Genomic DNA, 57,465 nt, shown 5'->3' with positions numbered 1-57,465 from the left:
CATCACCCGACATAGATCCGTCAACAATCAACCGAGGTAAACACCTCTGAAGTGGGGCGGGCGGGGCTCGAACCCGCGACCAACGGATTATGAGTCCGCGGCTCTGACCGACTGAGCTACCGCCCCTGTGCTAGCTAGCTGCGGATATACCCGCCGGCTTCTCGTCGCGGCATTCGTATACCGCGTGCCCAAGCATGCGTTGCACGACATTGACCTTAGCGCCCGGGCTTACCGCCAGTGGGGCGGCGGCACAAGCTAACTTGGCGGGTTCTGAGTCTTGCCGGGATTCGGAAACGCCGGGTTGGTGTAGGCGGGCGACTCTGGCTCATCGCCGAGATTAGGACTCATTACTGGTGGCGGCCCGGACTCTGGCTGAGCCGGGGCCGTCGGGTGTGCCCGGTGTTCGGGCGGCGGTGGTGTGGGCACCAAATAGTTCTTCCACGCGCCCGGTGGGTTCGGTGCAGGGCCGATCGTGTTATCCGGCCAGCGCCATGAACAACCACCGCTGGCACCCCCGAAATCGCCTGCGGGAATGGTTACCCCGAAGCCCATAATGGATCCACCGATGGGAGCGTTGCCACCCGGGCCACCCATGTTCCATCCACCATATTCGCAGTGCCAGTGCGTGCTGTTCTCTTCAACAGGGAAATCGCAATAGTACGACGTGGCCCCGGCCTCGAAGTTACTCCCGCCAACACCGGGATAGTCGCACACGCCCGGGCCAGGAATGTTGCCGCCCGGCCCAGCCCAGGCCACGGGGCAACTGACAATTGCCCAGGGCGTAACCCCCAGTGCCACAAGTAATCCAATGCCTTTGCTCAACACTGTGAACGCGTTCTGGCGTCGGCAGTGGCAGCGCATGCCTCGAGATATTCCTGAGCCGTTATATGAGTCGTAAGCGTCTCCATTTGTCGCGATGAGTCTGCATCCTCGATATGTGCCTGAAGTTAAATCCCCAACTCGCCTCGAGCCCCAACTTAGTCCTGTTCACGTCGTGATATGTCATTTCGGCTGACTCCCGTTCTCGGCGATGCCGTGGTCGCCGGACGACGGACGAAGCCGAAAGATCCGGATCTGCCGATGCGCGCAGTTCTTGCGGTAGTTCTCGTATCCGGCGTAGACGTCGTTGGCCGTCGCCCAGGCCGCGGCGCGCTCGTCGCCCTCCAGCAGTTCGGCCCGGTACGGCCTCGGCGGGCCGTTGAGCTCGATGGTGCATTCGGGATGCGCGAGCAGGTTGGCGCTCCACCCCGGATGCTTCTCCTGGCCGTAGTTCGACCCGATCGCGAGCAGCCCGTCACCATCGTCGAGCAGCGCCAGCGGCTGCGAGCGGGGCTGACCCGACTTGGCGCCGGTGGTCGTGACAAGCCCGACCTTGTCGATCCCCATCGTGCTGAACCGACCCTTGGTCAGCGGGATCGCGATCTTGTCGAAGCGTGGCGCCAGATACTTTCCCAGCGTGGAGCCGACGCGGGTCATGGCCGCGCGCTCGAAGATGGCCTCGTCCCACCGGAGACGCCGACCGCGATAGGGGCTGAACCGTCGTAGCGACACGGCTAAAGCGTAGCCAGCGATCAACGGCGCTGGCGTCCGCGGGATATCGGCCTACGCTTTTTGGTATGCCATCGCGAAAGACGTACACCTCTTACAGCATCGCGTGCGCACTCGTGTGGGCTGCGATTCTGACCTGTGTCGCGGTGTGGTCCCCCGACCGCCTGCACACCTTCTTACTGCTCGCCGCCGGCTGGCTCATCGGCTGGACGTCGGCGACGATCGCCCGGTCGGTGTATCCGCCGCCGAGAGGGAAAATCCCAGCGGCCTAATGGTTTTCAGCCGTCGATGTGCGTCGGCGGATCGGCGAAGCCGAGATCTGCCGAGAACTGGCCGGGCCCCATCTGATTGCACTGCCTCTCGGGCACCAGCCAGGAACTGGCACCGTTGGGAATTAAGTGCGGGGCCGCCACACACCGTTGCCAGGTGCCGTCGGGCTGAATGGGCCCGTCGCACTTGCTGATGATGTTTCCGCCGTACACGCAGCCGGCGCTGGCCGGCGGCGCCGAGGTGATCTGCCCTCCGGCCATCAGCAGGGCAGCCAGCCCTCCGACGATGCAGCGTTTCATGGTCGCCTCCCATCACATCGTCGCTGGGGAGTGCCGAGTGCTTGAGATGGCAAACACCAGCCAGTACGCATGACGCTACCGCTTTTTGCTGCCTTTGAGACGTCCCGAATCTGCTGGCAATTACTTCCGCTATTCGGCCGGCTGGCGCGACGGCGCGCGCATGGCCTCGAGTCCGTCCGCGGCCGTGGCGGAAATCGTGGTCCGCACCATGTGCCGCGGCTCCCCCGCCGGCCAGGGTCGCCCGCGATGCATGGTCGCGCGGTTGTCCCACATCAACACGTCGCCCACGCGCCACGAGTGCAGATAGCGGGCTTCGGGCGGGGTCGCCACCTCCGTCAGCTCGGCAAGCAACGCCCGCGCCGCTTCGCGCTCCATGCCCTCGATCGCGAAAGCGTGCGAGGCCAAGTACACCGCCTTGCGGCCATTGACCGGGTTCTGCCACACCATGCGCCAGCATTGCGGCGGCAGCGCTGCCCGCTCCTCCGGACCCGCGAGGTCGGGCGCGATCTTCCCGCGCGAATACGCGTACTCGTGCCAGGCGAACGAATCTTCCAGCCGCCGTTGCAAAGTCACATCGAGGCTGTCGAAGGCGAGCCGGGTGGAGACGTACTCGGTCTCACCGCCCCTCTCGGGAATGACGCGCGACGACAGCACCGACGCGAGCGCCGGCACCTGCTTGAACGAACTGTCGGTGTGCCAGAGCTGATTCGCCTTGTTCTCCAACGCGAGCCGGTGATCGTCTGGCACGACGCTGCCCGCGTCGTCGAGGGTCTTGAGGATCACCAGGTTGGTGCCGGCACCCTCCGAACTCACCTTGGTGATCTCGAGCGGGCCGAAGCGGCGCGAGAAGGCAAGCTGCGCTTCGTCGGAGACGTCCTGGTCGCGGAAGACCAGAACCGAGTACTCCTCGAACGCCGCGCGCACCGACGCGTAGGCGCCGTCGTCCGCCGCAACGTCCTGGATGTTCACGCCGCGCAGTTCGGCCGCAAAACCCGGGCCTAACGGCACGATCTGCATCGGAGTGATTTCAGCTGAAGACGGTCTGGCCGTCGGCGTCGAGTAGGTAGGTCTCGGTACCTTCCGAAACCCGCGGGGCGTCGCCCTTCAGCGAGACCGCGACCTTGTTGCTGGCGTTGCGCATCACGTCGAGGGTGAGCTCGACGGCCTCAGCCTCGGAAAAACGGGCGCGCACCTCGGCGACAACGTCGGCGTCGAGGTGCGCCGGGGTCCAAATTAACCCATCTACGTATCTCAGCGCTGCTTTTGCGCGAACGTCAATTTGCGTCGATTCCTCGAAGCGCTCGATGTCGTCGTACAGCGTCTCGGATCCCCCGGCGTCGAGCGCCCTGCTCTCGCGCACCGATTTGCACAGCCGGCAGTTGTGCTGGGCCGCGCCGCGCAACCGCACCAGCTCGGACGTCACCGGGTCGAGCGCGCGCATCGCGCCGACGGCGGGCAGGAAGTCGTTGAACACCGAATCGGAGGGCTCGGTCGCGTGGTCCCACTCGATCGGTCCGCGCGTCCAACCCAGGTACTGCTCGCCGACACCGAGCGCTTCCAGCCCGGCACGCACCCGCGGCAACAGGTCGGCGAGGTACATCGCCACCACGACGCTAAAGATGTTGTCGCCCAGGGCTTTAAAGAGCCGGGACCGCTGGTCGTCGGTGATCGCGGAGACGTCGGTGCTGAATTGCTCGGCGAACTCGGCGACGACAGCCTCGGCATCAGACGCGGGCTCGCCGGCGTCAACCTCGACGGGCAGGGGCGGCAACGACAGCGTCTGCGCGCACACGCGCCGAACGAGGCTCACGAGCCGGGCATCACCGGGCGGCGACAAAGCCACCAACCGCGTCAGCAGGTCTTCTCGAACCGAAACTGGAGCCGCCATCCCAGATACGTTACGACTACTGCGCCTGACTCACCGAGGACATATGGAAATCCGGTATCCGCAGCGACGGCATCGCCGCCCGGGTGGCCCAGTCGCCCCACTCCCGGGGCAGCGTCTTCTCGCTGACGCCGGCCTCGGTGGCGCGCCGCAGCAGGTCCAGCGGGCTCTCGTTGAACCGGAAGTTGTTGACCGCCGCGGTGACCTCGCCGTCTTCGATCAGGTAGACGCCGTCACGGGTAAGCCCGGTGAGCAGCAGCGTGGTGGGGTCGACCTCGCGGATGTACCACAGCGTGGTCAGCAGCAGGCCGCGCTCGGTGCCCGCGATCAGGTCGGCCAGCTCGGCCGACCCGCCGGTCATCGCCACGTTGTCCGCGGCGACCGCGACGGGGGCGTCGAACTTCGCGGCGGTGGCCCGCGGATACGCCAGCGCGTTGACGACCCCGTCGCGAATCCAGTCGACCTGGCCGATCTCCATGCCGTTGTCGAACACCGACGCCGTCTCCGACGAACTGCTCACCGCGACGAACGGCGTGCACGCCAGACCGGGCGCCATCGGATCGGAGAACAGCGTGAGCGGCAGGTCCGTGAGCCGCTCCCCTATCCGGGTCCCGCCGCCCGGCGCGGAGAACGCGGTGCGGCCCTCCTGCGCGCCGCGGCCGGACATCGTCCAGGCCATGTAGATCATCATGTCGGCCACCGTCGACGGCGGCATGATCGTCTCGTAGCGCCCGGCCGGCAGGTCAACTTTCCGCTTGGCCCAGTCCAACCGCATCGACAGCTCGTCGAGCATCGAATCCGTTGGCACCTCCACGAAATCGGGCGTGCCGATCCCCGTCCAGGCGCTGGCGTCGCCGCGCTTGCCGTTGATCTCGACCGCCCCGGTGGGCTGGGTGAACCGGCGGCGCAGGCCCGTGGACGACGCCAGGAACGTCGTCGAAACACTATGGTGCGCAAAGCCATACAACTTGTCGCTGCCGCCGAACCCACGGCTGAGCGATTTGGCCACGTCGGCGAACACCTCGGGACCGGTGCCGGGCACCGGCGCATCCCAATCCGCGGGCACGCCGGTATCGGCCAGCAGCGGCGCCGCGTCGTTGGCCTCGGGCGCGGAGTGCGCCGCGTCCTGGGAGGCGGCCACCAGGCCGGACAGCACGCGTGGGTCGACCTCCGCCGAAACGACGGTGCCGATGAAGGCGCTAGCGCCCTTGCGCACCACCGAAATCACCGTGACGCTGCGGCTGTGCGAAAGCCCGTTGGTGGTCATCGAATTGCCGGCCCAGCGCAGCGTGGCCTCGACCCGATCGGTGACCAGCACCATGGTCTCGTCCGCGCGGCCGAGTTTGACGGCCTCGTCCAAGACGATGTTGACGACGTGTTGCGCGCTGATCATTCGCGGCCGCCCTCGCTGCGGGTGTTGAGCACGTTGACGCCCCGGAACAACGCGGACGGGCAGCCGTGGCTGACCGCCGCGACCTGCCCGGGCTGGGCCTTGCCGCAGTTGAACGCGCCGCCCATCCGCCACGTCGACGGCCCGCCGACGGCTTCCATGGAATTCCAGAAGTCCGTCGTGGTGGCCTGATACGCCACATCGCGCAGCTGGCCGTCGAGCCGTCCGTCGCGGATCCGGAAGAACCGCTGACCGGTGAACTGAAAGTTGTAGCGCTGCATGTCGATCGACCAGGATTTGTCGCCGACGATGTAGATGCCGTCCTGCACCCGGCCGATCAGATCGTCGGTCGTGATCTCCGAGGGGCTGGGCTGCAGCGACACGTTTGCCATCCGCTGGATCGGCACGTGATGCGGCGAGTCGGCGTAGGAGCAGCCGTTGGAGCGCTCCTGCCCGAGCCGCGGCGCGAACACCCGGTCGAGCTGATAGCCGACGAAGATCCCGTCGCGCACCAGGTCCCAGCTCTGCGATGCCACGCCTTCGTCGTCGTATCCGACGCTGGCCAAACCGAATTCGACGGTGCGGTCGGCGGTCACGTTCATGATCTCCGACCCGTAGCGCATGGTGCCCAGCTTGTCCGGGGTCACGAACGACGTCCCGGCATACGCGGCCTCGTAACCGATCGCGCGGTCGTATTCTGTTGCGTGACCGATGGATTCGTGGATGGTCAGCCACAGGTTGGTCGGGTCGATCACCAGGTCGGTCGGGCCCGCTGTCACACTGGGCGACTTCACCTTCTCGGCCAGCAGCGACGGCAGCTGCGCGAGCTCGTCGGTCCAGTTCCACACCTCGTCGCCGGCCAGCACTTCCCAGCCCCGGCCCATCGGCGGCACCAGCGTGCGCATCGAATCGAAGCTGCCCGCCGCGGCGTCGACGGTGACCGCCTCGAGCGACGGCATCAGCCGCACCCGCTGCTGGGTGATGGACGAGCCGAACGTGTCGGCGTAGAACGTCTGCTCCTTGACCGCCGTCAGGCCGGCCGAGACGTGGTCGACGCCGTCGGCGCTCAGCAGCCGCCCGGAGTACTCCTCCAGCACGGCGATCTTCTCGGTGCCGGGGATGTCAAACGGATCGATGCGGTAGTTCGACACCCACGTCGCGTCGGCGTACACCGGTTCGGCCGCCAGCTCGACGCGCTCGGTGTTCAACGCGGCCAGCGTGGCCGCGACATGCACCGCGCGGCGCGCCGTTTCGGCCGCGACTGCGGGCGCGAGCTCGGCGTGCGAAGCAAATCCCCAGGTGCCGTTGACGATCACCCGCACCGCCAGCCCGACCTCGCGGCTGACGACCGAGGTCTCCAGCTCACCGTCGCGCAGCGCGATGATCTCGGTGTTGAGCCGGTGAACGCGCAGGTCGGCGTAGCTGGCCCCGGCGGTCTTGGCCGCGGACAGCGCGGCGTCGGCCAACTCGTGGCGGGGCAGACTCAGGAAGTCGGCATCGATCCCCCGGTTCGGTGTCACGGCTACACCGTAACGACCAAGCACCCCAAACCGCCGCGTAGCCCGCTTTAATTAGCGTCATGGCCAGCGCCGCCCCGGGGAGACAGCCTCGACCCATCGCGCTGGGCTACGCCCTGTTGGCGCCCAGCCTGTTCGGCGTCGTCGCGTTCCTGCTGCTGCCCATCCTGGTCGTGCTGTGGCTCAGCCTGTATCGGTGGGACCTGCTGGGCCCGCTGCATTATGTCGGCCTGGCGAATTGGCGTTCGGTGCTGACAGACGCGGGGTTCGGCGAGTCGCTGCTCGTGACGGCGGTCTTCGTGGCGATCGTGGTGCCCGCACAAACCGTGCTCGGGCTGCTGGCCGCCACGATGCTGGCGCGGCTGCTGCCGGGCACCGGCTTTTTCCGCACCGTCTTTGTGCTGCCGTGGGTTTGCGCGCCGCTTGCGATCGCGGTGCTGTGGCGGTGGATCCTGGCGCCCACCGACGGCGTGGTGAGCACGTTGCTCGGGCACAGCATCGAATGGCTGTCGGATCCGAGCTTTGCGCTGCCGCTGGTCTCCGCCGTCGTGGTGTGGGCCAACGTCGGCTACGTCTCGCTGTCGTTCCTGGCCGGCCTGCTCGCGATTCCCAACGACATCCACAACGCCGCGCGCACCGACGGCGCGACGTCCTGGCAGCGGTTCTGGCGGATCACCCTGCCGATGCTGCGCCCGACGATGTTCTTCGTCCTGGTGACCGGGATCGTCAGCACCGCACAGGTTTTCGATACGGTGTACGCGTTGACCGGTGGCGGACCCGGGAACAGCACGGATCTGGTGGCGCATCGCATCTACGCCGAGGCGTTCGGTTCGGCGGCCATCGGCCGGGCCTCGGTGATGGCGGTGGTGCTGTTCGTCATCCTGATCGGCGTCACGATGGTTCAGCATCTGTACTTCCGACGGCGGATCACCTATGACCTCACCTAAGCGCCTGCCGACCGTGGCGATCTACATCGGCCTGGCCGCCGGTACGCTGATCACGTTGGCGCCGTTCGCACTTGGCCTGCTGACGTCGTTCACGTCCAGGCATCAGTTCGCGACGGGCTCGCCGCTGCAACTGCCGCGGCCCTTCACGCTGTCCAACTATGGCGACCTGGCCGGGGCCGGGTTCGGCCGCGCCGCGATGGTGACCGCGCTGATGACGGCGGTGATCCTGGTGGGTCAGCTGACGTTCTCGGTGCTTGCCGCCTACGCGTTCGCGCGCCTGGGATTCCCCGGACGCAACGCGTTGTTCTGGGTCTACATCGCGACGTTGATGGTGCCCGGGACCGTCACCGTGGTGCCGCTGTATTTGATGATGGCCCAGCTGGGTCTGCGCAACACGTTCTGGGCGCTGGTGCTGCCGTTCATGTTCGGCTCCCCGTATGCGATCTTCTTGCTGCGTGAGCACTTTCGGCTGATCCCCAACGACCTGATCAACGCCGCGCACCTGGACGGCGCCAATACTCTGGACGTAATCACGCATGTGGTGATTCCGTCGAGCCGCCCGGTGCTGGCGGCCCTGACGCTGATCACCGTCGTCACGCAGTGGAACAACTTCATGTGGCCGTTGGTCATCACCAGCGGCCACAAATGGCGGGTGCTGACGGTCGCGACGGCCGACCTGCAGACGCGGTACAACTCGCAGTGGACGCTGGTGATGGCGGCGACGACGCTGGCGATCGTGCCGCTGATCGCGCTGTTCATCGCATTCCAGCGGCACATCGTCGCGTCGATAGTCCTGACGGGAATCAAGTGAACCGGCCGCGGGTTTCGACACTGGCCGCCGGTGCGCTCGGGGCCGTCGTGGTGCTGCTGGCCGTCATCGCCGGGCTGTTGAACTACTCAGGGGAGCCACACGGCAACAAGATCGTCGTGCGCGTGCGGCTGTGGGCCGCGCCCATCGCCGCGGCGTATGAGGAGTCGTTCAGGGCGTTCAACCGCACCCACCCGAACATCGAGGTGCGCACCGACATGGTCGCGTACACGAACTACTTCCAGACCCTGCGCACCGATGTCGCCGGCGATAGCGCCGACGACATCTTCTGGGTGTCCAACGCCTATCTGGCCGCCTACGCCGACAACGGCCGATTACTCAGCATTGACCCGCATGCGGCCGGGGACTGGGAACCCGACGTGGTCGACCAGTTCACCCGTCATGGAAAGCTCTGGGGCGTACCACAACTGACCGACGGCGGCATCGCGCTGTACTACAACGCGGACCTGCTCAAGGCCGCCGGCATCGCGCCCGATCGGCTGAACAGCCTGGTGTGGAGTCCCAACGCCGACGACACGCTGCGCCCGCTGCTAGCGCAGCTGACCGTCGACGCCGCCGGAAACAAAGCGGGGACAACGGGATTCGACCCGCTGCGGGTGCGGCAGTGGGCATACAACGCTGCCAACGACCCGCAGGGCATCTACCTCAACTACGTCGGCTCGGCCGGCGGGGTGTTCCAGCACGGCGACAGCTTCGCGTTCGACAACCCCGGGGCCATCGAGGCATTCCACTACCTGGTCGGCCTGATCAACAACGACCACGTCGCCCCGCCGGCGTCGGACACCAACGACAACGGCGACTTCTCCCTCAACCAATTCCTCGCCGGCCGGATGGCCCTCTTCCAGTCCGGCACCTACAGCCTGTCGCAGATCGCGCGCAACGCCGGCTTCCGCTGGGGCATCGCGATGATGCCGATCGGCCCGGCGGGCCGCATCAGCGTCACTAACGGCATTGCCGCGGCGGGTAATTCGGCTACCAAGCATCCCGACGCCGTGCGTCAGGTGCTGGCCTGGATGGGCAGCAACGAGGGCAACGCGTATGTCGGCCGCGACGGGGCGGCGATCCCCGCGGTGCGGTCGGCCCAGCAGGTCTACTTCACGTATTGGTCCGAGCACGGCGTCGACGTCACGCCCTTCTTCGCCGTGCTGGACGGCCCGCGCATCCCGGCGCCCGGCGGCGCGGGGTTCGCGGCCGGAAACACCGCGCTGCAAACCTATTTCGACGACATGTTCCTGGGCCGCGGCGACGTCGCCACCACGCTGCGTCAGGCCCAGGCGGCGGCCAACGCCGCCGCCCATCAGTAGGGCTAGGCGGCGTCGACGTTGTTGAGCGCGCTGTGGTGGCGGCCCCAGACGAAGTAGAAGATCAGCGCCAACGACACCCAGCCGCTGAACGCGATCCACGTGTACCAGTGCAGGCTGGCCAGGATGTACCCGCACGCCAGGACCGAAAGCACCGGCGTCACCGGATAACCCGGCACCTTGAACCCGCGCGGCAGGTCGGGCTCGCGCACCCGCAGGATGATCACCCCGACGGCGACGACGATGAACGCGGTCAGCGTGCCGATGGACACCATGTCCGCGAGGCTGTCGAGCGGGATGAAGCCGGCCAGCGTCCCCGCGGCGATAGCGACGATCACCGTGTTGGTCACCGGCGTCATGGTGCGCGGGCTCACCCTCGAGAAGCGCGACGACAGCAGCCCGTCGCGGCCCATGGTGAACAGGATGCGGGTCTGGCCGTACATCGTGACCAGCGTGACCGTGAAGATCGAGATCACCGCGCCCGCACACAGGATGGTGCTGGCCCAGCTGCCATGCGTGACATTGCTGAGGATGGTGGCCAGCCCGGCGTCCTCCTGCCCGGCGAACGCCTGCCATGGTTGCGTGCCCAGCGCCGCGAGCGCGACGAGCACGTAGACGGCGGTGACGACCATCAGCGCGGCAATCAGCGCGCGCGGCATGGTCTTCTGCGGGTCCTTCACCTCGTCGCCGGCGGTCGACACCGCGTCCAGGCCGATGAACGAGAAGAAGATGGTGCCCGCCGCCGAGCCGATGCCCGCAACGCCGAACGGGGCAAAGTCCTTGAACTGGTGGGCGTCGAACGCCGTCAGCGCGATGATCACGAACATGGCCAGCACGCCGAGCTTGATCAGCACCATGATGGCGTTGACCTTCGCCGATTCGCTGGCGCCCCGCGTGAGCAGCAGCGCACACATCACGATCAGGACGATCGCGGGCAGATTCACGTAGCCCGGGTTCGTATCCCACGGCGCCGCCGACAGGGCATGCGGAAGCTGGAAGCCGAGCAAGTTCGTCAGCAGCTGGTTGACGTAGCCGCTCCAACCGACCGCGACCGCGGCCGTGGCCACTCCGTATTCGAGCAGCAGGCACGCGGCCACCCCCATGGCGACGACCTCCCCCAGGGTCGCGTACGCGTACGAGTACGACGACCCGGAAACCGGGACGGCCGAGGCCAATTCGGCGTAGCAGATGGCGGCCAGCCCCGCCGCGATGCCGGCGATGATGAAGGAGACGATGACGCCGGGCCCGGCTTCGGGGACGGCCTGCGACAGCACGAAGAAGATCCCGGTGCCGACCGTCGACCCGACCCCCAGCATCGTCAGCTCGAATGCGCCGATGCCGCGTTTGAGCCCGTCCTCGGCGCCGTACGCCATGGGCGCGCCGATCACCGGGCGGCGCCGCAGCATTTGCTGTATCAGGCTGATCGAAGTGGCCGGCAATAGCGTCCCCTATCTGGATCAGCTGATTATGCGGCCTCTCGCAACGCTACGGCGAACTGATCCACGGCCCAGTCGATTTCTTGCTGGGTGATAACCAGCGGCGGCGCGAACCGCAGCGTCGAGCCGTGGGTGTCTTTGACCAGCACACCGCGCTCGGCCAGGCGCTGGCTCATCTGCTTGCCAGTCGCGAGCGTCGGGTCGATGTCCACGCCGGCCCACAGGCCGAAGCCGCGGACCGCCACCACGCCGTCGCCGATCAGGCCGCGCAGCCGGCGGTGCAGGTGAGCGCCCAATTCGGCTGAGCGCTGCTGGAATTCGCCGCGCGCCAGCATCGAGACCACCGTGGTGCCGATTGCCGCGGCGAACGGGTTGCCGCCGAACGTCGACCCGTGCTCGCCGGGGTGCAGCACGCCGAGGATGTCGCGGTCGGCGACCACCGCCGACAGCGGAATCACGCCGCCGCCCAGCGCCTTGCCCAGCAGGTACACGTCCGGCACGACGTCCCAGCGGTCGCACGCGAACGTGTGGCCGGTGCGGGCCAGGCCCGACTGGATCTCGTCGGCGATCATCAGCACGTTGCGCTCGCTGCACAGCGCGCGGACCGTCGGCAGGTAGTCGTCGGGCGGGACCATGATGCCGGCCTCGCCCTGGATCGGCTCGAGCAGCACCGCGACGGTGTCGTCGTCGATCGCCTGCGCCAGCGCGGCGGCATCACCGAACGGCACCGAGCGGAATCCCGGGGTGAACGGGCCGAAGCCGCCCCGCGCCGCCGGGTCGGACGAGAAGCTGACGATGCTGATCGTGCGGCCGTGAAAGTTGTTGTCGGCCACGATGATGTTGGCGCGGCCCTCGGGCACGCCCTTGACGTCGGCGCCCCACTTGCGCGCGATCTTCAGGCCGCTTTCCACCGCCTCGGCGCCCGAATTCATCGGCAGCACCATGTCTTTGCCGCACAGCTGGGCCAGCGCGGCACAGAACGTTCCGAGGTTGTCCGAGTGGAACGCGCGGCTGACCAGCGTGACGGTGTCGAGCTGGGCGTGGGCGGTGGCGGTGATTTCGGGATTGCAGTGCCCGAAGTTCACGGCCGAGTACGCGGCCAGACAATCCAGGTAACGCCGGCCTTCGACGTCGGTGATCCAGGCGCCTTCGGCGCTGGCGGCCACCACCGGAAGCGGCGAATAGTTATGCGCCGCATACCGTTCGACCAACTCTATCGCGGCATCGGTTCCGCTCGCGGCCGTCCGGGCGTCGAGAATTGTCATACAAACACCTCCAATGTGCAGCACTTAACAGAACCGCCGCCCTTGAGCAGCTCGGATAGATCTACGCCAACCGGCTCGAAGCCCGCTTCACGCAGCTGGGCCGCGAAACCCGTTGCTGCAGAAGGAAGCACGACGTGCAGCCCGTCAGACACCACGTTGAGACCCAGTACGTACGCGTCCGCGCTCCCCACCACGATAGCGTCCGGAAAGAGCCCGTGCAGCTGCTCCTGAGCCGCCTCGCTGAATGCCGGAGGGTAGAACGCGATGGTGTCGTCGTCAAGCACGGCCAGCGCCGTATCGAGGTGGTAGAAACGGGGATCCACCAGTTCGAGGGAGACCACCGGCATGCGCAGGGCCGCGGAGATTTCCGGGTGCGCGCGCAGGTCGGTGCGGAACCCGTAGCCGGCTAACACCTTTTCGCCGACCATCAACAGGTCGCCCTGCCCCTCGTTGATGTGACGCGTCGACACCGGCCGATAGCCCGCCGACGCCATCCAGTCGCCGTAGGCCTGCGTCTCGCCGGCCCGTTCCGGGTAGCGGAAGCGCGCCACGACGGCGACATCGTGGGTGACGAAGCCACCGTTGGCGGCGTAGACCATGTCGGGCAGTCCGGGCACCGGCTCGACCAGGTCCACCCGGTGGCCCAGTTTCAGGTAGGTGTGACGCAGGTTCTCCCACTGCGCCAGCGCGACCTGCACGTCCACCGGCTTGCTGACGTCCATCCACGGGTTGATCGCGTATTCGACCGCGAAATAGGTCGGCGGGGTCATGGCGTATCGACGCGTGCGGGCGGCCCTGGGGCGTCGCGGCGCCCCGGCGTTTTGCCATGCCGCGGGCGTCGGCGCTACGACCGGCGCCGGCTCGGCAACATAGTAATCCGTCATAGATCCATCATATTTGGCGCATTTTTCACAATCAAACGACGATCATTGCGTGTCCACGAATGATTTATTGCGCTAGGGTGATGCTGACGGCGATTTATTGTGCGACTAGAAGCGGAGGGCGATGGACCGCCTGGACGAGACCGACGAGCGCATCCTCAACGAGCTGACCGAGCATGCCCGCGCCACGTTCGCCGAGATCGGCGAGAAGGTGAGTCTCTCGGCGCCGGCGGTGAAACGTCGCGTGGACCGCATGCTCGACAACGGCGTGATCCGGGGTTTCACCACCGTGGTCGACCGCAGCGCGCTCGGCTGGAACACCGAGGCCTACGTGCAGGTGTACTGCCACGGCACGATCGCGCCCGATCAGCTGCGGGCGGCGTGGGCAGACATGCCCGAGGTGGTCAGCGCGGCGACCGTCACCGGGACGTCGGACGCGATCCTGCATGTTCTCGCCCGCGACATGCGCCACCTCGAGTCGGCCCTGGAACGCATCCGGTCGAGCGCCGACATCGAGCGCAGCGAGAGCATCGTGGTGCTGTCCAACCTGATCGACCGGATGCGCTCGTAGCGCGTGACGGCCCGAGCCGCCGCGAGCGTAACGCCACGCCGAGATTTGGGGTGATTTTCCGCCGTGTGGTTACGTTCGCGAGAAAAGCGCTCTGAACCAGCGCGCCAGGCGGCCCGGTCGCGGGCTCGACGCCTGACGAGATGCGTAGGGCCACAGGCGGTTTCGTTCGGGAACGGAATTCGCGCGGGCGTGCTTCAGCTGCATCCGCAGGTGCTGGCGCAGGTCGTCCAGATCGGGATCCGTCCACCGGTTGTCGGCCTCGATCGGGTCGGCGGTCAGGTCGTAGAGCTCCCACTGATCGTCGAGCGGGGAGGTCCGGTAGGCGTCGCCCCCGAGGCCGTTGGCCGCGAGGTGGCGGACGCCGGGTTCGGTCCAGGTGCCCGGGTCGTCGAACGTTCGGACCAGCTTCCATACATGACCACCGCCCGCGCCGTCGACCCGGACCACCAGGCCTTCGAAGTTAGACGCGGTGTGCGCCGGGATCCGAATGCGCAGCGGTGCAGGCGGATTCACCGTCTGCTTGAGCCGGCGCCCCAGGCCCGACGCACCGCTGTCCCCTTCGAGCATGTTGTCGCGGGTCATCAGGTACACCGCGCGCGTGTCGTCGGCCGGCCCGCCGTCCACCACGGGCATCAGGTCGTGGCCGGGCAGCGCGTGGACTTCGGAGAACGACTCGGCCAGCGTGCCGGCCACCGCGGCGATGTCGACGCCTGCGGCCGACAGCACGGTCGGCACCAGATCGACATGCGACGTCGGCGCGGTGACCACGCGCGGCAGCGTCGCGCCCTCGCCGATGCGGGCGATGACGAACGGGACGCGGGTGGCCTCGTCGTAGAGGTTGAACCACTTCTGGTGCAGCCCGCCGTGGGCGCCGAGCAGGTCGCCGTGATCGGAGGTGCGCACCAACACCGCGTTGTCCGACCCGCCCTCGGTGACGGCGCGGCGCACCCGGTCGATCGGCCCGTCCGCCTCGGCGTGCAACCGGTAATAGAGGTCGCGGTAGCGCTGCGCATTGCGGTCGTAGGTCTTGTTGATCGCCGGGGCCGGGCCGTAGCCGGAGTAGTAGGCCTCCCGGAACGCGATCTGCGCGGCCGGCTTGGTCGACAGATCCTCGTCGGCGGTGGGCGCCGCGGGCACCGGGGGCGGGTCCAAAGGCGATGGCTTGACCGGGCTTCGGCGTGACCACAGCGGGAACAGCACGATGTCGTGCGGGTTGACGAAGCTGGCGACGAGCAGGAAGGGTCGCAGCGCGGCGGGGTCACCGGCGCGGCGGCGCGCGTAGCGGTCCTGCAGCCAGGCGACGACGCGGTCGGCGATCAGCGGGTCACGGCGAATCCCGGCGTTGGCCAGCAGCGCGCCGTGCGGCTCGGGGCCGACCCAGCCGGAGAAGCCGAACGGCCCCAGCGGATCCGCGTCGAGGTAACGCCGCACCGCGGCCGCGTCCACGACGCCGTCGTCGTCATTAGTCGCCAGCGAGCGGCCCGTCACCGGGTCTGCGAGATCCGCGTGCGAGATGTGCCACTTGCCGTCGTAATGCGTGTCGTAGCCCGCGGCCTGAAACCAGTTGCCCAGCGTCGGCACCTCGCCCTGGCGCAGCCAGCGCATGCGGGAATCCCCGGCGGTCTTGCCGATGCCGTCGGTCTGCGTGACACCGTGCAGGTCCGGGTAATGGCCGGTGAAGATGGTCGGGCGGCTGGGCACGCACGCCAGCGAGCCGGTGTAGTGCCTGGCGAAGCTGACGCCATTGTCGTCAAACCACTTGCGGCCCAATAGCTCCCGGCTGCGCCAGGCCCGCACGTCGGCGGATTCGTAGGGCGGCACCGCGCGCTCTTCGTCGGTCATCACGATGACGATGTCGGGGCGCTCAGACATTCACGTTCTCCATTCGCTGCGCCAAACCGGCGAGCATCGAGTCGGACTGCCGGGCCACGACGCGGCACAGCACCCGTGCTGCGAGCTTTTCGCCTGGGCCAGGCCCGATTTCGACGGTGCTGGTGAGGGTCACCAGGGTGGCGCCCGCCCCGGTCTCCCCCAGCGTCCAGCGCATGGTCACCCTGCGAAGGCGGTTCGGCAGGCCCTCGATGTCATAGGCGAGCACGCGCGGCGGGGTGAACTCGGTAATGCGCTCGACGAGCGTGTCCCGCTTGACCTGAATGCGACGGGCGGTGCCGAGCACCCCATCGCCGGGGCCGGAGAACATGATGCACGAGTGGTCGGCGTTGGGCGCCCAGGAACTGACCGAGCCGAAGTCCGCCAGGACGTCCCAGATTTCACCCACGGGGGCCGCGATGGTGCGGGAGCGGTGGATGTCGGCCACGCGTTCACGCTACGCGAAAACGCGGGCGATGCACGGCTATTGCGTCAGGTGGAAGATCGTCTCGACCGCGATCGCAGTGCCGCCGGCGGTGAAGACGATCGCGAGCGTAAGCCAGTCCGCCAGTTTCGGTCTCGCCGGCGCCGCCGCGAGCTGACCGGTGCCGCCGCGGGCGGTGATCGCGTCGCCCATCTCGTCGGCGCGGCGCAGCGTCACGGTGATGGCCGCGGCGAGCAGGTCGATCATCTCCCGCACCTGCTGCTGACGCCTCGCCCTGCGGCTCTGCGGTATCTGCTTGGGGCGCAGCCGCCGGGCGGCGTAGAGCACCTGGAATTCGTCGATCAGCATCGGGAAGGCGCGCAGCGCGAGCGCGGTGGCCACCGCCCACTCGTCGACCGGGATCCGGACCCATTTGAATGGCCGGCTCAAAGTCGCTAGAGCGGGCCCGATTTCGGCGACGTTGGTGGTCCAGGACACCATTGCGCCCACTCCGAGCAGCACCACCGACAGCGCCGAGATCCGCACGAAGTTCAACACTCCGCCGAGCCCGATGTCGACGCCGCCGATGGAGAGCACCGGGTGTCCGCCGGCCAGCGCGGCGGTCACCCCGCCCAACGCGAGAATGAGCCACATCAAGCGCGGCACCGAGGGCAGGGCGCCACGCGGAATGTGGGCGAGCCGGCCGGTGACCAGCACCAGGACCGCGACCAACACGATCGTCAGCCAGCTCGGATAGAACGTGAGCAGCACCGAAATGACGAAAACGACCAGCAGTTTGGTGCCGGCCCACAGCCGGTGAATCGGCGACGTCCCGGGTACCGGAACCAGCAAGACCACCGGGCGCGACGGGCGCCGCGCCGGAGCGGCGGGCGGGGATGCGGTCATGGCATGCCCCCGGTCGCGGCCGAAAGTGGTTCGAGCGCACCGTTTCGCAGGTGCACCGTCCGCGGGCACACCTCTTCCAGCCCCACGAAGTCATGCGAGATGACCATCAGCGTCAGGCCCCGCTCGCGGCGCAGCTGGGCGAGCAGCCGCAGCAGGCCGCGTTGGCTCGGGGCGTCCAGCCCGGCCAGCGGCTCGTCGAGGATCAGCGCGCGCGGCGAGCGCGCGACCAGCCCGGCCAGCACGACGCGGCGCATCTGGCCGCCGCTGAGCTGGTCGATGCGCCGGTCGGCGATCTCGGGCTCCAGCCCGACCGCGCCGAGCGCCGCGATCACGCGCCGTTCGTCGTAGCGCGGAAAGCCCGCTGCCGAAGCCACTTCCAGGCCGACATTGCTGCGCATCAACTGCAGCCGCGCGGCCTGAAACGACAGCGCCACGGCGCCGACGTGTTCGTGGATGGGCTCCCCGTCGATCAGGCAGGCGCCGGCGGTGGGAATCGTCAGCCCGGCCATGATCCACGCCAGCGTCGACTTGCCCGAGCCGTTGCCGCCGTGGATCAGGACGCCGTCGCCGTGCTCGACGACCAGGTTGATGTCGCGCAGCGCGGTCTTGGCCCACGGTGTGCCGGTGTTGTATTCGTGGCCGACGTCGACGAGTTCGATCGCGGTGGCGCGTCCCCGCGGCATGATCGCGCCCGTCGGCGGCGGGGGCGCCGTGGTTTGCACCATGGAGGTGCTGTCCTGGGTGGACAGGCTGATCGTGCGGTCCGCGGACGCCGCTTCGTTGTCGAAATGCGTGATGTGCACCAGCGCGGTGCTATGCCGTTGCGGGAGTTCGGACAGCAGGCCCAGCAGCGTGTCCCGGCCCGATTGGTCGACCATGCTGGTCACCTCGTCGGCGATCAGCAGCGCCGGCTCACGGGCCAGCGCCGCGGCCAGGGCCAGGCGCTGCAGTTCGCCGCCGGACAGGCTGCCGGTGTCGCGGTCGACGGACACGTCCAGGCCGACTTCACTCAGCAGGCCCTCGATGTCGGTCTCGGTTCCGGGCGGCAGCCCCCACACCACGTCGTCGGCGACCCGGGTGCCCAGCACCTGGCTCTCCGGGTGCTGCAGGACGACGGCCGTCCCGCCCATCTTGCCCAGGCCGACCGCGCCCGGGCGTTCCACGGTGCCCGACGTCGGTTCGCGACCGGCCAGGATGAGCATCAACGTGGTCTTGCCGGAGCCGTTCGCGCCGGTGACCGCGACGTGTTCACCGGCCCGCAGGTCCAGGCTGACTTCGCGCAAAGCGTCGTCGCTGGTGTTCGGATAGCGGAAGCGCACTTTGTCGAACCGCACCGGAACCGGCGCGATCTGAGCCGACTCGCCGGCGGTGCCGTCCCAGACCTCCAGCTTGTGCACATCGGGCAGCCCGCCCATCCGCTCCAGCAGCCGGGACAGCGCCCACCAACCGATCAGCGACACGATCATGATCGCGACGGTCGTGTAGCCCAGCATGAACCAGGGCCAGTAGTTCAGCCCCTCGACGAAGTACCTCTTGAGCTCGGCGGCGACCCCTTGCAGGTGGACGCGCGCCATGAACGACAGGATCCCGTCCACGTTCGCGGTCATCACCTGGAAGATCAGGTGCCGCAGGCGGACCATGATCGCCAGTTCGGCGACCACCGCGGCGCCGAACACCAGGCCGGCGACGAACGACGACACCACCACCGTGGGCCAACCGCGGCCCTTGCGCTTGACGACTCCGGTCAGCCCGCCGATGTACGCGGAATGGATGACCGAGATGAAACCACCCAATCCGGCGATCAGGAAGGCGATCACGCCGGCAGCAATCGTCGCCGCGAGCAGCACGCGCAGGCGGCACCGGTACGCCAGCAACCCCGTCGGCACGGTGCCCAGCAAGGCCAATCCGGCGGCGAACGGGACGATGACCGTGATGATCGCGATGACCGCGCAGAGCGCACCCATGACCGCGGCCTGGGCTAACTCGCCCGGCTGCAGCGAACCACGCCGAGGGTGCCGAGAGGGGGGCGAGGTCACTTGACCGATTCTGCCAGGCATGTCGGGCGGCGGTCGGCAGCGCTGCACGGTGTGCGGGTCGTCACGCCACGGCGTCCGGGATTCGTCTCGCTTAGCAAAGCTATGCAACCATGGACACATGGGCAAGGGCGCTGACACCGCAAACATCGAGCAACAGCAGGGGCTGGGAGCGGATCTGCTCGCTGTGGTTGCGCGGCTCAACAGGCTGGCCACCCAACGTATTCAGATGCCGCTGCCGGCGGCCCAAGCCAGGCTGCTGGCGACCGTCGAGGCCCACGGCGAAGCCCGCATCGGCGACCTGGCGGCCGTCGACCACTGCTCGCAGCCGACGATGACCACGCAGGTGCGCCGGCTCGAGGACGCCGGCCTGGTGAGCCGGATGGTCGACCCCGGTGACGCGCGGGCGGTCCGCATTCGGATCACGCCCGAAGGGCGGCGGACGCTGAATGCGGTGCGCGCCGACCGCGCCGCCGCGATCGAACCCCAGCTGGCCACGCTTGGACCCGAGGACCGCAGGATCCTTGGGGATGCCGTCGGCGTGTTGCGTCGCCTGGTCGACAACGCCGCGCTGGGCCGCCGCAGCGCAGTGGGCAGTGCCCAGCCCTAGTGCACAGACCAGCACCGGCGGGTAGACACTCAAGTGACCCCGAACCGGTGATGGAAAGGTGGCGGCCATGCGCAACGACGCATTCGCCCCGCCGCTGACCGTCCTGGTCGGGCCGGCGCGGTACGTCTTCGCGCCGGGCCGCGACGTCGCGGTGGGTCATGGCAGCGGGTGGGACGTTCCGCTGGGCGGCCCGGGGCCGGCCGGCGCGGCGCCGCAGCCCGAATTGGTGCTGCGGCATACCGGCTCCCACTGGGTGGCGATCGACAACGGCGGCTACGGCATCTTCCTCAGCGGCGCCCGGATGTCGGCGGTCGACATCCGCGACGGCCTGGCGATCACGCTCGGCGATCCGCAGCGGGGCCCGCGCCTGGTGTTCCGGCTCGGCGCGCCGACTGGCCCGCCCGGACCACACCCCAACGGCCGCCCGGCCCGCCACCGCCGACGCAGCAGCCCACCCAGCGCTTGCGGATTCCGGCTTCCCAGCCGCCGCCGGCCCAACGTCCCAACCCGCCGGAACCGCCCGCCGCGCCTCCCCTAATCCCGTCGCTGGAGACCACACCCATCAGCGTCCCGCCGCCGCAACCGGCGTCAGCGGCGCAGCCCACCGGGCCGGTCACCTTCCCGCCCCCGACACCGGCGGGCGACGACAGGGGCCCGCTCGAGCGGACGACCGACGCGACCCGCAAGCTGCGCGCCGGGCGCTCCTTCCGCACCGGCGAAACCAGCTCCACCCACCGTCTGCCGCTCAAGGCCGGTGCCCGCACCGCGGGCCTGGCCGCATACCGGCTGGGGCTGAGCGTCGACGGACGCGAAATGCTCACCGACGTCTCGTTCACCGGTCGCTTGGGGACGCTGACCGCAGTCACCGGTCCGTCGACCGCACACAACTCCGCACTGCTCGACTTGCTCAGCGGGACGAGGCGACTCGGCAACGGCCGAATCACGTTGGACGGCCACGACATTCACGCCGAGGCCACGTCCATGCGCACCCGCATCGGCATCGTGCCGCGCGAGGATCGCCTGCACCCGCAGCTCACCATCGAACGGGCGCTGGGATACACGGCCGAGCTGCGGCTGCCGCCCGGCACCTCGCCCGAACACCGCCAGCGGGTGGTGGACCAGGTGATCGAAGAGCTCGAGCTGACGCCCTTCCGCTCCAGCCGGATCTGCAAGCTGCCACCCGAGATCCGCCGGTGTGCGGCGATGGCGGTCGAGCTTCTCACCAGGCCGACCCTGCTGGTGATCGACGAGCCGGGCGAAGGCCTGGACGCCGCGCAGGAGAGCCACGTGATGGCGGTGCTGCGCCGGCAGGCCGACATCGGCTGTGTCGTCGTCGCGGCCATGGCATCGCCGACGTCGCGCGCCCACCTCAATATCTGCGACCAGGTCGTGGTGCTCACCGCCCGCGGCTCCGTGGCCTTCGTCGGGGCGCCGCTGGAGATCGGGTCCGCGATGGCCACCACCGACTGGACGGAAGTCCTCGCCCAGGTGCAGGCGGATCCCGACGGCGCCCAGCGCGCGTTCCACGCCCGCCAGCTGGCGCAGGGCCCACCGGCGCCGCCCGCGACCGCCGAACCGTGGCCGCCACCCGCCCCACCCCCGCGCACCCGGCAACTCTGGCTGGTGCTGCGCCGCCAGGGCCGTCTGCTGCTCGCCGAGCGCCTATACCTTCTCTTCCTGGCGGCCCTGCCGTTCGTGTTGGCCGCACTGATACTCCTGATCCCCGGGGACTCCGGCCTGAAGCAGCCCAGCACGTCCAGCTCCAACCCGCACGAGGCGGTCGAGATCCTGGCCGGGCTCAACATCGCGGCCGTCATCATCGGCATCGCCCTGACCGTCCGCGATCTCGTCTGCGAGCGGCGGGCGTTCCAGCGCGAACAGGCGTGCGGGCTGTCGGCCTCGACCTACCTCGCCGGCAAGATCATCTTCTTCAGCGCGGCCGCTGCCATCCTGACGGCCATCACCTTCGGCATCGTGGTGTTGGCCAAGGGCCAACCCGCGCACGGCGCCGTGCTGCTGTTCAACGCGACCTTCGAGCTGTACGTCAGTGTCGCCGTCACCGCCGTGGTCTCGGCGATGATCGGGCTCGCGGTCTCGACGCTGGGCAAGTCGCTGACCGAGGTCGTGCCGCTGGCCGTGCCGGTGCTCCTGGCGTCGCTGCTGTTCTCGGGCGGGCTGATCACGCTGGTCGGCACCTGGGTCTACGACCAGATCTCCTGGTTCGTCCCGGCCCAGTGGGGCTTCGCGGCCTCGGCATCCACCGTCGATCTGCGCCGGGTCGACGCGCGCGCCGCCAACGTCCAGATGTGGACGCATTACGTGGGCTGGTGGATGTTCGACATGGTGATGCTCGTCATCTTCGGCGCGGTGTGGGCGGGAATCGCCCGTTACCGGCTGCGCGCGCGCCCGCCGCTGTCACGGTGAGATGTCGGTGCCGCGCCGGTGGTTTCCGCGCCGCGGCCAGCGGGTTACCTTCAACGTATGGCGCCACAGACGACGACGAGCATCGCCCAGCACCTGCGTAGCACCTTGGACGGCCGGTTCCGCGACGCGAAGAACCACACCCGGGAATGGCTGGGCCAGGATCAGTTCCGCCCGCACTACACCCCGAACACCGTCCTGGCGCGCGCCAAGGTGCTCGAGCAGATGAAGCTCATCGCCGCCGCCGGCATCCCCGACGAGGGGTTCCGCAAGGAGCACGGCGGCACCGGCGACGTGGGCGCGGCGATCACGATGATCGAGATGCTGGCGATGTCGGACCTGTCGTTGATGGTCAAGGCCGGGGTGCAATGGGGCCTGTTCGGCGGGGCGGTCGAGAACCTGGGCACCGAGCGTCACCACGATCCGTACGTGAAGAAGGTCATCAGCCTCGAGCTGCGCGGCTGCTTTGCGATGACCGAGACCGGGCATGGCAGTGACGTCCAATCGCTGGAGACGACCGCGACCTACGACGCCGAGACCGAAGAGTTCATCGTCAACTCCCCCACGCCGTCGGCCCGCAAGGACTACATCGGCGGCGCCGCCGAGACCGCCACCGTGGCAGCCGTTTTCGCGCAACTGATCACGACCGAGAACGGGGAGCAGGTCAACCACGGCGTGCACTGCGTGCTGGTGCCGATCCGTGACGAGGAGGGCAACGACCTTCCCGGCGTCACGACGACGGACTGCCACTACAAGGGCGGCCTGCCCGGCGTCGACAACGGCCGCATCATGTTCGACCACGTCCGCGTGCCGCGGGTGAACCTGCTGAACAAATACGGCGATGTCGCCGCCGACGGCACGTACAGCTCGCCGGTCGAGAACCCGAACCGCCGGTTCTTCACCATGATCGGCACGCTGATCCGCGGCCGGGTCACCGTCGGCGGCAGCGCAGGCAACGCCGCTCGCGTCGCTTTGGACATCGCCACCCGATATGCGTTGGAGCGCAGGCAATTCACCGCCCCGGACGACGAGGGCGAAGTCCTGATCATGGACTACCTGGTGCATCAGCGGCGGCTATTCCCGTTGATTGCCCGCTCATACGCGTTGCAATTCGCGCAGAACGAGCTGGTGTCGAAGTGCCACGACATGCAGACGTCGGACTTTCCGGACGCCGAGGAACAGCGTGAGCTCGAATCGCGAGCCGCCGGGCTGAAGGCCGCCAACACCTGGCACGCCTCGAAGGCCATTCAGGAGGCCCGCGAGGCGTGCGGCGGCGCCGGCTACATGGCCGAGAACCGGCTGATCGCGCTGCGCGCGGACACCGACGTGTTCACCACCTTCGAGGGCGACAACCATGTGCTGACCCAGCTGGTGGCCAAGGAGCTGCTGACCGCCTACGCCGACGACATCAAGAGCATGAGCCCCGTCGACTGGGTTCGGTTCGCCGCCAACACTGTTGGTGAGCGAGTGCTGAAGCGGACCGCGGCCGAGAAGATCATGCAGACGATCGTCGATACCCGCCAGGACAGCGAAGAAGAGGGCAGCCTGTTCAACCGCGGCACGCAGGTGAACATGTTCGAGGAGCGCGAGGAATACCTGCTGTCGTCGGTCGCGCGGCGCCTACAGGGCAAGTCCAAGGAGATGTCGGCGTTCGACGCGTTCAACGCCGTGCAGGACCATGTGCTGCACGCCGCGAGCGCGCACATCGACCGAATTGTGTTGGAGGCGTTCGTCGCCGGGATCGACTCGTGCGAAAACCCCGAAGCGCGTGAGCTGTTGGACATCGTGTGCGACCTGTACGCGTTGTCGGTGATCGAGGAAGACAAGGCCTGGTACATCGAGCACGGCTACCTGTCCACCGGGCGAGCCAAAGCGGTCACCCGGGGGATCAACGATCGGTGCCGCGCGTTGCGCCCGCACGCCAGGGAGCTGGTCGACGGATTCGGCATTCCGGAGCCGCTGCGCTACGCCGAGATGCTGCACCCGGAGAACCTGTCGGACTGACTCAGCCGGGCCGGCGGACGTAACTGATCCACGTCAGCAGCGCGGCAAAGACGTAGAAGGCCAAGAAGATCCAGAAGGCCGACGTCATCGTGCCGGTGGCGACGAAGGATTCGCGCAGTGCCAGGTTGATGCCCACTCCCCCCAGCGTGCCCACGCCCGCGACAAAGCCGATCACGATGCCGGAGATCACCCGGGCCCATTCGGAGCGTTCGGTTGCGTCCATGTGCAGGTTGGCGCTGCTGGCGGCGAACACCGTCGGGATCATCTTGTAGACCGATCCGTTGCCCAACCCGGCCAGGACGAACAGCGCGATCAGGCAGGAGACGTAGCCGGCCATGGCCGCGCCGCTGACCGGGCCCGCGTGCGGGTCCTCGACGGTGCCGACGGCGATCAGCAATCCGGCGGCGAGAACCATCGCGACGAAGACGCCGCACGTGACGCGTCCGCCGCCGATGCGGTCGGCCAGCCGCCCACCGTAGACGCGCGCCAGCGCGGCCAGCAGCGGCCCGATGAAGGCCAGCTGGGCGGCGTGCAGCGCGGCCCGCGAGGCGCTCTGCCCGCCCGCGATGAAGCCGGTCTGCAATATCTGGGCGAACGCGAACGCGAAGCCGATGAAGGAGCCGAAGCTACCGAGGTAGAGCAGGGACAGCACCCAGGTGTCGCGGGTCGAGACCACCGCCGACAGGATCGAGCGCAGCCGCCCCAGCTCGAGACGGTGCTGGGCGACGTTGTTCATGAACAGCGCCGCCCCCACGCCGGCCGTGGTCAGCAGCGCCAGGTACAGGACGCACACCCAGAACGGCTGCCGATTGCCCGCCACGGCGATGACGACCAGCCCGACGATCTGGATCGCCGGCACCCCGAGATTGCCGATGCCGCCGGAAAGCCCCAGCGCCATGCCCTTCAGCCGATGCGGATAGAAGGCGTTGGCGTTGCTCGCCGCGGCGGCGAAATTGCCCCCACCCATTCCGGTCAGCGCCGCGCACACCAGATACGGCCACAGTGGCAGCCCCGGGTGGGCCAACAGCACCATCGCACCGATCGTCGGAATGAGCAGCACGAAGGCCGAGAACATAGCCAGGGTGCGACCACCGAAGATCGCGGTCGCCACCGCATAGGTCGGCCGCAGGCACGCCCCGGCCAGCGTCGCGGTGATGCCGAGCAGCAGCTTGTCGCCCGCCGTGAATCCGTAGACGTCCCTGGGCATGAACAGCGCCATGACCGGCCACAGTGCCCATATCGAGTAGCCCAGGTGCACGTTCACGACCGACCAGAACAGGTTGCGCCGCGCGATGTCCTCGCCGCCCGCCTCCCACGCCGCCAGATCCTCTGCGTCCCAATGCGAAAGGTGACGCGACGAATTCACCGGAATGAAACCCTTTCGATGCGAATGCCGGACGTCACAAAGTATCGGAACGTCTTGTGAGGTAACCCTATTGGTGTGGGATCTTGCCGAGCGCCTGCAGCTTGCCGTCGTGACCGATCTGGAACTTCACCGTGCCGCTGCCTTTCGGGCAGCACGGTTCTTCGTTGCCGGTCTGCCATCGATACTGAACCGTGACGGTGTCGTCGTTGACGGGCAGAACGGTGATGTACGGCTTGGGGTTTGGGGTCGGCGTGCCCAGCGGCCGGTTGTGGTCGAAGAACAGCAACTGCTGCGGCGTCGACTCGCTGGCGATGGTGGGGATGACCTGCAGCCAGTACAGCCGGCAATTCTTCGTGTGCCCACGGGCGATTTCGACCCAGCTCGATCCGGCGACCTCGACCGGAACGGCGGCGATGGCCTGTCGCACCGTGTCGGCCGTGGGCCCGTCGGCGTCCTTGCAGGAATCGGCCCGCACCGCCTGTGGCGGTGCCGGTTTTGCACCGCAGGCCGCGGCCAACAACACCAACAGAATCACAAAGTGACGAGGCACTTTGTGAGCTTATCGAATGCTGTGAATGTCCCATTTGTTTCGTCCGAAACCCAGTTCTGATAGGGAATTCCGCACACCCGGCGGGTAATCTGGCCTTAGTCGTAGATCGCCGCTGACCTGCGATTATTCGGGGTTCATTGGGCTTTTCTCACACTTCACAAATCAGTTTGGTGCGTGTGAGAGAAACCCGTAAAACGGCGGAAACACCGGATGCCCTGTGCCGAAACATCCTTGTCGCAACATTTAGCCCGTAGGCCCGTGCGCGCTCGAAGGGAGGGAAGTAGGCGTGGCTCGCCAATCTCATGACGATGCAAAAGACGCCGTGAACAGCATGTGCGCCTACTGCGGCGTCGGTTGCGGCATAGTGTTGCAGATCACAACGGATCCGGAGAGCGGTCGCCGTCACGTCGCGAAATCTGTTGGAAACAAAAGCCACCCGTCCAACTTCGGCCGGCTGTGCACCAAGGGCGCGACCACCGCGGACATGCTGGCCGCACCGGGCCGGATGGAGTCGGCCTACCTGCGGCCCGGGCGCGGTGAGTCTCTGGAACCGGTCGACATGGATGCCGCGCTCACCCAAGCTGGGAAACAGCTGCGCGCGATCATCGACCAGCACGGTCCGGATGCCTTCGCCCTCTACGTTTCCGGCCAGATGTCGTTCGAGGCCCAGTACCTGGCGAACAAGCTGACCAAGGGATTCGTCGGCACCAACCAGATCGAGTCGAACTCGCGACTGTGCATGGCCAGCGCCGGCTCCGGCTACAAGCAGTCCCTGGGAGCGGACGGGCCGCCCGGCTCCTACCAGGATGTCGAACACGCCGACGTGTTCTTCGTCATCGGCGCCAACATGGCCGATTGCCACCCGATTCTGTTCCTGCGGATGATGGACCGAGTCAAGGCCGGGGCCAAGCTGATCGTCGTCGACCCGCGGCGGACCGCGACCGCCGAGAAGGCCGACCTCTTCCTGCAGGTCTCCCCCGGCGCCGACCTCGCACTGCTCAACGGGCTGCTCCACCTGATCGTCGAAAACGGCCACACCGACCCGGAATTCATCGCTGAGTTCACCGAGGGCTGGGAGGTGATGCCGAGTTTCCTCGAGCAGTACACCCCCGACAAGGTCAGCGAACTGACCGGCATTCCAGTCGAAGACCTACAGACCGCGGCCCGCTGGATCGGCGAGGCCGCGAACTTCATGAGCTGCTGGACGATGGGACTCAACCAGAGCACCCACGGCACGTGGAACACCAATGCTATCTGCAACCTGCACCTGGCCACCGGCACGATCTGCAAGCCGGGCAGCGGGCCGTTCTCGCTCACCGGGCAGCCCAACGCGATGGGCGGCCGCGAAATGGGTTACATGGGACCGGGTTTGCCCGGCCAGCGCTCGGTGGTGTCGGCGGACGACCGCGACTTCGTTGAGGACCAATGGGGCGTCCCGCGCGGGACGCTGCGCACCGAGGTCGGCACCGGCACCGTCGACATGTTCTCCCGGATGGCCGACGGCGACATCAAGGCGTGCTGGATCATCTGCACCAATCCCGTTGCCAGCGTGGCCAATCGGAAAACGGTGCTGGCGGGTCTGGAAAAGGCCGAGCTGGTGATCGCCCAGGACGCCTTCCGCGAGACCGAGACCAACGAGTACGCCGACGTGTTGCTGCCCGCGACCCTGTGGACGGAGTCCGAGGGGGTGATGATCAACTCCGAGCGCAACCTGACGCTGTTCCAGCCCGCGGTGCCCGCGCCCGGTCAGGCGATGCCGGACTGGCAGATCATCGCCCGGATGGCCTGCGAGATGGGTTTTTCGGAGTCGTTCAGCTACGAGTCCGCCGAGGACGTCTTCGACGAGATCAAGCGGTTCTCGAACCCGAGGACCGGCTACGACCTGCGCGGGGCCAGCTACGAGCGCCTGCGCGAGACACCGCTGCAGTGGCCCTGCCCGCCCGATAACGCAGGTGACCGCAACCCGATTCGCTACCTGAACGACGGCGTGAGCCAGACCCAGTTGGTGCGCGAGGACGGCAGCATCCCGCGGCTGGCGTTCCCCACCGACAGCGGGCGCGCGGTGTTCTTCCCCCGGCCGCACCTGCTGCCCGAGGAAATGCCCGACGACGACTACCCGTTCCTGCTCAACACCGGCCGCCTGCCGCATCAGTGGCACACGATGACCAAGACCGGCAAGGTCGCCAAGCTCAACAAGCTCAACCCCGGGCCGTTCGTCGAGATCCATCCCGACGACGCCACCCGGCTGCAGATCTCCGAGGGCGACCCCGTCGAAATCGCTTCCCGCCGTGGGCGTGCCGTGCTGCCCGCGGTGATCACCGACCGGGTCCGTCCCGGCGATTGCTTCGCGCCGTTCCACTGGAACGACGCCTTCGGCGAATACCTGTCGATCAACGCCGTCACCAACGACGCCGTCGACCCGGTGTCGCATCAGCCGGAATTCAAGGCCTGCGCCGTCACCCTGACAAAAGTCGCGGCGGCCAAGCCAGCACCCGCCATCGAGCCCGAGCGGCCGATGGCCAACGACACCTCAGAACCCGCTCCCACGGAGGTTACCGAAATCAGCGTTGCACAAGTCGACGCCGTCGCCGAATTGCTCGGTCTGGCAAACGAACCCAAACCACAGTTCGGTCCGCAGGGGCGCACCTACCTGGCCGGCATGCTGGCCGGTTTGCGTTCGGACGCCGGCCTCCGGACCGGCGGGGTGCCCACCGTACCGATCAGCGCGCCGTTGGATCCCGGCACGCGGATGTGGGTGGATGGCGTGCTTGCCGGCATTTTCGCGCGCGCCGAGACGCCCCGATCTCAGCCCGCTGAGTCGGACATGCCGGCGATCGTGGCGCCCGCCAACCCACCCAGCGCGCCCGAGGCGGACGCCGCACCCGAGCGGGCCCCGATCGTGGTGTTGTGGGCCTCGCAGACCGGTAATGCCGAAGAACTCGCGGGCGACGTCATCGCGCAGCTCGGCGAGGCCGGGCTGCCGGTCGTGTTGCACAGCATGGACGACTTCCCGACGGCCGAATTATCCACCACCCGTGAGCTTTTGGTGATTACCAGCACCACCGGAGACGGCGAGGCACCGGACAACGGCGCCGGCCTGTGGCGGGCGCTCACCAGCGAGGGCGCACCACAGTTCACCGGCACCCACTACGCCGTGCTCGCCCTGGGCGACTCCAACTACGACGACTTCTGCGGTTATGGGCGCAAGCTCGACGAGCGGCTCGCGGAGCTGGGTGCCACCCGCATCACGGAGCGGGTTGACTGCGAACCGGAGTACGACGAGCCCGCCGCGAAGTGGCTGGCCGAGGTCCGTGAGGCCCTGACCCGCAAACCCGCGCCCGTCAGCGGCGAGGCCAGGGTGACCGCGTCGGCGGTAGTGGCGGCGCCCGCACTCCCGAGCCGGCCCGCACCGGCGGCCTACAGCAAGAAGCATCCGCTGATCACCGACATGGTCCGCAACACCACGCTCAGCGGGCCCAGCTCCGCAAAAGACGTGCGGCAGATCGTGTTTGACCTTTCCGACGAGGCCGCCAACTACGAGGCCGGCGACGCGCTCGGGGTGTGGCCGCGCAACGGCGATCAGCTGGTCGAGGAATGGCTGTCGGTCACCGGGCTGGACGCGCACACCCCGGTCGAGGTCGGCGAGCACGGCCTGATGTCGTTGCGCACCGCGCTCACCGAGCGCATCGAGATCGCTCACATCAGCCGGGACCTGGTGCGCTTCGTGCAAGAGCGCACCGGCGACCAGAAGCTCGCGGACCTGCTGCGGCCGGAAAACAAGCGCGCACTGTTGGATTGGACATGGGGACGCCAATCCGTCGACCTGCTGGCGCGGCTGCCCGTACACGCGTCGGCCCACGAGTGGCTGCGTGTCCTGAAACGTCTCCAGCCACGGCTGTATTCGATCTCGTCGAGCCCTAAAGAGTGCCCGGCGGAAGTGCACCTGACGGTCTCGCCGGTGCGCTACAACTTCCAGGGCGTCCCGCGTCGTGGGGTGTGCTCGACCTACCTGGCGGACCGCTCCCCCGGCGACCGGGTCGCCGTCTATCTGCAGCCATCGAGCAACTTCCGGCCACCCAGCGATCCGGACACCCCGATGATCATGATCGGTCCGGGCACCGGGATCGCGCCCTTCCGCGGCTTCCTGCAGGAGCGGCGCGCGCTCGGCCACACCGGGCCCAACTGGCTGTTCTTCGGCGAGCAGCACGCCGCGACCGACTACTACTACCGCGACGAGCTCGAGCAGATGCGTGACGACGGGTTCCTCACCGAACTGGACCTGGCGTTCTCCCGGGACCAGACCGAGAAGGTCTACGTCCAGCACCTGATGCGCAACCGCGGCGCCCAGCTGTGGAGCTGGTTGCAGGATGGCGCCCAGCTGTACGTCTGCGGCACAGCCGACCCGATGGCCAAGGACGTCGACCGGGCGCTCTGCGACGTCGCCGCCGAACACGGCAACCTCGACCCGGAGGCGGCCCAGGCCTACGTCCAATCGCTGAGCGCCGACAAGCGCTACCACCGCGACGTCTACTAGGCGCCGCACCGGCAAGCCGTAATCGGGCGGAAACACCGCCCATTCGTCGCCGAAACATCCCTGCCGCACCATTTCACCTAGGACGGGGTGCAGGCGAGGACGGACGACGGTGGCGCAGGCGTTTGAGTGGACGGATACCCAGGGCGCGAGCACGGGTTGCCCGGTGCATGGCGGGTCGTTCGCCGAGCAGCCGCCCGCGCAGGACCGAGTCGATTGGGCCGGGCTGCCGATCAACCTGGACTTCGCGTTCTCCCGAGAACAGCGTGACAAGGTCTACGCGCAGCACCTGATGCGCCGGGCGCAGTTCTCCCGACGGCCGCATGACGGCATGCCGCGGTGTTCCTGCGACGGCAGCACCGATCTCCTTTAAGGCGCCCATAGTCCCGATCCGCCGATTGTCAATCTCGCTTACCGGCGGCGGCCGCGCTGGCCTCGCGCGGCGATTGCCGGACACGTACGTTGACCCAACGACCTACGTGGATAGGGCACAAGCGTGGTAGACGTTTCGATCATCGAAACCTCGGGTTTAGGCGATCGCAGTTATCTGGTAAGCGACGGCGCGGTGGCGGTCGCCATCGATCCGCAGCGCGACATCGATCGGGTGCTTGAGCTTGCCGCCGAGCTGCGGATCACTCACGTCCTCGAGACCCACATCCACAACGATTACGTCACCGGGCGCCGGGCTGGCCGACTTCCCCGCCTACTACGCGCATATGGGCGTACTAAACAGGAAAGGCCCTGCGGCACCGCAACTCTCACCACCCGCGGCGGCCGATCCGAGCGAGCTTCGCAGGCGGATCGATGCGGGCGAATGGGTCGTGGATCTGCGCAACCGCAACGCGTTCGCGGCCGGCCATCTCTCGGGCGCATACGGATTCGAACTGTCCGGCTCGTTCGTCAACTACCTCGGTTGGCTGTATACCTGGGGCGCGCCGCTGACGTTGATCGGCGACGACGCCAAGCAGGTCGCCGACGCCCAGCGCGAGCTGTGCCGCATCGGCGTCGAGCGCCTCACCGGCGCGGCCAGCGGCGACATCCGTGAACTGGCCGGCGGAGCCGAACTTCGCAGCTACCGCGTCGCCGAGTTCGTCGACCTTGCCGAGGTTCTCGGCGATGACGGTGTCACAGTGCTCGATGTCCGTCAGCGCGACGAATTCGACAGCGGCCAGGTGCGCGGCGCGGTCAACATCGCGGTGCACGAATTGCCCGAACACATCGACGGCATCCCGGCGGACCGCGTGGTGTGGGTGCACTGCGCCAGCGGCTATCGCGCATCGATCGCCGCAGCGCTGCTCGACCGCCACGATCGTCGCGTTGTGCTCGTCGACGACGACTACGACAACGCCGAAAAGCTCGGCATCACAACGCCGAAAAATTCTTCCTGAACAAAAGCCACTGGTTTCGGGTCGACCCGGGTAGGGACACAGCATGAGCGCACCAACCACTGACATCATCACCTCGCCGGAGCTTCACGCGTTGCTGGAGTCGGCGACCCCGCGCATCGTCGACGTGCGGACCCCCGCGGAATTCGAGACGTCGCACATCGCCGGGTCCTACAACGTCCCACTCGACATTCTCGACCGGCACGGTCCCGAGATCGTTCGACGCCTCGACCGCGACGACGAGGTTGTGCTGGTGTGCCGTTCGGGCCAACGCTCGACCAAGGCCCAAGCGGTGCTGCGCGACGCGGGGCTGACGCGCGGGCGCGTGCTGGAGAAGGGAATCAGCGACTGGGAGGGCCGCGGTTTCGCGGTCGACCGGGGCGCCCAACGATGGGACCTCGAGCGTCAGGTGCGCCTGGTGGCCGGGTCGATCGTGCTGTCCTCGGTGCTGGGCAGCGCCGCGCTCCCCCGGCTCAAATGGCTGGCGGCGGGCATCGGGGCGGGCCTGACCTACGCGGCGGCATCCAACACCTGCGCGATGGCGACCGCGCTGTCCAAGTTGCCCTACAACCGCGGCGCGACGCCGGACGCCGAAACCATCGTGTCGCGTCTTTAAGCGCTTCTCTCGGTGCGTTCACCGCGCTGGGCGCTACCGTGACGGGGTGCGCCACGTCGTCGGACGGAGATTGTGATGGGTGAATCCCACACGCCACGGATCCCACTCGCGATGTCCTCGCCCAGCCTCAATCGCGGTGTCGGCTTCACCCACGCGCAGCGCCACGAGCTGGGCCTGACCGGGCGACTGCCGTCGGCGGTACTCACCCTGGACCAGCAGGCCGACCGCGTATGGCATCAATTGCAAAGCATGGCAACGGATCTGGGCCGCAATCTGCTGCTCGAGCAGCTGCACTACCGGCACGAAATCCTGTACTACAAGGTGCTCGCCGACCATCTGCCCGAGCTGATGCCGGTGGTGTACACCCCCACCGTCGGCGAGGCCATCCAGCGATTCTCCGACGAATACCGCGGCCAGCGCGGGCTGTTTCTCAGCATCGACGAGCCCGACGACATCGAGGCGGCGTTCGAGACGTTCGGACTGGGCCCCGACGACGTCGACCTGATCGTGTGCACCGACGCCGAGGCGATCCTGGGGATCGGCGACTGGGGCGTGGGCGGCATCCAGATCGCCGTGGGCAAGCTCGCGCTGTACACCGCGGGCGGCGGCATCAACCCGTGCCGCTGCATCGCGGTATCGCTGGATGTCGGCACCAACAACGAACAGCTGCTGCAGGACCCGTTCTATCTGGGCAACCGGCACGCCCGGCGCCGCGGCGACCAGTACGACGGCTTCATCCGGCGCTACATCGAAGTCGCGCATGAGCTATTTCCGCGCGCGATCCTGCATTTCGAGGACTTCGGGCCGCTGAACGCGCGCCGGATTCTGCAGACCTACGGCGACGACTACTGCGTGTTCAACGACGACGTGCAGGGCACCGGCGCGGTCGTGGTGGCCGCCGTCAACGGCGGGCTGCGGATCACCGGCGCCCCGCTGCGCGATCAGGTGACGATCGTCTTCGGGGCGGGGACCGCCGGGATCGGGGTGGCCGACCAGATCCGCGACGCCATGGTCGACGACGGGGCCACCGTCGAGCAGGCCACCTCGCAGATCTGGGCGATCGACAGGCAGGGGCTGCTGTTCGACGACATGGACGACCTGCGTGACTTCCAGGTGCCGTACGCGAAGAACCGCCAGCAGTTGGGCATCAAGGCCGGCGAGCGCGTCGAACTCATCGACGCGGTCAAGCTGGCCTCACCCACCGCGCTGCTTGGCTGCTCGGCGGTGTTCGGCGCGTTCACCCGCGAGGTCGTCGAGGCGATGACCGCCTCGTGCGAGCACCCGATGATCTTCCCGCTGTCCAACCCGACGTCGCGGATGGAGGCCATGCCCGCCGACCTGCTGCAGTGGTCGCGCGGCAAGGCGCTGATCGCTACCGGCACCCCAACGGCCCCGGTGGATTACGACGGCGTCACCTACACCATCGGCCAGTCGAACAACGTGCTGGTGTTCCCCGGGCTGGGACTGGGCATCATCGTGGCCGGCGCCCGGCTGTTGACGGCGGGCATGCTGCACGCCGCCGCGAAGGCCGTTGCGCAACAGGCTAATCCGACGCGGCCCGGTGACCCGCTGCTGCCCGACGTGCAGAACCTGTACGCGGTTTCCAAGGCGGTCGCCGAGGCCGTCTATCACGCCGCGGTGGCCGACGGTGTCGCCACCGCGCACCACGACGACGTCAGGCAGGCCGTCGCCGCCGCGAAATGGGCTCCGGCCTACGACTAGCCGTCAGCGCACCGGCGGGGCGGGCTGCCCGTATACGGCCACCACCACGGTGCGGTCCAGGGCGTTGTCCGACCACACCCCGATGGCGGTGTTGGCGCAGTCGCGGATGATCGCCATCGCGTCGGGGTTGTAGTACCACTGGTTGACCAGTTCCAGGCTGCTGATCGCGATGGCCGGGTTGATCGCGACGGTCTCGGTGGCCCTGCCGCGGAAGCCGGCGGCGTTGGCGCGGTCTTGCGGGCTGGACCCGTCGGAACCCGTGTCGTCGTTGATGTTCCGGTTGTTCATCATGTCCTCGGCGTGCCATTCGGCGGCCAGTGTCAGCGCATTATTCCTGATGACATCGTTCGTGCAGCCGGCCTGATGCTGCAGCGTGTAGACGGCCGAGACGACCGCGCTGTTGAGCCGCTTGTTGTCGGCATGCGCGACCGGCGCCGCCAATGCCGCCGCGAGCGGGGCGATCACGGCCACGGGCAGCAACCGGGCGATCGTCTGGCCACCCACGATCACACCGGGTCGAAGTGCGAAACCAGCCATCGGCCGTCGACCTTGTCCAGCGTCACCCGAATGACGGGCTGCGTGTCGGTGGGCGCCCCGTCGCCGATCGTCACGGTCTGGTTGACGTACAGCAGGACCACGGCATGATTGTCGGTCGCCGAAACCGGCGCCGCCGCACTCACTTTGGCCGCCGCCGAGATGCGCTTTTCCTTGGCGCCCGGGATCACGACTTCGCGGATCAGCGAGGTGTAGGCATCCTTGAATTCGCCGGTCAGCCGATCGCGCGCGGCGTTGAGTTCCTTGTCGGCCGAATCCGCCTTGTACGACAACAAGGCCGTCACGTCCTCGCTGGCAACCCGCGTCGACTCGGCGCGTGCCACGGCCAGATCGTGGGATGAGTCATTGACCCACTTGAAGTAGCCGGCCGCCACGGCCAGCAGCAGCGCCAGCCCCGGCAATATCCCGTAGGCAAGAACGCGTGACCACGCGATGCGCCGTCGCTGCGGGGTGGTGTCGGTCTGGTCGGCTTCCGCTTCGACTTCGGCTTCGACGGTGACCGTTTCCTCGTCGGTGGCCGCGGCCTCGATGTCTTCCTTCAGCGTCGTCATGGCACGAACACCACGTTCGACACCTTGGCGTCATCGCCGACGGCCTGGACCTCGATGCGCATCCGCCATTCCCGCGGCGCCTCTTCGCCGCCCGCCGTCCGGGACTTCACCGCGACCGCCACCAGCACCTGGGCGGAGTCGCCGCGCTGCGATTCCAGGCCGGCATCGGTAACCGTGCCTTCCGATTTCGATTGTGCCGCCTTGACCACCTCGATGAACGGCTTGGACCGCTGCTGGAAATCGTCACGGAAGGCTCCGGTGGCCAGGTCGATGATGCGCTGCACGTCGGTATCGACCTCGGTGTAGTTGATCGTCGTCAGGTTCACCGCGCCTTGCCGAGCGACCTGAATGAACAGGTTGCGGTGCGTCTGGGCCTGATGCGTCTGGTAGGCGTGGTAGCCGAGCCAGCCCGTCAATCCGGCCAGCGTCGCGACGATTACGCCGCTGGCGACCAGTGCCGAGGCGGTGCGAGAGAGCCGCCGGCGCGTGAGGCGGTGCCGCCAGCCGGTGGGTTCGCTGGCCGTCTCGTCGGCATCGTCGAAATCGGCGACTTCATCGACTGCCGTTGCCCCTGCGGGCTTTTCGTTGATTTCAGGCTCGTCGGCCATGTTGTTCCCTCGAATCCTTACGACGGTGGGATAAGTAGTGATTGCCAGTTCCTGGCGCGCGGATGCGCCAGATCGGCCTCGGTGTAGCGACGCCCGTCGGGCCCGACGTAGTCGCCGGTGGCCGGGTCGTATGTCGCGACGGCGAGCGGCGGTGGCGACGGCGCTGGGGCCGTTCCGCGCGGCGGTGGCAGCCGCGGGTCCTGCCCTGGCGGGTACAGCGGGACGCCCTGGCCAGTGGTGGTGGCGTTCGGGTCGCCCTTCCAGTTGTAGCCGTCGTTGAGCGGCACGTAGTCTTCGTCGCTCTCGCACATCTCGATGGTGGGCGCGCGTTTGTCCGGCTTGGCCTCACACGGAATGTTGCGTACCCCACGCACATTGAACTCCGAATCCTGCGGCACCCGGCAGAACAGGTCGGCCGCCGGGCGATCGGGGAGCACGCCATTGAGCTGGTCGAGCGCCGGCTTCAGGGTCTTGCGGTTGTCGTCGACCAGTCCCGAAACCTGGCGCGACACCGCGGTGATGTTGTTCATCAGTGCGTCGATCGAGTCCCGTTCGTCCAGCAGCGCCGCGAGCAGCGCGTTGGAATTCGCGACCAGCCCGGCGATCTGTTGGCTGCGGTGTCCCAGCACGGCGGAGACCTTGTTGGCATTCCCGAGCAGGCTGCGCAGTTGTGCGTCGCGGCCGTTGAGGGTGTCCGAGAAGCGGGCCACACCCTGTAGCGCGGGCTTGAGATCGGCCGGGGTTTCCTTGATGGTTTCGGCCAACGTCGTGAGCGCCGAAGACAATTGGGCGGTATCCAGCCCGCTGATCGTGGTCGTCAGATCTCCCAGCGCGTCCGGCAGCTCATAGGGCGACGTGGTGCGCTCCAGCGGGATGCTGCCCTTCAGTCTTCCGTCGCCGCGCGAGGTGAGCTCGAGCATCTTGCTGCCCAGGATCGTCTCGGTCTTGATCGCCGCTTCGGTCCGGTCGCCCAGCTCGATGCCCTTGCGGACGGTGAAGCCGATCCTGACCTTGGTGCCCTCCAGGCGGATATCCGAGACGCGGCCGACGCCCAGGCCCGAAACCCGAACCGTGCTACCGATTTTGATGCCGCCGGCCTCGGCGAAGTAGGCCGAGTAGTCGTTGGTGTTCTTGACGAACGGCAGCCGGTTGTACTGGAACGCGGCGAGCACCACGCAGGTCACCAGGACGGTGCCGACCACTCCCACCAGGAACGGGTTCTGTCGATTGAGTGGCTTGATGTTGAGTCGTTTCATTGCGGGGTGCACCGCCCGCTGGGCTGGCCTATGAGCTTGACGAAGATCGGGTTGCCCCCCTTGCCGTTCAGCTTGAGCAGCACCTCGCAGAAATAGAAGCCGAAGTAGTCGCCATTCATGCCCTGCCGGGCCAGCACCTGGTAGATGTCGGGCAGGTCCTTGAGCAGTTTGTCGACGTAGTCGCGGTCGGACATGATTTGCGCCGACATCCGGTCCGTCTGGTGCACAACGTCTTTGATCGGCTGGCGGGCCTGGACCAGCAGATCGGTGACTGAGCCGGTGGCCGCGTTGATGTAGGCCAACCCGGTGGAGATGTCGTTCTTGCGTTGCGCCAGGCCGTCCACGAGCTGGGACAGCTTGTCCAAGCCGTCGGAGAACTCGTGATCGCGGGTGGCGAAGGTGTGCAGCACGGTGTTCAGGTTCGTGATCAGCTCGCCGATCAGCTCGCTGCGCCCGGCCAGGGTCGAGGTCAGCATCGACGTCTGCGAGAGCACCGACGCCAGGGTGCCGCCTTGTCCCTGAAAGATTTTCAGCAGTTGGCCCGACAGCGCGTTGACCTGATCGGGGTCCAGCGCCCGGAACAACGGGCGGAAGCCGCCGATCAGCGCGTCGATGTCCAGCGCGGGCGACGTCCGCGCCAGCGGAATGGTCGAGCCCGGCGGCAGCCGGCCCGGTGGCCAGGGCGCGTCTTCGAGCGCGAGATAGCGGTCGCCGATCAGGTTCTCGTAGCGCACGACCGCCTTGGTGCCCGGGGTGAGCCGGACCCCCTTGTCCACCGCGAAGCCGACGGTCACGGTGCCGTCGCGATGCAGGTTGAGGTCGCCCACCTTGCCGACCTCGACGCCGGCGATGCGGACGAAGTTGCCGGACTTCAAACCGGAGACGTTCGTGAACACCGCCTGGTAGCCGGTGCGATCGTCGAAGCGCAGCTGCCCGAAGACCGCGATGAGCGTGAACGTGAACACCAGGCAGACCGCGGTGAACAGCGCCACGCGAACCACGGTGGACCGGGAGCCGGGCCGCTTGCCGTTACTCACGATGGCGGTACTCCCCCGCGGTAGTTGTAGCGCGGGGCTTCGGGCGGGTTCTTGGTGGTCGGGAAGTAGTTGGCCCACCACGGATTACCGACCCACGGGGTGGTGCGGATCTCGTCGGGAGCCGCGCCCCAGCCGGTGTCGGTGACGAGCGCTTTCACCGGGAAGTTCGCACTTGGGTCGGGCAGCGAGCCACAACTGGGCTTGCCACCGGGACCGCCGGTCGCGTTGACCTTGGGCAGGTGCCTCGGGTACCGATACGGGTCGTCGCCGAACAGCAGGGCCGCGTCCAGGATCACCGAATACCCGTTGCCGCCCAACGCGTCTCGACCACCGTGGTCGACATACCATTGCGCACCCTGGAACAGGCAGGTGAACGTCGGCGAGTATTTGTTGAGCAGCGCGGTGGTCGGATCCAGCAGATTGAACGACCGCACGATGTTGGATTCGTTTCTGCCGATGAGGTTGATGCCGGTCTGACTGAAGCCCACCGTGGACAGCAGCAGCGAATCCAGTGACCGCTGATCGTCGGTGAGGGTCGTGCTCGTCGTCGCCGCCGAGTCCAGGATCGACAGGATGTCCTGTGCCGCGTCTGAATAGATGGCGGTCGTCCTGCCGAACAATCGCCAGTTCTTGTCGATCGTGTCCATGCGCGGGTTGACGGTCGACAGCACGGTGTTCGCGTCGGTGATCGCCTGCCCGATCCGCTCGCCCTTGCCGCGCACGGATTGGGCGAAGGCGGACAGGATCGCGTTCAGCTTCGCGGGGTCGACGGCCGCAACCACGGATTGCAGGTTCTCGAAGACCGTGTTGACCTCGACGGTGACGTTGCGGGAGTGCAGCACCGCTCCGGGCTTGAGCGCGGCCGCGCTGGGATGCTCGGGGACGATCAGGTCGACGTACTTCGACCCGAACGCCGTGGTCGACTTGATTTCCGCCTCGAGATTGCCCGGTAGATATTTGAACGGGCCGGGATCCATCTTCAGCTGCAGCTGAGCCGCTTTCACGTCGGTGCCGATGGACGCGACCTGGCCGACCTGCACGCCGCGCAGCTTCACCTTGGCGCCGGGCTCCATCACCAGTCCGGCGCGATCCGATACCAGGGTCAGCGGGACGGAGGGAGTGAAGCTGCCGGTGAAGGCGCCTGCGGTGAGCGCGATGATGCCCGCGACCAGAATGAACAGCGTCGGCGCCCACCAGATGGGGTCGATCCTGCTGTCGCGGCTTCGATTTCGCCTGAGCGCGCCGCTGCCTCGGTGGTTGCTCATCGACTAACCCGACAGGTTGAAGTTGCCGGACTGCCCGTAGACGGACAGCGAAATCATCAGGGCGGTAAAGGCCGTGACGATCATCGACGACCGCACCGAGCGTCCGACCGCTTCCCCCACCCCCGCCGGGCCACCCGTCGCGGTGAAGCCGTAGTAGGTGTGCACCACCATCACACCCGTCGCCATCACGAGCACGGCCAGGAACGACCACAGTAGGTCCGTGGGGCGCAGGAACGTGGAGAAGTAGTGCTCGTACACGCCGCGCGACTGCCCGTAGATGTACAGCGTGCCGAATTTCGAGGCGAAGAACGACATCAGCACGGCGACGGCATACAGCGGGATGACGACCAGTACGCCGGCGATGATCCGGGTGGACGCGAGGTAGGTGATCGAGCGGATCCCCATGACTTCGAGCGCGTCGATCTCCTCGTTGATGCGCATCGCGCCCAGCTGCGCGGTGGCGCCCGCACCGATCGTGGCGGCCAGCGCCACCCCGGCCGTGCAGGGCGCGATCATCCGGACGTTGAAGAACGCCGACAGAAACCCGGTCAGCGCCTCGACGCCGACGTTGGACAGGGTGTCGTAACCCTGCACCGCGACCAGGGCGCCCGTCGTCAGGGTCAGGAAGCCGATGATGCCCACGGTCCCACCGATCACCGCCAGCGCGCCGGTGCCCATCCCCATGTCGGCGATCAGCCGCAGCAGTTCCCCCGGGTAGCGGCGCACCGCGTCGCCGGTGGCGGCCAACGACCGTCCGTAGAACGCGGTCTGTTCGCCCAGCCTTCGGGTGGCCTCCACCAGCCGCGGGCCGGCGGTGACCAGCCAGCCGGGAGTGCTTGCGACATCCGTCATTTCGCGGTCACCTTCACCCCGAGCGCGGTGATCACGATGTTGATGAAGAACAACGCCATGAAGGAGAACACCACGGTCTCGTTCACCGCGTTTCCGACGCCGGTGGGACCGCCGCCCACCGACAAGCCCTTGTAGCAGGCGATCAACCCGGCGGACAGCCCGAACAGTGTCGCCTTGATCAGCGAGATCACCACCTGGGGCAACCCGGTCAGCAGCGTCATACCGGCGATGAACGCACCGGGGGTGACGTGCTGAACGAAGACCACGAAGATGTAGCTGCCGACCAATCCGGTCACCGCGACCACCGAGTAGAGCAGCAGCGCGACGAAGGTGGCGGCGATGATGCGCGGGACCACAAGGGCCTGAATCGGATTGACCCCGATCACCTTCATCGCGTCGATTTCCTCGCGGATGGTGCGCGCGCCCAGGTCGGCGCACATGGCGGTCGAACCGGCACCGGCGACGGCCATCGCCGTGACGACCGGCCCCACCTGGGTCACCGACGCCAGCGCCGCCCCGGCGCCCGAGAGGTCACCGGCGCCGATCTCGACGAGCAAGATGTTCAGCACGAACACGATCAGCACGGTGTAGGGAATCGACAGCATGATCGTCGGGAAGATGGAAACCCGTGCGACGAACCAGATCTGCTCGAGCACCTCGCGCCACGCCCACGGGCCCCGGACGGTCGCGATCAACGCTTCGACGCTGAGCAGAAAAAACTCGCCCAGCGCGTTCATCGGCTTGGCGATGGCGGTGCCGTTCATCGGGTCGGCCCTGACCGTACTCGGTTCGTCCGGCTCAAGCGGTCCCCCAATTTCGTCACACGTTTCATTCGTTCGTAACTCGCCAACCGATATAGGTCAGCGTTGTTTACCTGCGGACCGCGTGGTGAAGTTTGCACACATAGAACATCGCAGCAATTTACGGCCAAAAGGATGCCCGGCGTCAGGGTTGCGATCACCCAGAAGAAATGTGGCCAGAAATAGCGAGAACTCGGCCGACGTTTGCGTGACTTCCGCGCCATTTGGTGGCCGTTGACCTGCGCGGACTTAAAACGTCGACCCCGACGCGGCCGGCCGGAGGACCGCCGCATTCAGACCGAGGAGCGCTATCGGGGCGGGGCCCGAAGGCGCCGGGGCCACGCTTGCGGCAAATTCCCACAAGGCCCGTGAATCGCGGCCGTCAGGGCGCGCGAAAACACCAATTCAAGGCGTGCGTCGTGCGATTTTCGTTGAGCGCCCACGCGACCGTCCCGTTCGGCAATTGCGTCGAACGTCACAGTTCTTCAGAGCAGGCACCCCAGGCAAGCGTTGCGCTCAGGGCGAGCGTAAACACCTTGTCGCAGAAGCACTCCCCGGGTGCCGTCAGCCGACTCCCGCGCCGCCCTCGGCAATCCGGCGCACCGCCCGCAGGAACACGTCGATCTCGTCGAATGTGTTGTAGAACGCGAACGAGGGACGGACGGTCGCCTCCAGGCCGTAACGCCGCAAAATCGGTTGCGCGCAATGGTGTCCGGCGCGCACCGCGATGCCTTCGGCGTTGAGGGCCTTGCCCACCTCGAGCGGCTCGTGGCCGGCCAGCACGAAGGACAGCACGCTGGCCTTCTCCTCCGCGGTGCCGACCAGGCGGACGCCGGGGATGTCGGCCAATCGCGGCGTCGCGTACTCCAGCAGCCTGTGCTCGTAGGCCGAAATGCGTTCGATGCCAACCCGTTCGACGTAACGCAGCGCCTCGCCCAGCCCGACGGCATCGGCGATGTTGCCGGTGCCGGCCTCGAACTTGTTGGGCAGTCCCTGGTACAGCGACCGTTCCAGCGTGACGTCGGCGATCATGTTGCCGCCACCCTGCCACGGCGGGGTTTCGGCCAGCGCCTCTTCGGATCCGTACAGGACCCCGATTCCGGTGGGGCCGTAGATCTTGTGGCCGGAGAACACGAAGAAGTCGACGCCGAGTTCGGCGACATCGATCGGCAGGTGCGGAATCGACTGTGCCCCATCGATCAGCACGCGCGCGCCGTAGCGGTGGCCCAACTGGACGATCTTCTCCACCGGCGTCACCGTGCCCAGCGCGTTCGACACCTGGGTCGCGGCCACCAGTTTCGTCTTGGGGCCCAGCAGGTCCTCGAAGTCCGGGAGCAGCAGGTTGCCCGCTTCGTCAACCGGGGCGACCTTCAGTACTGCGCCGGTGCGTTGCGAAAGCAGTTGCCAGGGAACGATATTGGCGTGGTGCTCCAGGTGCGTGATGACGATCTCGTCGCCGGGTCCCAGGTGCTTGCCGCCCCACGCGTAGGCCACCAGGTTGATGGCCTCGGTGGTGCCGCGCACGAAGATGTTCTGCTCCGCCTTCTCGGCGCCGATGAACCGCCGCACGGCCTCGCGGGCCTCTTCGTAGGCATCGGTCGCCCGCGCCGCCAGCTCGTGCGCCGCCCGGTGGATGTTGGAGTTCTCGTGCGCGTAGAAGTACGAGATCCGGTCGATCACCGACTGCGGCTTCTGCGTGGTCGCCGCGTTGTCGAACCAGATCAGCGGCTTTCCGTTGACCGTCTCGGCAAGGATCGGGAAGTCCTCACGTATCGCGTTGACGTCGAACACCTCGTGATCGTCGGGCAACTGCGGCACCGGATCCGACGCGGTCAGGAAGTGATAGTCGGCCTCGTCGCCGGCGGGCGCCTCCGACGGAACCGGCCTGACCCAACCGATGTCGGGCACCGGCGGCGCTTCGGGCAGCCACCCGATTCCCGAGTACGGCGCAGCACCTCGCGGCGCCACCGGAGCCGTCGGCCTGCCGGGGCTCGAGGCCCCGGCCAGCACGCCGGGCACCGTCGAGACGAGGCCATCGCTGGGAACCGCGAACGCGCTGAGGTCAGCGGGCGGCACGTACGGGTCGCCTGCGCTGCCGACGGCCTGGGCCGCCGAGGGCGCCGCCGTCGTGTCCGGCGCGCTGCCGCGCGGGGCGACCGGAACCGCCTGGGGCGGGAGTTCCGGGCCCGGCGACGTCGGAGCCGGTACGTAGGTGTCGGTGACACCGAGGAGCGGGACCGCGGGCGAGTACGGATCGCTGCTGCCCGCCGCGGTCTGCCCGGCCGAGGTGACCGCCGTCGTATCCGGCACGCTGCCGCGCGGGGCCACCGGCGCCGCCTGCGGCGGGCTGTCGGGTCCCGGCCGGATACTGGCCGCGTACAGCTGGCTGGCCAGCGCCGCGAGTTCCGCGGCACCCAGCGGCAGCTCGCCCTCGGCGTCTACCGACCGGTACTCACTTGTACTCATGGAACTGGTCCACAGCAACGCCGTCGAGCACGGCGAGCGCGTCGTCGGTGAGGACGGCCAGGGACGTGTACAGCGTGACCAGGTAGCGGGCGATCGCCTGCTGGTTGATGCCGGTGAACCGCACCGACAGGCCCGGCGCCTGCTCCCCGACCAGGCCCGGCTGGAACAGCCCGACCACGCCCTGGCGCTCCTCACCCGTGCGCACCAGGATGAACTTGGTCTTGCCCTTCTCCAGCGGCACCTTGTCCGACGGGATCAGCGGAATGCCGCGCCAGGTGATGAACTGCGCGCCGAACAGGCTCACGACCGGCGGCGGCACACCGCGGTAGGTCGCCTCGCGCCCGAACGCGGCGATGCCCTGGGGGTGAGTCAAAAAGAAGCTCGGCGTCTTCCACACCCGGGTGATCAGCGCGTCGAGGTCGTCGGGCGTCGGCGCGCCACCGAGCGTCTGGATCGTCTGCTCGGGGGTGGCCTGCGCCAGCAACCCGTACTCGGGGCTGTTGACCAGCTCGAACTCCTGGCGCTCCTTGATGGTCTCGATGGTCAGCCGCAGCTGCTGGGTGACCTGGTCATGCGGGCTGGAGTACAGGTCGGACACCCGGGTGTGGATGTCCAGCAGCGTCGAGATCGTCCGCAGCGTGTACTCGCGCGGATTGGTCTCGTAGTCGACGAAGGTCTCCGACAGCGGCGCGTCGAGCGCCGCGCCCTCCTGCGCGGTCACGGCAACCCGATCGGGGTTGACCACACGGTTCACCCGGTAAATACCGGCCTCCACCGGTACCCAGCTGAGCAGGTGCAGGAGAAAGCGCGGCGTAATCGTCGAGAGCTGCGGAACCGTCTTGGTCGCGTTTGCGAGCTGCCTGGCACCGAGATCGCCAAGTGCCTGAGACTCGTTTTGAGCCGACGTCATCGTGGTCCTTCCTGCTGGGCCTAGTACTGCGATGGAGCCGGGCCACACGATGCCTGCCCGACGATTGAGCGCGTCCGGGCGCTGAGCCTAAGCAAGTGTATGGCCGCAGGAACAGATTTACAGCGGGGCTGAGTCAAACTGCCGTATTACGCGAATGCCCTATAGTGGGGCTATGCATCAGGCCGTAACGCTGCGCTTTGTTCCTTCGCGCTGCCTCGTGGTGACCTGTTGTTGTTGCTGTTGTCGTTGATTTCCTGACGCTCCGCTGTAGAAATCTCCGCGCTAATCCCTGGGCGGTTTTAGACCGCCAGCCCGCTTGGGTGGGTCCTCTCGGCGCGCTACCTCTTTCGGGAAGATCAATCACCTATGACCGTTTTGTCCTTGCCGCACCGCGCCCTGGCGCGGGTGGCGACCCAGCAACGCACGCAGGTCCGGCCGGCGACCGAGCTCAGCCGCATGACGCGCTATCGCGGCGGGACCTACTCCCACACGGTGGACAGGGTCGTGTTCAGCGACGGCACCACCGCGCGCACCGACCTGATCCGGCTGCACCCCAACGTGCACGCGTATTCGCTGGACTTCACCGGCATCGCGCCACACGTTCCGTCGCAGTACCAGCCGGGAACCTGGTCCGCGCTGCCCCACCTGTGCAACCGGGGCGGCGAAGCCGAAGTCGACTGGATCCTGCGCAACTCCTTTCCGTTGCTCACCCCGGCCGAGTTGAGCCGACAGGTGCGCGCGGCCGGCTACCCGTTGGGGCGCGCCAACATCAACGAGCACGAGGCGATCGCCGCGACGCAGGCCGCGATCTGGTACCTCACCAACGGCCTGGACCTGGACACCCAGCCGCTCAACATCCCCGTCGCGGTGCGGCGGGGTCCCGGGCGGGTGATCACCTTCGAATTCGACGGCGAGCCCCAGCTCGGCGGCTACTCGCTGCGGACGAACTCGGACGCCGCCGTCGCCGTGCGCCTGCAGAAGTCGACCAATGCCGTTGACTGGCAAGATGTTTCGGGCTCACGACTCACCACCGACACCGAGAAGGGCCGCTACGAGCGGACACTGGGCGTGGGCAGCACGCTGTCGGCCAGCAGCCACGGCCAGCGCGGCCGCGGCTACCGCTACTACCGGCTGATCGCGGACGCGGGAACCAGCACATCGGCGATCGGTCATGTCGGCTTCTGGCTGACCGGATCTCGGCACTACCGCAACGCCGACCGCATCGTGCATCTCTACAACTACCTGCTGGCCGGCGCGCTCACGACATCCAGCGAGGCCGAGCAACCGGCGCTCGTCGCCAGCGGGGCCACCGCCGGCTCCGAACTCGTCGGCCCATTCCAGGTGCGAATCCCATTGACGCTCAACGCCGCCGACGGGCAGGCGCTGATCGACAGCGACGGATTCCCGCTCGAGGGAATAGTCCAACCGAATACGGACTTTTACCTACGTCCAAAACCGGGAACATCGATGACGACCCTGACCGCAACCGCACCACACAGTCTCACCGGTCGCGTGCTGACCGGAATGGCGTCAGAGGGCGAGTCACCACGCTTCACCCCCGTCGCACTAGCCTTGAATAGCGACGTTGCAATCCAGTTCGACATCAGATGGGATGGCGATTGTCACCCCGACATCGTTGGAGAGGCCAGATGAGCATCGCTGACAACATCACCCAACTGATCGGAAACACGCCGCTGGTGCGGCTGAACCGGATCACCGACGGCGCGGGCGCGCAGGTTGTCGCCAAGCTGGAGTCGTTCAACCCGGCGAACAGCGTGAAGGATCGTCTCGGGGTGGCCCTGATCGACGCGGCCGAAGAGGCGGGCCTGCTGACGCCGGACACCGTCATTCTCGAGCCGACCAGCGGGAACACCGGAATCGCGCTGGCGATGGTGGCCGCGGCGCGCGGCTACAAGCTGGTGCTGACGATGCCCGAAACGATGAGCGTCGAACGGCGGAAGGTGCTGCGCGCGTACGGCGCCGAAATCATCCTGACGCCGGGCCCCGAGGGCATGCCGGGCGCGATCGCCAAGGCCGAGGAGCTGGCCAAGACCGATCAGCGGTATTTCATCCCGCAGCAGTTCGAAAACCCGGCCAACGCGGCGATTCACCGCAAGACCACCGCCGAAGAGGTGTGGCGCGACACCGACGGCAACATCGACTTCTTCGTATCCGGCGTCGGCACCGGCGGCACCATCACCGGCGTCGCGCAGATCATCAAGGAACGCAAGCCCTCGGTCCAGTTCATCGCCGTCGAGCCGGCCGCGTCGCCGGTGTTGTCCGGCGGCCAGAAAGGGCCGCACCCGATCCAGGGCCTGGGCGCCGGGTTCGTCCCCGCGGTCCTCGACGTCGACCTGGTCGACGAGGTCATCACCGTCGGCAACGACGACTCGATCAACCTGGCCCGCCGGCTGGCCCGGGAAGAGGGACTGCTGGTCGGCATCTCGTCGGGCGCGGCCCTGGTGGCCGCCCTGCAGGTGGCGCGGCGGCCGGAGAACGCCGGCAAGCTCATCGTCGTCGTGCTGCCCGACTTCGGCGAGCGGTACCTGAGCACCCCACTGTTCGCGGACGTGGCCGATTAGCCATGTTCGCGGAGTTACGGCAGGACATCCGGGCGGCCAGGGAGCGCGACCCGGCTAACCCCACGACGCTGCAGGTGATCGTCGCCTACCCCGGCGTGCACGCCATCTGGGGGCATCGGATCAGCCACTGGCTGTGGAACCGCGGCGCCAAGCTCGCCGCGCGTGCCGTCGGTGAACTCGTCCGCATTCTGACCGGCGTCGAGATTCATCCCGGGGCGATCCTGGGCAGCGGACTGTTCATCGATCACGCCACCGGTGTGGTGATCGGCGAGACCGCCGAGGTGGGCGATGACGTGACGATCTTCCACGGTGTCACCCTCGGCGGCACCGGCCGCGACTTCGGCAAGCGCCACCCCACCATCGGCGATCGGGTGGTCATCGGCGCCGGAGCAAAGGTGCTCGGTCCCATCAAGATCGGCGACGACAGCCGCATCGGCGCCAATGCCGTTGTGGTCAAGGAAGTTCCATCGAGCGCCGTCGTCGTCGGTGTGCCCGGGCAGGTCATCAGCCGCGCGCGGCCCGACGGCCCGAACGACTCGCTGATGCCCGACCTCGTCGGCGTCAGCCTGCAGCAGCTGCTCACCCGGGTGGCCAAGCTGGAGGCGCAGAGCGACGACACCCAGCAGAACGGCCGTACCATCCGACCGCCGGAGGCCGGGGTGTGGAACGGCGAGGACTTCTCCATCTGAGGGACGCAAGCGGGTTTAAATCGCTTGTGATATAAGTCTTTTCCTTTCGCGCGATCGCCCTATAATGGGCTGATGCAACAGTTTTCAGTCGTTTCGCGCTGCCGCGCGCCGCACTGTTGTCGCTGAATTTCTGACGCCCGCTGGCGTCGCTCAATTCGCTTGCATTTCAAGCATTCTCGGATATTTATCGCCAACTCGCCATTCAGACAACCCAATTCGGAATCAGGAGATCAAACCATGACGGAAATCCTTGCCACCCAGGTGCAGGTCCACCCCGGACGCAAGCCCGACACCCGGGCGCTGGACAACGCGATCGGGATACTCGTCGGCTGGCGCCGGTACAACACCCATGCGGCCTTCCGGGAGCTGATCTCGGTCAGCGAGCGGCACCGGGTCCCCATCTTCGCCCTGGCCGGCGCGCTGGTCAGCCTGGCCGGCCGCGACGACGACATCAAGGGCGACATCGCCGCTCAGCTCGCCGCCGAGCGGGAATGGGGCCTGACGTACCTGCTGTAGGCCGGCAGCCAGAGCCCGCGATATCTAGCGTTGCTCCCCCGGGTGGACTCGAACCACCAACCCTTCGGTTAACAGCCGAATGCTCTGCCAATTGAGCTACAGGGGATTAACCTGGTCCGGCGCTCGTAGCGCGGATCGCTGGACGACTCTAGCGTACCGACATACCCACACCCAACTTGGCGGGCCAGCCCCGCGGCGGTTAGCCAGGCGGATCGGGAGCGCACGCACCTTGCCACGTGAGGCAGGATGGAGCCATCGATCCTCGGGAGGAACGCTTTGATCCGATATGTCGTTGTGCTCGGACTGGGCTACGTGCTGGGCTCGAAGGCCGGACGCCGCCGATACGAGCAGCTCGTCGGCACCTATCGCGCGCTCACCGGCAGTCCGGTGGCCAAGTCGATGATCGAGGGCGGACGGCGCAAGGTCGCCAACCGCATCTCGCCGGACGTCGGGTTTGTGACGGTGGCCGAGATCGACGAGCACACGGCCGTTGTCGAGCGGCCCGCCGACGTGACCCTCATACCGTCAGATCGTCGCCGCTAGCCTGCTCCAGCAGGCTGCGCCGGTATGCCTCCATGGCGACCAGGTCGCCGAACAGGGCGTGATACTCGTCGCTGTGGTCGATGGGTGACATGCGCTGCAGTTTGGACTTGACCTCGGCGATCTGCCGGCCCATCCACACCTCCTGCAGGCGGGCCAACACCCCGGAGATATAGCGGGGCAGCTTCTCGTCGTCGACGGCGATGGCCTCGACGCCCAGCTCGCTGACCAGGCTGCCGGTCAGGGCCGACTTGGCCTGCTGACGCACGGCGTCGAGCCACTGCGCGCCGCTGGTGCCCGTCGAGGTCCCGCCGGCCGCATCAAGGGCCGTGCGGACGGCCGCGTACCCGGGATGGGTGAAGCTGTCGACGGTCAGCGAATCGAACACCGGGCCCGCGAACGCGGGGTACTGCAACGCCGCCTTGAGCGCCTCGCGCTGCGGCCACAGCGTCGGGTCGCGCGGGTCCGGGCGCGCGGCGGCGGGTTCACTCGCGGCCGGTTCGGCGGGCTGCTGCGCGCCCCGCCGCGACGGGGTGGCCGCGCCCCGGGCGGCCGGCTTCGGGTTCTTGGCCGAGCTGCGCACCCGGTCGATGACCTGCGCGACGTCGTCCCAGCCGACCCAGCCGGCCAGCTGCCGCGCGTACTCGTCGCGCAGCGTGGAATCCTTGATCTGGCCCACCATCGGCACGCAGCGCCGCAGCGCGGCGACCCGGCCCTCCGCGTTGTCCAGGTCGAACTCGGCCAGCGCGGTGCGAATCGCGAACTCGAACAACGGAGTTCGCCGGGCCACCAGATCCCGCAGCGCGCCGTCGCCGGACTTCAGCCGCAGATCGCAGGGGTCCATGCCGTCGGGGGCCACCGCGACAAACGACTGCCCCGCCAGGTTCTGCTCGCCGCCGAACGCCTTGAGCGCCGCGGCACGACCTGCCGCGTCGCCGTCGAACACGTAGATCAACTCGCCGCGAAAGAAGCTGTCGTCCATCATTAATCGGCGCAGCATCCCGAGGTGTTCGTCACCGAAGGCGGTGCCGCAGGACGCGACGGCGGTGGTGACGCCGGACAGGTGCATCGCCATCACATCGGTGTAGCCCTCGACCACGACCGCCTGATGCCCCTTGGCGATATCCCGCTTGGCCAAGTCGATGCCGAACATCACCGACGACTTCTTGTACAGCACCGTCTCGGGGGTGTTGATGTATTTGGCTTCCATCGGGTCGTCGTCGAACAGCCGCCTGGCCCCGAACCCGATCACCTCGCCCGCCGACGTGCGGATGGGCCACAGCAGGCGCCGGTGGAAGCGATCCATCGGGCCGCGTCGTCCCTCCCGGGACAGGCCCGCGGCCTCCAGCTCCTTGAACTCGAAACCCTTGCGCAGCAAGTGTTTTGTCAACATTTCCCAGCCGGACGGCGCGAAGCCGCAGCCGAAGCGACGGGCGGCCTCGCCGTCGAAGTTCCGCTCGGTCAGATACTGCCGGGCCGGTGCGGCCTCGTCGGACTCCAGCGCCTGCGCGTAGAACTCCGCCGCGGCCGCATTGGCCGCAACCAGCCTGCTGCGACTGCCGCGGTCGCGCTGGACGTTGGTGGCCGCGGCGCCGGTGTAGGTGAGCGTGTGGCCGATCCGGTCGGCGAGCATCTCGACCGCTTCGACGAAGCTGACGTGTTCCATCTTCTGGATGAACGCATACACGTCACCGCCTTCGCCGCAGCCGAAGCAGTGGAAGTGGCCGTGGTTGGGACGGACGTGGAACGACGGCGACTTCTCGTTGTGGAAGGGGCACAGGCCCTTCAGCGAGTCCGCACCGGCGCGGCGCAGCTGCACGTAGTCGCCGACGACATCCTCGATGCGGGCGCGTTCACGGATGGCGGCGACATCACGATCGGAGATCCGGCCAGCCATCGGCTCAGTCTAGGACGCGGGTCGCGGGCGCGTGGCCGACCAGCTCAGCTGGCCGGGCCGATCACGCCGCAGGCGACGCGGTCCATCGCCGTGTCGGTGTCCTGCGCGCCGTGCAACATCAGGGCCGTCTTGTCCCCGGCCAGCAGGCCATCCCTGGTGAACGAGTCGGTGGTGGTGACCAGGTAGGCGGAGCCGTCCTGGCGGACCTCGAGTGAGGCCAGGTCACCGCTCTCCGGCTTTCCGGTGTGCCCGGGCGCCTGGTAATGGCCGCCCGCGGACAGGAAGTTCCCGGGCGGACCGCCGGTCGGGGCAACCGAGTTGGGCTCGCACTTGCCGATCTGGTGCACGTGCAGCCCGTGGATGCCCGGCGCCAGGATTCCGGTGGCGACCGTCTTCACGGTGACGGTGACGTAGCCGTTGGTGAAGTCGAAGGTGGCCGTGGCCACTTGCCGGCCGTCGGGCGCCTTCAGCTGCGCGGTCAGCGAGTCGCCGCTGGGCGACGGGCTGGAAGTCGCCGACGATTGCAGCGGCTCGTTATGGACCGGCGGGGTGGTGCCCGGTTGGCTACTGGCGTGCTGCGGCGAGCTGCAGGCGGCCATGGCCACGACGGGCAACGACAACAACAAAGCGGCGCTTCTCATGTCGGCAGCGTAACTCCGCGGTGCGCCCGCGAATACACCTACCGTCCCGCCTGCGCGTCGATGCGTTCCAGCCGGCCTTCGGTGTACGACGCGATCTGATCGACGATCACCCGTAACCGCGCGCCGTCGTCGGCGGCGGTGACGAACGCCGCGGCGAAGACGGGGTCGAGTGTCCCGGGCGCCCCGGACAGCAGCCAGTGCGCGACCTGGTGGATGCGTTCGCGCTGCCGGGCCTGCGTGTCCAGATGCCGCGGATCGGACATGATGAATTGCAGCGCAAGGATTTTCAGCAATGCGACCTCGGCGCGGACCAGGTCCGGCACCTGCAGGTCGGCCTGGTAGCGGACCAGCGGCCCGGAACCCGCCGTGGCGTGGGTGGTCGCGATCGCGGCCGTGGCGAACCGGCCGACCAGTTCGCTGGTCAACCGTTTGAGGGCCACCGACGCGGCCAGCGTGGCGTCGTACTTGCCGACCCCGGCGACGACGGGCAGCCCCGAGAGGCGGCGCGCGGCGGCCATGAAATCGTCGGCGCTGACGCGGGAGAACTCGCTTTCGCCGAGCTTGGCCAGCGCGGCCGCCTCGTCGTCGTCGGCCAGCACCCGCAGGTCGATGCGCTGGGAGACGACGCCGTCCTCGACGTCGTGCACCGAGTAGGCGATGTCGTCGGCCCAGTCCATCACCTGGGCCTCCAGGCACATCCGGTTTTCCGGCGCCTCTTGGCGAACCCACAGCGCCGGCTCGCGGTCCTCTTCATAGAAGCCGAACTTGCGCCGTCCCTCGACGCGCATCCACGGATATTTGGTGACCGCATCCAACGAGGCGCGGGTCAGGTTCAGGCCCGCGCTATTTCCTTGTTCGTCAAGGACTTTGGGCTCGAGGCTGGTGAGGATCCGGAAGTTCTGCGCGTTGCCTTCGAAGCCTCCGTGTTCGGCGGCGAGTTCGTTGAGCGCGCGTTCGCCGTTGTGGCCGTAGGGCGGGTGCCCGATGTCGTGGGCCAGACCCGCCAGCTCGACGAGGTCGAGGTCGCAGCCGAGCCCGACCGCCATGCCCCGCCCGATCTGCGCGACCTCCAGCGAGTGCGTCAGCCGGGTGCGTGGGGTGTCCCCTTCCCGGGGCCCGACCACCTGCGTCTTGTCGGCCAGCCGGCGCAACGCGGCGCTGTGCAGGACGCGGGCCCGGTCCCGGGCGAAGTCGGTGCGATGCTGACCGGCCGCCCCCGGCAGACCCGCCGTCTTCGGCGGCTCCTGCACCCGCCGTTGACGGTCGAAGTCGTCGTAGGGGTCTTGCTGGATCGTGGTCACCGACGCACAGTCTGCCAGGGAACGCGAGCAATCGACGCGCATGACCTCGGGGCTAAATTGACCTATGCGCATTGCCCGGCTGCTCGGCGTAATCCTGACGATGCTCACCACCGCGCTGCTGTCGGCACCGACGGCCGGCGCGCAGCCACCGTTTCGGCTGCCCGATCACATCACCGACAACGCGGGGGCGCTGTCGACGTCGGGGTACAACGAGGTGGCCGCGGCGATCGACAAGCTCTACAACGACCGCCACATTCGGCTGTGGGTGGTCTATGTCGACAACTTCTCCGGCCTGAGCGCGCTGAATTGGGCGCAGCAGACCATCCGCGCCAGCGATTTGGGTGACTACGATGCGCTGCTCGCGGTGAGCATCACCGGACGCGCCTACGCCTTCCTGGTGCCCAACGACGTCAGGGGCGTCACCGAAACTCAGGTCGACGATCTGCGGCACAACCGGATCGAGCCCGAACTGCGCGACGGCGACTGGAGCGGCGCGGCCGTGGCCGCGGCCAACGGGCTCGACGCGCAACGCGATTCGCTCGGGCGCGTGCTGATGCTGGCGCTGCTCGGCGCCGTCGTGGTGGCCCTGGTGATCTTCGTGCTTGTCATGCGGTATCGCCGCCGCCGACGGCGCGCCGCCGCGCTGGCCGCGGCCCGGCGGGTCGACCCGACGGACCCCACCGCGCTGGCCGCGGTGCCACTGGAGGCACTCGACGACCTCTCCCGCGCGTTGGTGGTGGAGGTCGACAACGCGGTGCGCACCAGCTCCAACGAGCTCACCGTGGCGATCGACGAATTCGGCGAGGAGCGCACCGCGCCCTTCACCGCCGCGGTGAACAACGCGAAAGCGGCGCTGTCCCAAGCGTTTACCGTCCGCCAGCAGCTTGACGACCAGACACCCGAGACGCCGGCGCAGCGCCGCGAGCTGCTTACCCGGGTGGTCGTGTCGGCGGGGCGCGCCGATCGCGAACTTGACTCGCAGGCCGAGGCGTTCGAACAGCTGCGGGACTTGGTGATCAATGCCCCGTCGCGGCTGGCGACACTGACCCAGCAGGTAGTCGAACTCACCGCGCGCATCGGGCCGGCCGAACAACGGCTGGCCGAGCTGCACCGTGAATTCGATCCCGCCGCACTGACTTCCGTGTCCGGCAACATCGCGACAGCCAAGGAGCGACTGGCGTTCGCGGACGGCAACATCGGCTCGGCCCGCGCCTTGGCCGAGCACGCCGTGAGCGGGCAGCAGACCCGGCTGGTCGATGCGGTCCGCGCGACGGAATCGGCGCTCGGTCAGACCCGGGCCCTGCTCGACGCGGTGGACAGCGCGGCCGACGACATCCGTCACGCGATCGACGCCCTGTCGTCCGTCGGGGCCGATATACAGGCGGGCATTGCGCGGGCGAACCAGCAGCTGCAGCACACCCAGTCGGCGCATCACAGTGAGCTGGCCGCCGCGCGCGACGCGGCGACCTCCGCCGTCGAGGCCGCCCGCGGTACCGGCTCCGCCGACCCGCTGGGCGCGTTTGCCCGGCTGAGCAAGGCCGACGCCGAACTCAATCGAATATTGGCCACGCTGGCCAAAGAACAGGCGGACGCCGAACGGCTGCAGCGCTCGCTGGAACAGGCGTTGTTCACCGCCGAGACGCGGGTGCGTGGCGTGTCGGAGTACATCGATACCCGGCGGGGCGGCATCGGCCCGGAGGCGCGGACCCGGCTCGCCGAAGCGCAGCGGCACCTGCAGGCCGCGCGGGACACGAAGACGGCCAGCCCGGCCGAGGCGATCGCGCACGCGAACGCGGCATCGGCGATGGCCGCCAACGCGCAATCGTTGGCCAACGCCGACGTGCAAGCGGCGCAGCGGGCCTATGCCGGGCGCGGCGGCAGCGACACCGGCGCGGTGCTCGGCGGGATCATCCTCGGCGATCTGCTCAGCGGAGGAATGCGGGGTGGATTCGGCGGATGGACCCCGGCGTCGTTCGGCGGCAGCTCGGGGTCGTCCGGCGGTGGCTTCATGGGTGGCGGCGGCCGGTTCTAGGGCGCTGCCTCGACACGCTTAGTAGACCGTCGGCCCTGATTCCCCCCCCAGGCCGACGGTCTACATGCTTAAGCGGATGCTGCGCTAACCAGCTGCCGGTGAGTGCGGGACGACGCCATTCCTGCGCGGCAGCTTCGTGAACTGCCCCCACTCTTCCGAACTCAGCTCGCTGCCCGCTGTGTCCTCGACGTCGGCACCGTCTTGCGGCACCGGCGCCCAGTGGTCGTAGTCGTCCGGTGGAACAGCCACGCCCCAAACGAGCGGCACTGACAAGGAGCCAAGCAACCCCGACTCACCCCGAACGGCTAACACAGAATCATCTGGCAACGGCGAACCGAGAGGCAATAACATGCCGCCCCCTTCCACGCCTGATCTGTACTGCCGAACTCAGCGGCTAAGAAATCACCGCCGAGCCCGAGGTAATCGTAAATCAAACCTGGGGAAAAACTATGGGAATTCGTTATTTTCCTTCTGTTGAATATGGATCGGCGGCAAGCGCCGCGCGGATCACGCGCTGCCAGTATGTGATTCAGCTAATTTCGGTACTTTTAGTATCATAGGTAAGCGATTAACCTGCGAAAGCCCTTGCTGGGCAATGTGTTCCGCCGTCTTTGGCAATCGGGGCAATCCTGCCGCCGGGTCGCGAAATCCTGGCCGAAATCGCGGGCCGGGCGGGGTTAGATTTCTGTCAACGCGCGCGTTCAATTCGGGTTTACGGTTCCGCGGGGATCGTAATTCGCAATGGCCAATTCTGCATTTCCTGATTTGGTACGCCGGTGCCATTGATCCAAGCGAAATAGGAAAATCTCCGAATGACGGGGCCCGATCGCCCCCGGGCCGCTGTCCGGGCACCCTGGGTGCCGGATCGCGTTGCGGTAGAGCGGTATTCGGGGTCGGCAGCGGCGGACTTGCCGTCAGCCGGCTTCGGTCCGCGGCACCACGCGGGGCCGCGTCTGCACCACATGCTTTGCGTGCGGCCCGCCGCGGCCCGCCGCACCGGGGATGCCCGGGCGGGCGCCGGGACCACGGGACGCGCCCGACATCACGGGCACACCCGCGGGGCCTGCGCTGCCGGTGGGCGTAACCGAGACGCCCGGCAACACGCCGATTCGGGTTGGGAGCGACCCCTGCCAGGTCGGGGGAACCGAGATGGCCCCCACGAACCGCGCCGACCCCAAACCGGCCGACATCGCCGAGCCGAATCCCCCACTGCCACCGAGCGCTTGCATGGCCGGGGCGGTCGATCCGACCAGCCCGGGACCGTCGGCGGCGAGCACACCCGCCGCACCAGCCACACCCGCCGCACCCGCCACGGACGCCACGGGCGTGGCGCCGTGCGCCAGCGCCATCATCGGCGGCAATACCCCGCTGGCCGGATACACCCCGAGCTGGGCCACCGAGACCAGCGACGACACCGGCACCGACGAGACCAACGACCCCACCTCGGTGATGGCGGACTGCGCAACGGAAACCAACGGCGCAAAGCTCGGGCCCAGCAATGATCCGATCGACGACACGAAATTCGACAGCGGCGCCGTGAACAAACCCGCGAGACCCGTCGGCGCCGAGGTGATCGTCGGGAGTGCCGCGGCCACCGACGATGCTCCCGCGTGATAGCCGAACATCGCGAAGACATCCTGAATCCACATCTCGATGTACTCGAGTTCGGTGGCGAAGATGGCCGCGGTGTTCTGGCCCAGGATGTTCGTCGCGACCAATGTCATCAACGTCGTCCGATTCGTCGCCACCGCCGTCGGGTGCACCGTGGCCGCAAAAGCGGCTTCGAACGCCGAGGCGGCCACCTGCGCCTGCATCGCCGCGCCTTCGGCGTGGCTCACCGCCGCGCCCAGCCACTGCAGGTAGGGCACCGCCGCCTGGGCCATCGCGTCGGCCGAAGGGCCCGTCCAGTTACCGCTGGTCAGGCCCGATATCACCGAGCTGAACGACGACGCGGACAACGACAGATTCGATGCCAATTCGGCCCAGGCCGCGGCGGCCGCGAACAGCGACCCGGCTCCAGCACCACCAAACATCAGGCCAGAATTGATCTCCGGGGGTAGAAACATGAACTCCGGAACCATCGCAACCCCAGTACATCCAACTCAGCAACGGCTCCCCGACGACCACAAACACCCCGACAGTCACCAGCGGCGACCGGAAACGCCATTATTGCGTCGATCTTAAGGCTCCGGCGGGCTAAAAATCCGCGCTTTCGCGCAAACAATCCGCGCGAGTTGGGCTAACTGCCCTTGAGCCGCACCGCCAGGTAGTCGGCGACGGCATCGATCGCGACCCGCTCCTGCGTCATCGCGTCGCGTTCGCGCACTGTGACGGCGTTGTCGTCCAGGGAGTCGAAATCCACGGTCACGCAGTATGGCGTGCCGATTTCGT

At 67.6% G+C, this 57,465-nt stretch carries 46 protein-coding genes, 2 tRNA genes and 5 pseudogenes (1 of these 53 only partly in view); 19 read left to right on the top strand and 34 right to left on the bottom strand.

Translation table 11 applies throughout. From position 1 onward, the window contains the following. Positions 1–52: 52 nt before the first annotated feature. Positions 53–126: transfer RNA gene (locus MRAB57_RS19360), tRNA-Ile, on the bottom strand. Positions 127–1,002: 876 nt separating this feature from the next. After that, on the bottom strand, positions 1,003–1,551 hold the full coding sequence (locus tag MRAB57_RS19355) for a nitroreductase family deazaflavin-dependent oxidoreductase (RefSeq protein WP_173813946.1): 549 nt from the start codon (positions 1,549–1,551) through the stop codon (positions 1,003–1,005). Positions 1,552–1,616: 65 nt separating this feature from the next. On the opposite strand from MRAB57_RS19355, the gene MRAB57_RS19350 reads away from it, so the two are divergent. Further along, on the top strand, positions 1,617–1,820 hold the full coding sequence (locus MRAB57_RS19350; protein WP_077088778.1) for a hypothetical protein: 204 nt from the start codon (positions 1,617–1,619) through the stop codon (positions 1,818–1,820). A 6-nt stretch (positions 1,821–1,826) separates the two neighbouring features. Here the strand turns inward: MRAB57_RS19350 and MRAB57_RS19345 are convergent, their stop codons facing one another. The 5 genes from MRAB57_RS19345 to MRAB57_RS19325 form a co-directional block, all read right to left on the bottom strand. After that, positions 1,827–2,117, bottom strand: coding sequence for a CDGP domain-containing protein (locus MRAB57_RS19345; protein ID WP_077088777.1), 291 nt, complete (start codon positions 2,115–2,117; stop codon positions 1,827–1,829). A 129-nt stretch (positions 2,118–2,246) separates the two neighbouring features. Continuing rightward, positions 2,247–3,134: a TauD/TfdA dioxygenase family protein gene (locus MRAB57_RS19340; protein ID WP_077088776.1), complete on the bottom strand. Its 888-nt coding sequence runs from the start codon at positions 3,132–3,134 to the stop codon at positions 2,247–2,249. Positions 3,135–3,144: 10 nt separating this feature from the next. Further along, entirely contained in the window at positions 3,145–4,005 is an 861-nt protein-coding gene (locus tag MRAB57_RS19335; RefSeq protein ID WP_077088775.1) for a carboxymuconolactone decarboxylase family protein, read from the bottom strand. A 16-nt stretch (positions 4,006–4,021) separates the two neighbouring features. Further along, on the bottom strand, positions 4,022–5,395 hold the full coding sequence (locus tag MRAB57_RS19330; protein ID WP_077088774.1) for a metallopeptidase TldD-related protein: 1,374 nt from the start codon (positions 5,393–5,395) through the stop codon (positions 4,022–4,024). Next, a complete protein-coding gene (locus MRAB57_RS19325) occupies positions 5,392–6,912 on the bottom strand; it encodes a TldD/PmbA family protein (protein WP_077088773.1) in 1,521 nt (506 codons plus the stop codon). The genes MRAB57_RS19330 and MRAB57_RS19325 overlap by 4 nt, the downstream gene beginning before the upstream one ends. Positions 6,913–6,971: 59 nt before the next feature. Here MRAB57_RS19325 and MRAB57_RS19320 point away from each other — a divergent pair, with 59 nt between their 5' ends. Genes MRAB57_RS19320 through MRAB57_RS19310 form a run of 3 tightly spaced genes read left to right on the top strand, consistent with a single transcriptional unit; the run spans position 6,972 to position 9,989 of the window. Further along, the gene (locus MRAB57_RS19320; protein ID WP_077088772.1) at positions 6,972–7,856 is read left to right on the top strand and encodes a carbohydrate ABC transporter permease; all 885 of its coding nucleotides are present in this window, start codon (positions 6,972–6,974) and stop codon (positions 7,854–7,856) included. Continuing rightward, positions 7,843–8,667 (top strand): carbohydrate ABC transporter permease, encoded by an 825-nt coding sequence (locus MRAB57_RS19315; protein ID WP_077088771.1) that lies wholly within the window; start codon positions 7,843–7,845, stop codon positions 8,665–8,667. The genes MRAB57_RS19320 and MRAB57_RS19315 overlap by 14 nt, the downstream gene beginning before the upstream one ends. After that, positions 8,664–9,989 carry an ABC transporter substrate-binding protein gene (locus tag MRAB57_RS19310; protein WP_077088770.1) on the top strand — a complete coding sequence of 442 codons (1,326 nt, stop codon included), beginning with the start codon at positions 8,664–8,666 and terminating at the stop codon, positions 9,987–9,989. Before MRAB57_RS19315 ends, MRAB57_RS19310 begins: the two co-directional genes overlap by 4 nt. A gap of 2 nt (positions 9,990–9,991) precedes the next feature. Here the strand turns inward: MRAB57_RS19310 and MRAB57_RS19305 are convergent, their stop codons facing one another. From MRAB57_RS19305 to ddaH, 3 genes are read right to left on the bottom strand one after another with little or no spacing between them, the layout of a single operon-like run. Then, on the bottom strand, positions 9,992–11,425 hold the full coding sequence (locus MRAB57_RS19305) for an APC family permease (RefSeq protein WP_077088769.1): 1,434 nt from the start codon (positions 11,423–11,425) through the stop codon (positions 9,992–9,994). Between the two features lie 26 nt (positions 11,426–11,451). Then, positions 11,452–12,687 carry an ornithine--oxo-acid transaminase gene (rocD, locus tag MRAB57_RS19300; protein WP_077088768.1) on the bottom strand — a complete coding sequence of 412 codons (1,236 nt, stop codon included), beginning with the start codon at positions 12,685–12,687 and terminating at the stop codon, positions 11,452–11,454. Next, the gene (gene ddaH / locus MRAB57_RS19295; RefSeq protein ID WP_077088767.1) at positions 12,684–13,571 is read right to left on the bottom strand and encodes a dimethylargininase; all 888 of its coding nucleotides are present in this window, start codon (positions 13,569–13,571) and stop codon (positions 12,684–12,686) included. The genes rocD and ddaH overlap by 4 nt, the downstream gene beginning before the upstream one ends. Positions 13,572–13,692: 121 nt before the next feature. Here ddaH and MRAB57_RS19290 point away from each other — a divergent pair, with 121 nt between their 5' ends. Next, entirely contained in the window at positions 13,693–14,139 is a 447-nt protein-coding gene (locus tag MRAB57_RS19290; RefSeq protein ID WP_077088766.1) for an Rv2324 family transcriptional regulator, read from the top strand. 69 nt (positions 14,140–14,208) lie between these two features. Here the strand turns inward: MRAB57_RS19290 and MRAB57_RS19285 are convergent, their stop codons facing one another. The 5 genes and pseudogenes from MRAB57_RS19285 to MRAB57_RS29665 form a co-directional block, all read right to left on the bottom strand. Beyond that, the gene (locus tag MRAB57_RS19285; RefSeq protein ID WP_077088765.1) at positions 14,209–16,011 is read right to left on the bottom strand and encodes a sulfatase-like hydrolase/transferase; all 1,803 of its coding nucleotides are present in this window, start codon (positions 16,009–16,011) and stop codon (positions 14,209–14,211) included. Continuing rightward, positions 16,004–16,456 (bottom strand): SRPBCC family protein, encoded by a 453-nt coding sequence (locus MRAB57_RS19280; RefSeq protein WP_077088764.1) that lies wholly within the window; start codon positions 16,454–16,456, stop codon positions 16,004–16,006. The genes MRAB57_RS19285 and MRAB57_RS19280 overlap by 8 nt, the downstream gene beginning before the upstream one ends. A gap of 36 nt (positions 16,457–16,492) precedes the next feature. After that, entirely contained in the window at positions 16,493–17,338 is an 846-nt protein-coding gene (locus MRAB57_RS19275; protein WP_077088763.1) for a CbiQ family ECF transporter T component, read from the bottom strand. After that, entirely contained in the window at positions 17,335–18,237 is a 903-nt protein-coding gene (locus MRAB57_RS29670; protein WP_425436822.1) for an ABC transporter ATP-binding protein, read from the bottom strand. Before MRAB57_RS29670 ends, MRAB57_RS19275 begins: the two co-directional genes overlap by 4 nt. Further along, positions 18,216–18,591 (bottom strand): annotated as a pseudogene (locus MRAB57_RS29665) (ATP-binding cassette domain-containing protein); the annotation flags it as partial. The pseudogene MRAB57_RS29665 and the gene MRAB57_RS29670, both read right to left, overlap by 22 nt. Before the next feature lie 901 nt (positions 18,592–19,492). On the opposite strand from MRAB57_RS29665, the gene MRAB57_RS19265 reads away from it, so the two are divergent. The 3 genes and pseudogenes from MRAB57_RS19265 to MRAB57_RS19255 all read left to right on the top strand — a co-directional run bounded on the left by MRAB57_RS19265 (position 19,493) and on the right by MRAB57_RS19255 (position 24,406). Continuing rightward, positions 19,493–19,981 (top strand): MarR family winged helix-turn-helix transcriptional regulator, encoded by a 489-nt coding sequence (locus tag MRAB57_RS19265; protein ID WP_077088761.1) that lies wholly within the window; start codon positions 19,493–19,495, stop codon positions 19,979–19,981. Positions 19,982–20,048: 67 nt separating this feature from the next. Beyond that, a pseudogene (locus tag MRAB57_RS19260) lies at positions 20,049–22,405 on the top strand (ATP-binding cassette domain-containing protein). 57 nt (positions 22,406–22,462) lie between these two features. Continuing rightward, positions 22,463–24,406, top strand: coding sequence for an acyl-CoA dehydrogenase family protein (locus MRAB57_RS19255; protein ID WP_077088760.1), 1,944 nt, complete (start codon positions 22,463–22,465; stop codon positions 24,404–24,406). Between the two features lies 1 nt (position 24,407). Here MRAB57_RS19255 and MRAB57_RS19250 read toward each other — a convergent pair whose 3' ends face one another. Together MRAB57_RS19250 and MRAB57_RS19245 are read right to left on the bottom strand one after the other, a co-directional pair. Beyond that, positions 24,408–25,772, bottom strand: a complete 1,365-nt coding sequence (locus tag MRAB57_RS19250) for an MFS transporter (RefSeq protein WP_108637966.1) — start codon at positions 25,770–25,772, stop codon at positions 24,408–24,410. Positions 25,773–25,839: 67 nt separating this feature from the next. After that, on the bottom strand, positions 25,840–26,295 hold the full coding sequence (locus MRAB57_RS19245; protein ID WP_425436821.1) for an LppP/LprE family lipoprotein: 456 nt from the start codon (positions 26,293–26,295) through the stop codon (positions 25,840–25,842). Between the two features lie 358 nt (positions 26,296–26,653). Here MRAB57_RS19245 and MRAB57_RS19240 point away from each other — a divergent pair, with 358 nt between their 5' ends. The 5 genes and pseudogenes from MRAB57_RS19240 (at position 26,654) to MRAB57_RS19220 (ending at position 34,576) form a co-directional block, all read left to right on the top strand. Then, entirely contained in the window at positions 26,654–30,856 is a 4,203-nt protein-coding gene (locus MRAB57_RS19240; protein ID WP_077090699.1) for a bifunctional nitrate reductase/sulfite reductase flavoprotein subunit alpha, read from the top strand. A 109-nt stretch (positions 30,857–30,965) separates the two neighbouring features. Further along, positions 30,966–31,226 carry a hypothetical protein gene (locus MRAB57_RS19235; RefSeq protein WP_157900633.1) on the top strand — a complete coding sequence of 87 codons (261 nt, stop codon included), beginning with the start codon at positions 30,966–30,968 and terminating at the stop codon, positions 31,224–31,226. 123 nt (positions 31,227–31,349) lie between these two features. Then, positions 31,350–32,241: pseudogene (locus MRAB57_RS19230) on the top strand (rhodanese-like domain-containing protein). Positions 32,242–32,284: 43 nt separating this feature from the next. Continuing rightward, complete coding sequence (locus MRAB57_RS19225; protein WP_077088756.1) at positions 32,285–32,854, top strand: rhodanese-like domain-containing protein; 570 nt, start codon at positions 32,285–32,287, stop codon at positions 32,852–32,854. A gap of 75 nt (positions 32,855–32,929) precedes the next feature. Next, positions 32,930–34,576, top strand: a complete 1,647-nt coding sequence (locus tag MRAB57_RS19220) for an NAD-dependent malic enzyme (RefSeq protein WP_077088755.1) — start codon at positions 32,930–32,932, stop codon at positions 34,574–34,576. Positions 34,577–34,579: 3 nt separating this feature from the next. Here the strand turns inward: MRAB57_RS19220 and MRAB57_RS19215 are convergent, their stop codons facing one another. The 10 genes from MRAB57_RS19215 to MRAB57_RS19165 form a co-directional block, all read right to left on the bottom strand. Further along, a complete protein-coding gene (locus tag MRAB57_RS19215; RefSeq protein WP_077088754.1) occupies positions 34,580–35,113 on the bottom strand; it encodes a CAP domain-containing protein in 534 nt (177 codons plus the stop codon). Next, the gene (locus tag MRAB57_RS19210) at positions 35,083–35,682 is read right to left on the bottom strand and encodes a hypothetical protein (RefSeq protein ID WP_108637965.1); all 600 of its coding nucleotides are present in this window, start codon (positions 35,680–35,682) and stop codon (positions 35,083–35,085) included. Before MRAB57_RS19210 ends, MRAB57_RS19215 begins: the two co-directional genes overlap by 31 nt. Continuing rightward, positions 35,679–36,290: an Mce protein gene (locus tag MRAB57_RS19205; RefSeq protein ID WP_077088753.1), complete on the bottom strand. Its 612-nt coding sequence runs from the start codon at positions 36,288–36,290 to the stop codon at positions 35,679–35,681. Before MRAB57_RS19205 ends, MRAB57_RS19210 begins: the two co-directional genes overlap by 4 nt. A gap of 17 nt (positions 36,291–36,307) precedes the next feature. Continuing rightward, positions 36,308–37,546 (bottom strand): MCE family protein, encoded by a 1,239-nt coding sequence (locus MRAB57_RS19195; protein ID WP_425436762.1) that lies wholly within the window; start codon positions 37,544–37,546, stop codon positions 36,308–36,310. Next, the gene (locus tag MRAB57_RS19190) at positions 37,543–38,583 is read right to left on the bottom strand and encodes an MCE family protein (protein ID WP_077088752.1); all 1,041 of its coding nucleotides are present in this window, start codon (positions 38,581–38,583) and stop codon (positions 37,543–37,545) included. Before MRAB57_RS19190 ends, MRAB57_RS19195 begins: the two co-directional genes overlap by 4 nt. Continuing rightward, positions 38,580–39,848, bottom strand: coding sequence for an MCE family protein (locus tag MRAB57_RS19185; protein WP_077088751.1), 1,269 nt, complete (start codon positions 39,846–39,848; stop codon positions 38,580–38,582). The genes MRAB57_RS19190 and MRAB57_RS19185 overlap by 4 nt, the downstream gene beginning before the upstream one ends. A 3-nt stretch (positions 39,849–39,851) precedes the next feature. Further along, on the bottom strand, positions 39,852–40,700 hold the full coding sequence (locus tag MRAB57_RS19180) for an ABC transporter permease (protein WP_077088750.1): 849 nt from the start codon (positions 40,698–40,700) through the stop codon (positions 39,852–39,854). Next, the gene (locus MRAB57_RS19175; RefSeq protein ID WP_077088749.1) at positions 40,697–41,464 is read right to left on the bottom strand and encodes an MlaE family ABC transporter permease; all 768 of its coding nucleotides are present in this window, start codon (positions 41,462–41,464) and stop codon (positions 40,697–40,699) included. The genes MRAB57_RS19180 and MRAB57_RS19175 overlap by 4 nt, the downstream gene beginning before the upstream one ends. A gap of 600 nt (positions 41,465–42,064) precedes the next feature. Next, positions 42,065–43,966 carry a family 2A encapsulin nanocompartment cargo protein cysteine desulfurase gene (locus MRAB57_RS19170; RefSeq protein ID WP_077088748.1) on the bottom strand — a complete coding sequence of 634 codons (1,902 nt, stop codon included), beginning with the start codon at positions 43,964–43,966 and terminating at the stop codon, positions 42,065–42,067. Then, positions 43,953–44,876 (bottom strand): family 2A encapsulin nanocompartment shell protein, encoded by a 924-nt coding sequence (locus tag MRAB57_RS19165; RefSeq protein WP_077088747.1) that lies wholly within the window; start codon positions 44,874–44,876, stop codon positions 43,953–43,955. Before MRAB57_RS19165 ends, MRAB57_RS19170 begins: the two co-directional genes overlap by 14 nt. Before the next feature lie 366 nt (positions 44,877–45,242). Here MRAB57_RS19165 and MRAB57_RS19160 point away from each other — a divergent pair, with 366 nt between their 5' ends. The 4 genes from MRAB57_RS19160 to MRAB57_RS19145 all read left to right on the top strand — a co-directional run bounded on the left by MRAB57_RS19160 (position 45,243) and on the right by MRAB57_RS19145 (position 48,663). Beyond that, positions 45,243–46,529, top strand: a complete 1,287-nt coding sequence (locus MRAB57_RS19160; RefSeq protein ID WP_077088746.1) for a thioester domain-containing protein — start codon at positions 45,243–45,245, stop codon at positions 46,527–46,529. Beyond that, positions 46,526–47,458: a cysteine synthase A gene (gene cysK, locus MRAB57_RS19155; RefSeq protein WP_077088745.1), complete on the top strand. Its 933-nt coding sequence runs from the start codon at positions 46,526–46,528 to the stop codon at positions 47,456–47,458. The genes MRAB57_RS19160 and cysK overlap by 4 nt, the downstream gene beginning before the upstream one ends. A gap of 2 nt (positions 47,459–47,460) precedes the next feature. After that, positions 47,461–48,147: a serine O-acetyltransferase gene (gene cysE, locus MRAB57_RS19150; RefSeq protein ID WP_077088744.1), complete on the top strand. Its 687-nt coding sequence runs from the start codon at positions 47,461–47,463 to the stop codon at positions 48,145–48,147. Positions 48,148–48,384: 237 nt separating this feature from the next. Continuing rightward, positions 48,385–48,663 carry an ANTAR domain-containing protein gene (locus MRAB57_RS19145; protein WP_077088743.1) on the top strand — a complete coding sequence of 93 codons (279 nt, stop codon included), beginning with the start codon at positions 48,385–48,387 and terminating at the stop codon, positions 48,661–48,663. Positions 48,664–48,696: 33 nt separating this feature from the next. Here MRAB57_RS19145 and MRAB57_RS19140 read toward each other — a convergent pair. Further along, positions 48,697–48,769 (bottom strand) — tRNA-Asn (locus MRAB57_RS19140). Between the two features lie 170 nt (positions 48,770–48,939). Between MRAB57_RS19140 and MRAB57_RS19135 the strand changes: the two are divergent. Next, a pseudogene (locus tag MRAB57_RS19135) lies at positions 48,940–49,193 on the top strand (hypothetical protein); the annotation flags it as partial. Here the strand turns inward: MRAB57_RS19135 and dnaG are convergent. The 3 genes from dnaG to MRAB57_RS19120 are packed head-to-tail and all read right to left on the bottom strand — an operon-like array spanning position 49,181 to position 53,084. Continuing rightward, positions 49,181–51,100, bottom strand: a complete 1,920-nt coding sequence (gene dnaG / locus MRAB57_RS19130; protein ID WP_077088741.1) for a DNA primase — start codon at positions 51,098–51,100, stop codon at positions 49,181–49,183. The pseudogene MRAB57_RS19135 and the gene dnaG overlap by 13 nt on opposite strands. A 44-nt stretch (positions 51,101–51,144) precedes the next feature. Beyond that, entirely contained in the window at positions 51,145–51,741 is a 597-nt protein-coding gene (gene sodC / locus MRAB57_RS19125) for a superoxide dismutase[Cu-Zn] (protein WP_077088740.1), read from the bottom strand. Between the two features lie 38 nt (positions 51,742–51,779). Further along, on the bottom strand, positions 51,780–53,084 hold the full coding sequence (locus MRAB57_RS19120) for a deoxyguanosinetriphosphate triphosphohydrolase (RefSeq protein ID WP_425436761.1): 1,305 nt from the start codon (positions 53,082–53,084) through the stop codon (positions 51,780–51,782). Positions 53,085–53,106: 22 nt separating this feature from the next. Between MRAB57_RS19120 and MRAB57_RS19115 the strand changes: the two genes are divergently transcribed. Then, positions 53,107–55,074 (top strand): TPM domain-containing protein, encoded by a 1,968-nt coding sequence (locus tag MRAB57_RS19115; protein WP_077088738.1) that lies wholly within the window; start codon positions 53,107–53,109, stop codon positions 55,072–55,074. A 186-nt stretch (positions 55,075–55,260) separates the two neighbouring features. Here the strand turns inward: MRAB57_RS19115 and MRAB57_RS29660 are convergent. The 3 genes and pseudogenes from MRAB57_RS29660 to MRAB57_RS19100 all read right to left on the bottom strand — a co-directional run. Then, positions 55,261–55,425 (bottom strand): annotated as a pseudogene (locus MRAB57_RS29660) (hypothetical protein); the annotation flags it as partial. A 563-nt stretch (positions 55,426–55,988) separates the two neighbouring features. Next, complete coding sequence (locus tag MRAB57_RS19105; protein ID WP_077088737.1) at positions 55,989–57,155, bottom strand: PPE family protein; 1,167 nt, start codon at positions 57,153–57,155, stop codon at positions 55,989–55,991. Between the two features lie 158 nt (positions 57,156–57,313). After that, a protein-coding gene (locus MRAB57_RS19100; protein WP_077088736.1) for a glycine--tRNA ligase crosses the window boundary here: on the bottom strand, positions 57,314–57,465 show its 3' portion. Its footprint extends 1,240 nt past the window's final position; the window shows 152 of its 1,392 coding nt (coding positions 1,241–1,392); its start codon lies beyond the right edge, outside the window; it ends in the stop codon at positions 57,314–57,316.

The organism is Mycobacterium rhizamassiliense, from assembly GCF_900157375.1.
GTDB lineage: Bacteria > Actinomycetota > Actinomycetes > Mycobacteriales > Mycobacteriaceae > Mycobacterium > Mycobacterium rhizamassiliense.
This window is presented reverse-complemented; position numbering and strand designations above follow the sequence as displayed.

Bases quoted from the DNA above. Each gene is read 5' to 3' on its own strand.
- sodC (WP_077088740.1), bottom strand. From the start codon at position 51,741: ATGAGAAGCGCCGCTTTGTTGTTGTCGTTGCCCGTCGTGGCCATGGCC.
- MRAB57_RS19290 (WP_077088766.1), top strand. From the start codon at position 13,693: ATGGACCGCCTGGACGAGACCGACGAGCGCATCCTCAACGAGCTGACC.
- MRAB57_RS19340 (WP_077088776.1), bottom strand. From the start codon at position 3,134: ATGCAGATCGTGCCGTTAGGCCCGGGTTTTGCGGCCGAACTGCGCGGC.
- MRAB57_RS19220 (WP_077088755.1), top strand. From the start codon at position 32,930: ATGGGTGAATCCCACACGCCACGGATCCCACTCGCGATGTCCTCGCCC.
- MRAB57_RS19265 (WP_077088761.1), top strand. From the start codon at position 19,493: ATGGGCAAGGGCGCTGACACCGCAAACATCGAGCAACAGCAGGGGCTG.
- MRAB57_RS19120 (WP_425436761.1), bottom strand. From the start codon at position 53,084: ATGCGCGTCGATTGCTCGCGTTCCCTGGCAGACTGTGCGTCGGTGACC.
- MRAB57_RS19320 (WP_077088772.1), top strand. From the start codon at position 6,972: ATGGCCAGCGCCGCCCCGGGGAGACAGCCTCGACCCATCGCGCTGGGC.
- MRAB57_RS19160 (WP_077088746.1), top strand. From the start codon at position 45,243: ATGACCGTTTTGTCCTTGCCGCACCGCGCCCTGGCGCGGGTGGCGACC.
- MRAB57_RS19205 (WP_077088753.1), bottom strand. From the start codon at position 36,290: ATGGCCGACGAGCCTGAAATCAACGAAAAGCCCGCAGGGGCAACGGCA.
- MRAB57_RS19165 (WP_077088747.1), bottom strand. From the start codon at position 44,876: ATGACGTCGGCTCAAAACGAGTCTCAGGCACTTGGCGATCTCGGTGCC.
- MRAB57_RS19175 (WP_077088749.1), bottom strand. From the start codon at position 41,464: ATGAACGGCACCGCCATCGCCAAGCCGATGAACGCGCTGGGCGAGTTT.
- ddaH (WP_077088767.1), bottom strand. From the start codon at position 13,571: ATGACGGATTACTATGTTGCCGAGCCGGCGCCGGTCGTAGCGCCGACG.
- MRAB57_RS19210 (WP_108637965.1), bottom strand. From the start codon at position 35,682: ATGACGACGCTGAAGGAAGACATCGAGGCCGCGGCCACCGACGAGGAA.
- MRAB57_RS19145 (WP_077088743.1), top strand. From the start codon at position 48,385: ATGACGGAAATCCTTGCCACCCAGGTGCAGGTCCACCCCGGACGCAAG.
- MRAB57_RS19105 (WP_077088737.1), bottom strand. From the start codon at position 57,155: ATGGTTCCGGAGTTCATGTTTCTACCCCCGGAGATCAATTCTGGCCTG.
- MRAB57_RS19275 (WP_077088763.1), bottom strand. From the start codon at position 17,338: ATGACCGCATCCCCGCCCGCCGCTCCGGCGCGGCGCCCGTCGCGCCCG.
- MRAB57_RS19255 (WP_077088760.1), top strand. From the start codon at position 22,463: ATGGCGCCACAGACGACGACGAGCATCGCCCAGCACCTGCGTAGCACC.
- MRAB57_RS19225 (WP_077088756.1), top strand. From the start codon at position 32,285: ATGAGCGCACCAACCACTGACATCATCACCTCGCCGGAGCTTCACGCG.
- MRAB57_RS19240 (WP_077090699.1), top strand. From the start codon at position 26,654: ATGTGCGCCTACTGCGGCGTCGGTTGCGGCATAGTGTTGCAGATCACA.
- MRAB57_RS19315 (WP_077088771.1), top strand. From the start codon at position 7,843: ATGACCTCACCTAAGCGCCTGCCGACCGTGGCGATCTACATCGGCCTG.
- MRAB57_RS19350 (WP_077088778.1), top strand. From the start codon at position 1,617: ATGCCATCGCGAAAGACGTACACCTCTTACAGCATCGCGTGCGCACTC.
- cysE (WP_077088744.1), top strand. From the start codon at position 47,461: ATGTTCGCGGAGTTACGGCAGGACATCCGGGCGGCCAGGGAGCGCGAC.
- MRAB57_RS19180 (WP_077088750.1), bottom strand. From the start codon at position 40,700: ATGACGGATGTCGCAAGCACTCCCGGCTGGCTGGTCACCGCCGGCCCG.
- MRAB57_RS19330 (WP_077088774.1), bottom strand. From the start codon at position 5,395: ATGATCAGCGCGCAACACGTCGTCAACATCGTCTTGGACGAGGCCGTC.
- MRAB57_RS19115 (WP_077088738.1), top strand. From the start codon at position 53,107: ATGCGCATTGCCCGGCTGCTCGGCGTAATCCTGACGATGCTCACCACC.
- cysK (WP_077088745.1), top strand. From the start codon at position 46,526: ATGAGCATCGCTGACAACATCACCCAACTGATCGGAAACACGCCGCTG.
- MRAB57_RS19195 (WP_425436762.1), bottom strand. From the start codon at position 37,546: ATGAAACGACTCAACATCAAGCCACTCAATCGACAGAACCCGTTCCTG.
- dnaG (WP_077088741.1), bottom strand. From the start codon at position 51,100: ATGGCTGGCCGGATCTCCGATCGTGATGTCGCCGCCATCCGTGAACGC.
- MRAB57_RS19335 (WP_077088775.1), bottom strand. From the start codon at position 4,005: ATGGCGGCTCCAGTTTCGGTTCGAGAAGACCTGCTGACGCGGTTGGTG.
- MRAB57_RS19215 (WP_077088754.1), bottom strand. From the start codon at position 35,113: ATGGCTGGTTTCGCACTTCGACCCGGTGTGATCGTGGGTGGCCAGACG.
- MRAB57_RS19285 (WP_077088765.1), bottom strand. From the start codon at position 16,011: ATGTCTGAGCGCCCCGACATCGTCATCGTGATGACCGACGAAGAGCGC.
- rocD (WP_077088768.1), bottom strand. From the start codon at position 12,687: ATGACAATTCTCGACGCCCGGACGGCCGCGAGCGGAACCGATGCCGCG.
- MRAB57_RS19185 (WP_077088751.1), bottom strand. From the start codon at position 39,848: ATGAGCAACCACCGAGGCAGCGGCGCGCTCAGGCGAAATCGAAGCCGC.
- MRAB57_RS19345 (WP_077088777.1), bottom strand. From the start codon at position 2,117: ATGAAACGCTGCATCGTCGGAGGGCTGGCTGCCCTGCTGATGGCCGGA.
- MRAB57_RS19170 (WP_077088748.1), bottom strand. From the start codon at position 43,966: ATGAGTACAAGTGAGTACCGGTCGGTAGACGCCGAGGGCGAGCTGCCG.